Annotated in this window: 36 protein-coding genes, 1 tRNA gene and 1 pseudogene (1 of these 38 only partly in view); 12 read left to right on the forward strand and 26 right to left on the reverse strand. The window is 43.6% G+C overall.

What is annotated here, in order from left to right; genetic code table 11:
- Positions 1-154: the end of a leucine-rich repeat domain-containing protein gene (locus QUA90_RS06165; RefSeq protein WP_333444402.1), read on the forward strand. 857 nt of this gene lie to the left of the window's left edge; 154 of the gene's 1011 nt are visible here — the last part of the coding sequence; its start codon lies off the left edge, out of view; it ends in the stop codon at positions 152-154.
- 139 nt (positions 155-293) lie between these two features.
- Here the strand turns inward: QUA90_RS06165 and QUA90_RS06170 are convergent, their stop codons facing one another.
- Together QUA90_RS06170 and QUA90_RS06175 are read right to left on the reverse strand one after the other, a co-directional pair.
- The gene (locus QUA90_RS06170) at positions 294-581 is read right to left on the reverse strand and encodes a hypothetical protein (RefSeq protein ID WP_333388891.1); all 288 of its coding nucleotides are present in this window, start codon (positions 579-581) and stop codon (positions 294-296) included.
- The gene (locus tag QUA90_RS06175) at positions 559-2058 is read right to left on the reverse strand and encodes an NAD(P)/FAD-dependent oxidoreductase (RefSeq protein WP_333329409.1); all 1500 of its coding nucleotides are present in this window, start codon (positions 2056-2058) and stop codon (positions 559-561) included. Before QUA90_RS06175 ends, QUA90_RS06170 begins: the two co-directional genes overlap by 23 nt.
- 70 nt (positions 2059-2128) lie before the next feature.
- Between QUA90_RS06175 and QUA90_RS06180 the strand changes: the two genes are divergently transcribed.
- The 3 genes from QUA90_RS06180 to QUA90_RS06190 all read left to right on the forward strand — a co-directional run bounded on the left by QUA90_RS06180 (position 2129) and on the right by QUA90_RS06190 (position 6436).
- On the forward strand, positions 2129-3820 hold the full coding sequence (locus QUA90_RS06180) for a hypothetical protein (RefSeq protein ID WP_333444404.1): 1692 nt from the start codon (positions 2129-2131) through the stop codon (positions 3818-3820).
- A 182-nt stretch (positions 3821-4002) separates the two neighbouring features.
- Entirely contained in the window at positions 4003-4998 is a 996-nt protein-coding gene (locus QUA90_RS06185) for a pentapeptide repeat-containing protein (protein ID WP_333444406.1), read from the forward strand.
- 91 nt (positions 4999-5089) lie between these two features.
- Positions 5090-6436 (forward strand): serine/threonine-protein kinase, encoded by a 1347-nt coding sequence (locus QUA90_RS06190; RefSeq protein WP_333444408.1) that lies wholly within the window; start codon positions 5090-5092, stop codon positions 6434-6436.
- Between the two features lie 278 nt (positions 6437-6714).
- On the opposite strand, the gene QUA90_RS06195 is transcribed toward QUA90_RS06190, so the two are convergent.
- From QUA90_RS06195 to ndhL, 5 genes are all read right to left on the reverse strand, one after another.
- Positions 6715-9114, reverse strand: coding sequence for an ATP-binding protein (locus QUA90_RS06195; protein ID WP_333444441.1), 2400 nt, complete (start codon positions 9112-9114; stop codon positions 6715-6717).
- 1339 nt (positions 9115-10453) lie between these two features.
- A complete protein-coding gene (locus QUA90_RS06200) occupies positions 10454-11101 on the reverse strand; it encodes a DUF6658 family protein (protein WP_333444409.1) in 648 nt (215 codons plus the stop codon).
- Positions 11102-11675: 574 nt separating this feature from the next.
- On the reverse strand, positions 11676-12473 hold the full coding sequence (gene trpA, locus QUA90_RS06205; protein ID WP_333056348.1) for a tryptophan synthase subunit alpha: 798 nt from the start codon (positions 12471-12473) through the stop codon (positions 11676-11678).
- Between the two features lie 311 nt (positions 12474-12784).
- Complete coding sequence (locus QUA90_RS06210; RefSeq protein ID WP_333104690.1) at positions 12785-13090, reverse strand: DUF3007 family protein; 306 nt, start codon at positions 13088-13090, stop codon at positions 12785-12787.
- Positions 13091-13306 (reverse strand): NAD(P)H-quinone oxidoreductase subunit L, encoded by a 216-nt coding sequence (ndhL, locus tag QUA90_RS06215; protein WP_193972727.1) that lies wholly within the window; start codon positions 13304-13306, stop codon positions 13091-13093. It abuts the gene before it with no gap.
- Between the two features lie 198 nt (positions 13307-13504).
- Here ndhL and QUA90_RS06220 point away from each other — a divergent pair.
- A tRNA-Leu gene (locus QUA90_RS06220) sits at positions 13505-13589 on the forward strand.
- 280 nt (positions 13590-13869) lie between these two features.
- Here the strand turns inward: QUA90_RS06220 and QUA90_RS06225 are convergent.
- From QUA90_RS06225 to fmdA, 7 genes and pseudogenes are all read right to left on the reverse strand, one after another.
- Complete coding sequence (locus QUA90_RS06225; protein WP_445300093.1) at positions 13870-15777, reverse strand: ATP-binding protein; 1908 nt, start codon at positions 15775-15777, stop codon at positions 13870-13872.
- A gap of 149 nt (positions 15778-15926) precedes the next feature.
- A complete protein-coding gene (locus tag QUA90_RS06230) occupies positions 15927-16817 on the reverse strand; it encodes a phosphate/phosphite/phosphonate ABC transporter substrate-binding protein (protein WP_333444413.1) in 891 nt (296 codons plus the stop codon).
- A 447-nt stretch (positions 16818-17264) separates the two neighbouring features.
- Entirely contained in the window at positions 17265-17411 is a 147-nt protein-coding gene (locus QUA90_RS06235; protein WP_333083754.1) for a 7-cyano-7-deazaguanine synthase, read from the reverse strand.
- Positions 17412-17806: 395 nt separating this feature from the next.
- Positions 17807-19582 (reverse strand): annotated as a pseudogene (locus QUA90_RS06240) (ATP-binding protein).
- Positions 19583-19817: 235 nt separating this feature from the next.
- A complete protein-coding gene (locus QUA90_RS06245; protein WP_333444415.1) occupies positions 19818-19943 on the reverse strand; it encodes a hypothetical protein in 126 nt (41 codons plus the stop codon).
- 395 nt (positions 19944-20338) lie between these two features.
- Positions 20339-20602 carry a zinc ribbon domain-containing protein gene (locus QUA90_RS06250; protein ID WP_333444417.1) on the reverse strand — a complete coding sequence of 88 codons (264 nt, stop codon included), beginning with the start codon at positions 20600-20602 and terminating at the stop codon, positions 20339-20341.
- 269 nt (positions 20603-20871) lie between these two features.
- Positions 20872-22047, reverse strand: a complete 1176-nt coding sequence (gene fmdA, locus QUA90_RS06255) for a formamidase (RefSeq protein WP_333444419.1) — start codon at positions 22045-22047, stop codon at positions 20872-20874.
- A gap of 203 nt (positions 22048-22250) precedes the next feature.
- Between fmdA and QUA90_RS06260 the strand changes: the two genes are divergently transcribed.
- The 5 genes from QUA90_RS06260 (at position 22251) to ureC (ending at position 27318) form a co-directional block, all read left to right on the forward strand.
- Positions 22251-23126: an urease accessory protein UreD gene (locus QUA90_RS06260; protein ID WP_333444422.1), complete on the forward strand. Its 876-nt coding sequence runs from the start codon at positions 22251-22253 to the stop codon at positions 23124-23126.
- A 162-nt stretch (positions 23127-23288) separates the two neighbouring features.
- Complete coding sequence (ureA, locus tag QUA90_RS06265; protein ID WP_015179363.1) at positions 23289-23591, forward strand: urease subunit gamma; 303 nt, start codon at positions 23289-23291, stop codon at positions 23589-23591.
- 34 nt (positions 23592-23625) lie between these two features.
- Positions 23626-23943, forward strand: a complete 318-nt coding sequence (locus QUA90_RS06270) for an urease subunit beta (protein ID WP_333332554.1) — start codon at positions 23626-23628, stop codon at positions 23941-23943.
- Between the two features lie 332 nt (positions 23944-24275).
- Positions 24276-25427 carry a glycosyltransferase family 61 protein gene (locus tag QUA90_RS06275; RefSeq protein WP_333332777.1) on the forward strand — a complete coding sequence of 384 codons (1152 nt, stop codon included), beginning with the start codon at positions 24276-24278 and terminating at the stop codon, positions 25425-25427.
- A 154-nt stretch (positions 25428-25581) separates the two neighbouring features.
- Entirely contained in the window at positions 25582-27318 is a 1737-nt protein-coding gene (gene ureC / locus QUA90_RS06280) for an urease subunit alpha (RefSeq protein WP_333444425.1), read from the forward strand.
- Positions 27319-27545: 227 nt separating this feature from the next.
- On the opposite strand, the gene QUA90_RS06285 is transcribed toward ureC, so the two are convergent.
- From QUA90_RS06285 to QUA90_RS06300, 4 genes are all read right to left on the reverse strand, one after another.
- Entirely contained in the window at positions 27546-28016 is a 471-nt protein-coding gene (locus QUA90_RS06285; RefSeq protein WP_333444427.1) for a hypothetical protein, read from the reverse strand.
- A 403-nt stretch (positions 28017-28419) separates the two neighbouring features.
- Entirely contained in the window at positions 28420-29229 is an 810-nt protein-coding gene (locus QUA90_RS06290; protein WP_333444429.1) for a calcium-binding protein, read from the reverse strand.
- A 151-nt stretch (positions 29230-29380) separates the two neighbouring features.
- Positions 29381-31057: a S8 family peptidase gene (locus QUA90_RS06295; RefSeq protein WP_333444431.1), complete on the reverse strand. Its 1677-nt coding sequence runs from the start codon at positions 31055-31057 to the stop codon at positions 29381-29383.
- Positions 31058-31228: 171 nt separating this feature from the next.
- Complete coding sequence (locus QUA90_RS06300; protein WP_333444433.1) at positions 31229-32125, reverse strand: aspartoacylase; 897 nt, start codon at positions 32123-32125, stop codon at positions 31229-31231.
- Between the two features lie 244 nt (positions 32126-32369).
- Here QUA90_RS06300 and QUA90_RS06305 point away from each other — a divergent pair, with 244 nt between their 5' ends.
- Positions 32370-33275 (forward strand): LysR substrate-binding domain-containing protein, encoded by a 906-nt coding sequence (locus QUA90_RS06305; RefSeq protein ID WP_333329189.1) that lies wholly within the window; start codon positions 32370-32372, stop codon positions 33273-33275.
- A 701-nt stretch (positions 33276-33976) separates the two neighbouring features.
- On the opposite strand, the gene crn3 is transcribed toward QUA90_RS06305, so the two are convergent.
- From crn3 to QUA90_RS06340, 7 genes are all read right to left on the reverse strand, one after another.
- Complete coding sequence (gene crn3 / locus QUA90_RS06310; RefSeq protein WP_333083735.1) at positions 33977-34309, reverse strand: CRISPR-associated ring nuclease Crn3/Csx3; 333 nt, start codon at positions 34307-34309, stop codon at positions 33977-33979.
- 52 nt (positions 34310-34361) lie between these two features.
- Complete coding sequence (locus QUA90_RS06315; protein WP_333329186.1) at positions 34362-35291, reverse strand: DUF192 domain-containing protein; 930 nt, start codon at positions 35289-35291, stop codon at positions 34362-34364.
- 19 nt (positions 35292-35310) lie between these two features.
- Entirely contained in the window at positions 35311-37041 is a 1731-nt protein-coding gene (locus QUA90_RS06320) for an NAD+ synthase (protein ID WP_333329183.1), read from the reverse strand.
- Between the two features lie 87 nt (positions 37042-37128).
- Complete coding sequence (locus QUA90_RS06325) at positions 37129-37422, reverse strand: isochorismate lyase (protein ID WP_333083730.1); 294 nt, start codon at positions 37420-37422, stop codon at positions 37129-37131.
- Positions 37423-37492: 70 nt separating this feature from the next.
- Positions 37493-38242, reverse strand: coding sequence for an NrtR DNA-binding winged helix domain-containing protein (locus QUA90_RS06330; RefSeq protein ID WP_333083729.1), 750 nt, complete (start codon positions 38240-38242; stop codon positions 37493-37495).
- The gene (locus tag QUA90_RS06335; protein WP_333388903.1) at positions 38203-38802 is read right to left on the reverse strand and encodes a nicotinate-nucleotide adenylyltransferase; all 600 of its coding nucleotides are present in this window, start codon (positions 38800-38802) and stop codon (positions 38203-38205) included. Before QUA90_RS06335 ends, QUA90_RS06330 begins: the two co-directional genes overlap by 40 nt.
- A gap of 118 nt (positions 38803-38920) precedes the next feature.
- A complete protein-coding gene (locus QUA90_RS06340; protein ID WP_333444435.1) occupies positions 38921-40324 on the reverse strand; it encodes a nicotinate phosphoribosyltransferase in 1404 nt (467 codons plus the stop codon).
- Between the two features lie 501 nt (positions 40325-40825).
- Here QUA90_RS06340 and QUA90_RS06345 point away from each other — a divergent pair.
- A complete protein-coding gene (locus QUA90_RS06345; protein ID WP_333083725.1) occupies positions 40826-40975 on the forward strand; it encodes an isochorismate synthase in 150 nt (49 codons plus the stop codon).
- Positions 40976-41722: 747 nt separating this feature from the next.
- On the opposite strand, the gene QUA90_RS06350 is transcribed toward QUA90_RS06345, so the two are convergent.
- Positions 41723-41920, reverse strand: coding sequence for a hypothetical protein (locus tag QUA90_RS06350; RefSeq protein ID WP_333444437.1), 198 nt, complete (start codon positions 41918-41920; stop codon positions 41723-41725).
- Positions 41921-42026 lie beyond the last annotated feature (106 nt).

Genomic DNA, 42026 nt, shown 5'->3' on the forward strand with positions numbered 1-42026 from the left:
AAATAATTTATTTTTACTAGACTTGTACAACAATCAAATCTCTGATATCAGTTCCCTGCAATCTTTGCAAAAGTTAACTACCCTGGACTTGCGCGGGAATCCCATTGTTAATAAAATTTGCCCTGTCAATCCTGAATCTATATGTCGGTTTTAATTAATTATTAAGGTCGAGGCAAGATGGCAGTTTATAGAGTATAATGTCAAAGGTCAATATCAGGAGAAAGTGATGAGCGGACACGATGCTTTGATGTTAGGATTGCTGCTGTTGCCAGGTTTGGCTTTGTCGATCGCAATTATGGGCGCTTTTGCCGCTGGTGGATAATCAGTTTTGGGAGCAGGCAGATTTTGTAAAAAGTAGTTTTTTCCTCGTTTTCCTCGTTCCCTGGCTCTGGCTGGGAACGCATTTCACTCTTGCTCTGCCTCCTGTTTTTTTGCAAGCGAGGCAGAGCCTCTGGAACTCGGTTCCCAGCCAGAGCCAGGGAACCAGTTAATTTCCCTTCTTCCTTCTTACTTCTTCCTTCTTCCTTCTTCCTTCTTCCTTCTTCCTTCTTCCTTCGCTTATAAAAATTGTGCTGTAACATCCGAATTTACCAAAGTATTCGCGCACAAAATACCCGATGCTGCGACGGCGGGGACGCCAATTCCGGGCATAGTGCTGTCTCCCACCCGATACAAGCCTTTGACTGGTGTTTGCGGGCCGGGAAATGTGCCTTTTCCGGCGGCGATTGCAGGCCCGTAAGTTCCTTGATATCGGCGTAAAAATCGGGCGTGGGTGAGCGGTGTGCCGATCGACTCTAAGACTATTCGCGATCGCAAATCCGGTATAATTCTTTCTAAAGCTTGAAACAGAGATTGCGATCGCTCTTGCTTTTTCTGGTGATACAATTCGCCATATTCCCAACCTTCGTAAGGTTCCAATGTATAAGCGTGAACGGCGTGATGTCCGGGGGGCGCGAGAGTTGCATCCCACACTGTAGGAATCGAAATCATGCAAGTATTTCCGGGTACTGTAATGTCAATCTTGCTGTCGTGAACGACGACGTGGTGGCCGGTCAAACCTTCGAGTCCTTCGGCTTTAATTCCTAAATGCAGGTGCATAAAACTGTCTACTGCGGGCATCGACAAAGCGCTTTTTCGGTAGCTTTCCGGCAAATCTTCAGGCCGCAGTAATTTTGTATAAGTATCCCAGATTGTGGCATTTGAAATGACAATTGGGGCGCGGATAACTTCGCCATTTTTCAAGCGAACTCCGGTGGTTTTGCCGGATTCAACTAATATTTGCTCGACGGCAGATCCCAGGCGCAATTTTCCTCCCCAGCGCTGCAAACCTCTGACTAAAGCATCGACGATCGCACCGCTGCCACCTACAGGATATTCGATCGCACAGCGCGATCGTTCGCCAATCATAAAAGCTATTTCCGGCGCGACAGTTCCGTGCGCTTTCAAACCCGACAGCAAAAAGCACTCCAAATCTATCAAACGTCGCACCCAAGGGTCACGCACGTCCCGATCCATCAAGGAACCGGCTGAACCCGCGATCGCACCTACTAGCGGCAACAGCTTCAGCAAAGCAGGCGAGTACCGAGACAGCAAAACAGGTATTAACTGCCAGTCGGATCTCAGCGCTAAAGCCGGAATTCCACGCAAAGCTTCATACAAAACTAATAAGTTTTGTTGAAATTGCTGTAATTCTACAGCACCTTGCGGTGCGAACTTAGCTACAGCATCTAAGTAACTTCTCGCATTAGCATAAATCGGTAAACTTCCCTCTGGAAAATGGTAATGCCCCAGCGGATCGTAGGAAATTGCTGCGATCGATTCCTCCAAAACATCAAAAACTTGCCGCAAAGGATTAAACGACTGCGGATCAGTCAAACCGCAATAAAAAGAAGGCCCCGAATCAAAGTGAAATCCTCGGCGCGAAAAGCTGTGAGCTGCCCCGCCCGCTATGATGTGGCTCTCGCAGACGAGCACCCGCTTGCCGTAGCGAGCTAGCATCGAGCCTGCGACTAAGCCCCCAATACCGCTGCCAATTACGATCGCATCAAAGTCTTGCATTTATCAAATGTGGTATAATTGTATTATTTCTTGCTGAGTGTTGACGGGGTATTTTTATGGGAGGAAAACTATGAAAGCTTTATCTATTTTAGATGAAGTTGTTCGCGAATTAGAACAAGATGTCAATATCTCGCGCATTAAAAAAATAATATTTTTTGCTTGTAAAGAGTTCTGGGAAAACGACCCCGCCCAACTCGCCAGCGCAGATGTAAGGATTTTAATTGAAGAACTGTGCGCCAAATACAGCAGGTTAGAAGATATTGAAGCTGTTTTAAATAGTATAGTCTCTAAGGTTAATAAAAAAACAGAGTATGCTTTAGTAGCAGACCTCATAGTCTGTCAACTTAGCAGGCTGTATGAATTTGAAGACTTCACCAAATTAGAAGTAAACATATCTAGTTTTGGCGGTCAGGAAGCTCCCGCATTTGAAGAGCACTTTAGTTCCGAAGTACCCAGCAGCGAAGAAAGTGCAAGAAACCCCGGCAAATTATTTGATGTCAGACAAAAAATTTTGCAGCAAACAAATCCGCTGAGGGCGAAAATCCTAATTTTTTCTACTCTTTATCACCAGTTTACTTTTAGCGATCGCGACTGGCTACTGCTGAAAACTCAAGAACTTGACACTCTGCTGCGACAACTGTTTAATGTCTGTGGTAGCCTAGCTGAACTGGAATCTCAGTTGTACAGAACTGCTAGCAATCTCGACAACAGAGATGAAAACGACCAAGCTGCGAGCGTAATCATCAAAGCGATGAATCTTTGTTACGCAAAAATGCAACAGGAAGAATCCTATGAAGCCGAATCTTCGGCTAGTCAAGATTACGATCAGACACATTTAAACAACAGTGTTTATGAAGAGATCGAGCTGGTGGACAAACGCAGCGATTATTTTGATCCAGGCGAGATTACTCACATCCTTCAAGCTGCTCCACCTCATTATCATTATGACCCTCAAAAGAGTTACTTAGTGCCTGACACGGCAGAAAATCTACCGTTTAAAGAACCCGAAACCAGCAATAATTATGCTACCGAGTTCAGACAGGAAATCGTAGAAACATTTCCAGTTGCAGAAATGCCGACTATTATCGAAATTTTAGAACCTGCTGCTCCTGTTATTATAAATATTAGCGATTCCATCAAACGAAAATTGGAATTGGAAGAAGAAATGACAGAATTAGTCAGTCAAAGTGCTAACTCCGCAACGGTGCAAATAGAAAATATATTCACCCAGTTAGAAGCTGCTTTGAACGGAAAATTTTCTACGGGAAGTGCTGAGGAGCGTTTGTACTGGAAATATAAAAATCTCAGAGAGTATGTAGGCAAAGTTCAGAAGTTTACCGATAAATTGCTGGAAATTTTGATTGAACTGGAGTCAAAAGAAAGCGGAAAATATCCTTCTGAAGTCCCAGAAAACATGGCAGACAATATTTCCGACATACCGCCGGAAAACTCTAGCCATAAAGCAAATCAGTATCAGCTTCTGGAAATGGCAAAGCAAGGCAAACCAAAGGCGATCGCCCAATTGATTAATCAATTGCTACAGCCTAAAGGAATTGCTGCTACAGCGGGATTTAAAGATGGTTGGCTCCATGTAATTCTGGAGTCTGCTGAAGTACCAAACCAACAGGCTACAGCTACATACATTCACAAAAAACTCTGTACTTTAAAATCAAAATATCTTACTCATGTGAAAATTCACGGGCGACAGTTAGGCAGCAAAACAGTTTTTTGGACTCAAGAATTTGTCAATCAAACTCATTAAATGCCATACTCAAGTCTTGGGTAACACAAACTAAGTCCGCCTGGGTCAACTGAAATTCAAGAAATTTTATCAAATTTCTCAGACTCAAGTCTGGCGCTACAAAAATTAAGTCCGCCTGCGCGAACAGAAACTTAAGCAGTCTAGAAATAGCAGATTGTACCTAATTCACAACAAAAACAAATATGAATGCCAGCGAAATTTTAAGGCGATATACATCAGGAGAACTAGATTTTCAAGGTATGAATCTCAGAGGGATATACCTGAGTGGTGCCGATTTAATTGGCGTCAATTTAAGCAGTGCTGACCTCTGGGGTGCAAACTTAGCGATGTCGTACCTGAGCCGAATTAACCTTCAGCGCGCAAATTTAACTAATGCAAAGTTGTGCGGTGCTAACTTAAATCAGGCAAACTTGAGCGGAGCCAATTTGTCCGATGCAGACTTCCACGGAGCGACTTTGCAAGGTGCAGACTTTCGCAGAGCCAATATCTCTTTGGCAGTTTTTATCGATGCAAATTTGAGCGATGCAGATATGCGAGGTGTCAATTTGCAAGGTGCTGATTTGCGCGGTGCGTGCTTGCGGGGTGCAAATTTGCGGAAGGAGCCGCGGATTTTTGAGGGTGCAAATTTGCGGGGTGCAAATTTGCAAGGTGCAGATTTGCGGGGCGTCAATTTGCAAGGTGCAGATTTGACTAAAGCTAATCTCAGTCACGCGAATTTGACAGAAGCATCTCTGGGGGAAGCAAATCTGACTCAGGCAAATTTGAGCGAAGCTATTTTAGATGGCGTATTTTTGACTGAAGCAACTTTGGTAGAAACAAATTTTTCCTGGGCTGTAATGGCAAATGCTAAGTTGGAAAGAGCTGTGTTAATTGATGCTGAATTGGCTGGCGGTAACTTGCGGGGTGCATTTATGACTGATGTTAAGTTGAGCAATGCTAATTTAATCATGGCTGACTTGAGTCGAGCTAATTTGGTGCGGGCTGATTTGAGTCGAGCTAATTTTAATCAGGCAAATTTGAGTGAAGCTAATCTGACTGATGCTTATCTGGCTAGAACCGATTTGCGGGAGGCAATTTTGCACCGCACAACTTTGATTAGGGCAGATTTGAGCACGGCTAATTTATCAGGTGCTCAGTGGCGCGGTACAATTATGCCGAATGGAGAAATGCACGGGTAATTACTTCGACTAGCAATTTAACGCTCTCGGCAAAATAGTTAATTTAATAGTGAAGAAGATTTCCTGTAAGTAAAAAAAATAGGACAAGGCTGTGTTAAATCCAGGAACAATTTTACAAGAACGTTATCAATTGCAACAGCGTTTAGGACGCACAGCGGCCGGTCATCAAACTTGGCTAGCAGTAGATTTAGAGTCTCAAGAACAGGTGACACTGAAAATGTTAGCTTTTAGCCCGGAAATGCACTGGGAAGAACTCAAGCTTTTTGAAAGAGAAGCACAAGTTTTGCAGGCCCTAAATCATCCCCGCATTCCTTGCTATCGAGATTATTTTTCCCTGGAGCGGGAAGCCGGAGAAGGATTGCCTTGGTTTGGGTTAGTGCAAGATTATATTCCGGGATTTTCACTTCAGGAATTGTTAGAAAAAGGTAAGAAATTTTCAGAAAAACAAGTACGAAAAATTGCCACTGAATTGCTGGAAATTTTAATTTATTTGCATGAATTAAGCCCCCCAGTTTTGCACCGAGATATTAAGCCGAGTAATTTAATTTTGGGGGAAGATCAGCACGTTTATCTAGTAGATTTTGGTGCGGTACAAGCTCAAGCGGCGGTGACAGGTGTAACGTTTACAGTGGTAGGAACCAGTGGCTATGCACCCTTAGAACAGTTTTGGGGGCGGGCGGTGGCGGCTTCGGATTTGTATGCTTTGGGAGCTACTTTAATTCATTTGTTAACGGGGATGACTCCTGCGGATTTGCCACAGAAAGATTCTCGGATTCAGTTTAGCGATCGCGTGAGTGTGAATCCCACTTTGGTAAGCTGGATTGAGAAGATGACGGAAATCGCCTTAGAAAAGCGTTTCAGCAAGGCTAGAGACGCTTTAGCAGCTTTGAAATCGGGCAAAATACAAGGGGCTAATCTTCAAATTCCGACTGTTTGGAAAATTGCTAAACCGCCTCACAGTCGCATTCAAGTTAGCAAATCAGCAACCGAGTTAAACATTAAAATTCCGTCTACTTTAGTCAGAAAGCCTTTTTTCTGTGCTTGTTTAATAGGAATATTAATTCTACTGTTATTGAGGCCGATCACCTTAGTATTGGGCGAACCAAATTTCTATACGGGATTAGGATTGTTTACGATTCTAGCAAGTACAAGTATCTTACTTAAGATTGTGGGCAATGGTAATAAAATTACATTTAACCGGACCTCCTTTAAACTGGAACATCAGATATTTGGTTGGAGTTATTTAGGACAAAGGGGGGAACTTTCTGAGATTTTGGGTGCTTTTATATACAATACTTCTTTTTTTGGGGGTAATCAAATCAGAATTCGTTCAGGCAACTATACAGGAACTTACTTTTATGTCTTAGGGAACCATTTGAAAGAGGTTGAGGCGGCTTGGTTAGCGCAAGAAATTCAAGATTGGTTAAATTTAAGATAAATTTTTGTAGGGCGAAGCCTTGGTGATTAATTTTTTTTGTATAATAGACATCTCCCAACTAAAAATGGGTGACGCACTCACTTATAGGGGGTCTAAAATACAGCAGATTTCAGGTTCATTAAGTACAGTAGCAACAGCTTGTCAACCACAGACTGCTTGATCAAAAAAATGATGCTACTTTAAAAGAGTTATGCCAAGGCTTTCAAAAAAAGACCCCAATCAAAGTCAGTATATCTTATTACGCGATCGCCCAAAAAACATTGAATTTTAATTCAAATTTATCCCTTCACAGGCAAAACGATCGCAAACTCAGTGCCCACTCCAGGCTCCCCATTCACTTCGATGCTTCCGCCATGTTTCTCTACCGCAATCTGGTGGACAATTGCCAACCCCAATCCAGTTCCTTTGCCGACACCTTTCGTCGTGAACAAATGGTCGAATATCTGCTGTTTAACTTCCTCTTTTATCCCGGTGCCGTTATCAGCAATTTGAATTTTAATGTACCCTTCGCCGACTATATCCGTGCAAATCGTGATGCGGTTGGGATTGGCGGTAATTTCGCTAAAACTGCGTCCTATATTTGACTCTTCTAAGGCATCGATCGCATTGGCAAGCAGGTTCATAAAAACTTGATTCAATTGACCGGGAAAACATTCGATTTTAGGGAGATTGCCGTATTTAGTTATCACTTCGATCTGCGGGCGGTGTTCGTTTGCTTTGAGGCGGTGTTTCAAAATTAAAATAGCGCTATCAATGCCTTCGTGAATATTAAAAGGAACTTTGTAGTCTTTGTCGCCTCTGGAGAAGGTACGCAAACTGTTGCTGATGCTGCAAATGCGCTCGCACCCAAGTTGCATTGAATCAATCATTTTCGGTAAATCTTCCAAAAGATAATCGAGGTCTATCTCTTCGGCGTGGTCGGCTATTTCCGATGGCGAGGCAGCGGAGCGATACAATTCTAAGTGTGCGATCACATCTTCCAAACTTCTTTTACCTTCGCTTAAATTGCCAGAAATAAACCCAATCGGATTGTTAATTTCGTGGGCGACTCCGGCGACCAAATTACCCAATGCCGACATTTTCTCGCTTTGCACGATTTGCAGTTGTGCTTGTTGTAAATTTTTTAAAGTTCGTTCTAGCTGTTGATTTTGCTCTTGCAAAAGTTCGGCTGCTCGCTTGCGCTCAGTGGCATCAACACCCAAACCAATAATCCCGATTGTCTCGCCCTGGGAATTTTTTAACTGCACTTTCGTGATTTCTAAATCGTGTATTTTGCCGTCAACAAGTCTGAGAATTTCGCTGGAGTAATGCGGCAAATCTTGAGCAAGGCAGGCCGCATCGGAAGCCAGACAGCCCGCTGCATTCTCCCCCAGTATATCTTTATAATGATCGACAGCTAGGAAATCGCTCAGAGGCACGCCTACATCTTCACAAAATGTCTTGTTGAAAAACTGTACTTTACCACTGGGATTAACCATCCAAATCCAAATCGGAGCCACATCAAGAATTGCTTGCAGCATTTGTTTCTGATCGGCAAGCTGAGCTTCGGTTCGGCTAATTGTTACTAGCGATCGCTCTAATTGTTGGTTGTAATCCTGATATTTTTTATAGAGAAGAGCATTTTGCAAACAGATGGCTGCCTGGGAAGACAGGAGATTGAGAAGTTGCAGACGATCGCGAGTAAAAACTCTTGCGGTTAAGCGATTTTCCAGATACAAAATGCCGACTAAGCTGCCTCGATCGACAATCGGCCAACACAACAGGCTCTGCGGTTGGTATTTGAGGATGTAGGAGTCGGAATCCCAATCACGTTGTTGAGCGAGATCCCGAACAATCACAGGTTTCAATAAATTTTTAACGCAGTCAACAATTTTAAGGGGCAAGATATCGCTGTTTTCATCGAGTTTTGCAGATGATAAGTCGATCGCCCACTCGAGTCCCGAATTGTCGAGCGCGCTGGTAGCCGCGATTTCCCATTGATTGCCGTTTGGCAAAATCAGCGCTCCTTTGTCAGCTCCTGTATTTTTCATCGCCAGTTGCATCAGTTTGGCAATCAGTCGATCGAGTTCTCTTTCACTAGAGAGCGCTTGACAAGCTTTTAGCAGTGTTGAAAAATTCCCAAAATCTGAGACACTCGCCGAAACAGACGGATGAATGGATGGATGAAGCGATGGATTTTGCCCCGCAGGTGTTGGAAAATTTGCTAATGGATTTGCAGGGAGTTTGGCGGGTTCTAAAACCGGTTTTAATAATTGAGGATAACGTTTTTCTAAGTCGTCTATTTTTGCTCTATCTCCCCAGCGGACATAGCAATCATAGGCATCTATCATGTAGAGTCTGGCAATTTTTTCCCTTCCTAATGACAGGTAAAATTTAGCAGCGAGTTCGCAGGCAAGAGCTTCTTCATTGACATATTCGTTAGCTTTAGCTCCGGTAATAGCTCGATCATACAGTTCCATTGCTTCTGCTATCTGTCCCAAAACGCCCAGCAACTCTGCCTCAACCAGATCGAACTTGTGTTGGTAATTGATCGGCGTATGGTGCGCGAATTCTTTGAGCTTTTTCTGACTAGCCCCAACGCGCTTCAGGATTTGTTGGCGCTCCGCCGGTGCGGCATCTGCATAGATTGCCAAATGTGCCAGTGCATCATAAAAGTCGTGCATCATCGTTACTAGCATCAAAACACAATTCCCAAGATAAGGTTTGCCTCCATTTCGCCTGTCGATTGGCTGCGGATTACGGCTCGAATATATCCCGAATCCGTGGCCTCTTTTTGCTAAAATTTATACACCTCAATCTAGCAGGTAACAGGTAAAATTAATTGAAAGATTGGAATGTTTAATGTATTTGTAAATAATCGGTCTGCGTTCGAGTTCGTCGAGAATGTCTGTTCGGTTGAGGACTATTTCTACCGATGCAATTAACGGTCGCTAATGCAACTTTTTGGGATTGTGGCAGCACCGCCTCCCGCAAATCCTCCGCCACAATGATGTAGGTTTGAGAATTTTAGCTGCAGGTTGTTGGTCTTTCTCGCGCATGAACCGATCGATAGCCGAGCGAGAATCTGTGTACAATTGCGCGATTGCGCGATCATCGAGCGATACCCCGGTATTACGCTAGTCAAATATACTGCATTTATTATTGTGTCCATATTGGCTGACCTCAACCCAGACATTAACTTGACAAAACTTAGTCTATCTATCTTAGGGCATAAACAGCATAATTTTCGAGCTGTCGATCAAAAAATCAAATTATCTATTAAAGAACAATATTTTATACTTGGGCGATCGCGATTAAAGCTTTTTACTTACGTATAAGTTTCTACTGTTAATCTCAAATGCGATTCAATGAACGCGAAATACCGTATAAACACTGCCTTATCATGTCTTCAAACTTACAAGTGCTAATTAATTAAATTTAATATAGTTCGATCGCCCAAATTTCCGCAAAGCCGATCAAAAAGTTACTACCTTAAAAAGTCCAAATACAATCTATAGAAATTATAAAGAATCCGTCGTGAAAACAGTGGCACTCCAGTCCCCCCTCGAAAAGGACAGGGCCGTTGGATTGTGGTGAAACCCCCCTGCACTCTACTTCCGGCCTCATAGCCCTCCCTGCGGTTAAAACCCAATCAAATATTAATAGGCAGTAGTCTTCACATGACCGAAAGCATCCAGGATACAAGCCCCCGGATTCATCCTTGGGGTCAATGCTTCAATCTAAAATCTATAGCGTTTCTCAGTCAACTGAGGTACATTTTTAGAGCTAAAATCCTTAATGGATAAGGATTGGTTGTACCTGATCAGCTAAGGAAACGCTATAAAATCTAAAATGTAAAATCGATTGACTTTACCTACATTCCGACAGGGGTTAAAACCCCTGTCGGAATGTAGCTTCCAGAAAAGGAAACAGCGTTATTTGAGATTAGTCGTCTGTCGCTCTTTCTGCCGCTCGTTGAGTTCAGTCAATATCTCCATTCACTTTCTAGCAAATATTGTCTGAGGCATCTTGAGCCTTCTATCTTGCATCTCGTGCTGCATCATTGATATTTTCTTGGCCGCCGGCGGTATTATATCTCAGAGACTCAGTACCTTCTGATACTCTTTCTTTTGCTCCTTGCGTGGCTTCTTTAACAATATCTTTTGCTCCCTTCAAGCCTTCGCGAGTGTTTTCTTTAAGATTAGCAAAGCCTTGTTTGGTTTTGTCGCCAAAGTCATCAGCTTTGCGCTGAGCCGTGCGAGCATCCTCCTTCACCTTTTCACCAACTTGGGTGAGTTTGTCAGGCGCATCGTCCGCTACCCGACGCACGTTTTCGCCTACATTGTTGCTAGATTTCGTGTCAATGCGGTGCTGCGCTTGCTCTTTGAGAAGATCAGCTTTTGCTTCTGTTGTTGTCATCTTTTTGTTTCTGGGATCGACATCGGGGTAGTCGTTCATTCCGCCTTTGAATTCGGACGTTACAGCCCCGGTCGGTACTTCTTCTCTAATTTTGTCGGCAGTTTTTCCTACCCTCGCATCAGCTTTTCCTGCCATCACATCAGTTTTTCCTGCCGCCACATCAGGGCTGCTGCAGGCCGTACTCACTAATACTAAAATGCCAGCCAGAAACACGGTTAAAATTTGTACAGCTCGAATTTTTTTCAGAAATGCAGTTAGTCTGTTCATAAAAAGGCTCCTTTCTATTGTGAGATGCTCAAATGCCTTGTGGCTTTGTAGATGTCTAGCCTTACTAAATTAGGCACTTAAACACTTTTTTAAGTATACGAATAGAAACCGTAGCTTTTCATCTATCCCAAGTTACATTCCTTAAGTTATAGTAAAAGGAAGAAGGAAGAAGGAAGAAGGAAGAAGGAAGAAGGAAGAAGGAAAAAGGAAGAAGGAAAAAGGAAGAAGGAAAAAGGAAGAAGGAAGAAGGAAGAAGGAAGAAGGCTTGGCGACCGGATAGAAATCAGCAATCAGGAACAAGGAATGAATAATCCTCAATCTTCTACCAATTATTAAAAGTCGCAGCACCCTGCGCGGGACAAGGCAATGCCGTTTCCATACATAGCTGTTTGGATCTCCAGACGCACACTATGTTGAAATGTTGTGCGTGTTCGTCTCAAAAAAAACCTTCTAGTCAGGAACTAGAAGGAATGTGGTGTATTATCTCAAGTACAACAAGGTCTTTAATCGCAATTGTGATGGCACATCCCGATCGCACACATCTGTCTAATGGCTGAAAGTATCTGTACAGTTGCTAAGGATTTTGAATCGCTGTTTTTAGACTTTTGCAGAATTCACCGATCGCCTCTAAGCCCTGTTCGGGAGTACCTTCTGCCAAGCGTTTGACAAAAGCACTGCCAACAATCGCAGCATCTGCACCCCATTCTTTCACTTGGCGAGCGTGTTCGGGTTGCGATATACCAAACCCGACGCCGATGGGTTTGTCGGTGACGGCGCGAAGTTCTTGCAGCAACTCTTTTGCTCTCGTTTCTAAGCCTTCGCGTACTCCCGTCACCCCCGTCACACTGACTAAGTAAATAAATCCTTGAGACTGACGAGCGATCGCCTCTATACGACTTTTGGGACTGGTGGGAGCAACTAATAATGTTAGTTCAATCCCTAATTTGTTGGCAGGTTGGATGAGACTGTCGGCTTCTTCTAAGGGCAAGTCTGGTACAACCAATCCCTGAACTCCAGCACTTTTGATTTGCTGCAAGAAGGTTTCTATACCTCGGTACAAAATCGGGTTGTAGTATGTGAAGAGAATGATGGGTGATCGCAAATTTGGACTAACTTTCGCTACCATTTCCAGCACCGCATCTAACCGCGTTCCCCGCTGTAGAGCCCTTGTAGCAGCGGCTTGAATCACCGGCCCGTCAGCTAGCGGGTCAGAATAGGGAACGCCAAGCTCGATCGCGTCTGCACCGTTATCATCCAAAATTTGCAGTGCTTTAGCCGTTGTCTCCAAGTCTGGGTCGCCAGCAGTAATAAAAGGAATCAATGCACATTGGTGGTTCTTGCGTAACGTTTCAAAACAATTAGAAATAGTCATTAGTTATTAGTCATCAGTCATTGGTTGTTGGCAGTTGGTTGTTGGCAGTTGGTTGTTGGCAGTTGGTTGTTGGTTGTTGGCAGTTGGTTGTTGGCAGTTAGTATTAGCTAATAACAACTAATATCATGTCCGATCGATTAACCATAATATCCCGGTCGGGGCGGGTTTTTGAGATTGTAAATTATTGGCGGTATTGTTGGTGAACCCGCCCTACAAAAATCGCGATCGCTCGACCGGACATGATATAACCACTAACCACTGACAACTAACAGCTAACCACTGACAACTGACAACTGACCACTAACCACTGACTAATTATCTTTTTCCTGCTCAATTTCGGCTTGAAGTTTGGCTAATTCTTCAGGAGTGAGTGCATCTAGCTGCTTCTGCAAGACAGCTTCTTTGTAGTCTTGCAATTGCTGGCTGTAGGTCATATTTTGAGTCAGTGCTCGAAATAAATAAGTCACCAGCCAGCCAATCAAGCCGGCGACCAAAAATAACTGACTCCAAATCCCTGCATTCATACTGTCGAGTCCGGCAAATTGCAGTAGCAAGTAGACAAACCCACCTGCTACAAAAAAGCCGACACTGATTCCAATTACGTCAATACGTCGCATTTAGGCTTCTATCTGCCGCCGTTTGGGCCGAAAATTCAAAAACGGAGCTAGGAGAAACATACCTGGGAAGAAGAAGAACATCAAGAAGTACATGAAGCCGCGCTCAAAAGAGGTAGCGACGTACCAGCGGCTGTTCAGGTAAGCGTAGGTGGCCGCGGGTACTACCAGGAGGTAGGCTCCTGCCAAGACGGCGTAAAGCAGTAAGGTAATATACATAGATTTGCTTTAGGGGAATAATAACACGGGTAAGTCAGTTGACACGCTCCGTTAGCTGGTTAACTATTGTACCGCTTGCGGAGATCCAGCGCGACTTTTGGGAATTTTTTGATTAGGGGTTGCGTAAATTGGGGTTTTGCCTGTAGAATAAAAGGCTGTTGCTGTTAGTGGCTCAAAACCACAGCAGTTAGACCAAAGGGGGGCGTGGCGGAATGGTAGACGCTACGGACTTAAAATCCGTTGACCCGAAACGGTCGTGTGGGTTCAAGTCCCTCCGCCCCCATCCATTTCCATCATTTGTGAGTCAACGGTTTCAGATTTCTTGTCACCAAGAGTTCTGTTTGTTGCTCAATTTTTGCGCTAATGGTTTTCTACTATGTCCAAAAGCGCCTCTATATCTGACAAGTTCGCCCCGGATTTTTTACGTCGGGTCTTCAACTGGTTGAGTAAGTCGGCTGGTTTGGGAAATTGGGCTGCTGTGGGATCTGAGTTTCAATAGTCGAATAACAAATTATGTGCCGTCGTTAACACATTAATGTCCTCAAAATAGACAATATCTAGCTTCAAGTTTGAGATGAGACGGGGAGTGCGATCGCAAACTCTGCTCCCCCTCCCAAAGATGAAATTACCTCTATTTTCCCCCGATGTTTTTCCACAATCTGGTAGCAAATTGCGAGTCCGATACCAGTGCCTTTTCCTGGTTCTTTAGTTGTAAAAAATGGGTCAAATAGCTTACTGTGGATGGCGGATGGAATGCCAGGGCCGTTATCGCAAATTCGCACCAGAATTTGGCTACTATCCAACTTTTGCGTCTGAATTAAAATCTGAGGATTTTTCCCTTTTTTAGAGTCCTGGGATGACTCTTCTAGTGCATCTATCGCATTGGCTATAATATTCATAAATACTTGATTTAGCTGCGCTGGATAACACTCTACTTCTGGCAACTCTCCATAGTTTTTGACAACTTCAATTCCCTGCTTGAGCCGACTGTTCAAAATCAATAGTGTATTGTCAATGCCTTCATGGATATCAACTAATTTCATTTGAGATTCATCTAAGCGAGAGAAGTTTCGCAAAGACAAAACTATTTGCCGGATGCGTTCAGAACCTATTTTCATAGATTCAAGCAGTTTTAGTAAATCTTCTGTGATAAAGTCTAGTTCTATTTCTGCGATTTCTTCTGCGATCGCCTCTGTGGGTTCCGGGTATTCCTGCTGATAGAGACGAAGTAAATTCAGCAAGTTTATAATATACTCGTTGGCGTATTCTAGGTTGCCGTGAATAAAGTTAATAGGGTTGTTTATTTCATGGGCTACGCCTGCCACCATCTGCCCTAAACTGGACATTTTTTCGGTTTGAATTAACTGGGTTTGGGTGTGTTTTAGTTGGTGAAGCGCTGCTGTAAGCTCTTCTGTTCTTGCTTCTACTCGCTCTTCCAAAGTTTGGCGACCCAGCTCTAATTCATAGGTGTATTCTGCTACCCATTGAACTAATTGATTGATGGATTTTGCTAAGGTTCCTACTTCATCTTCTGTGGTGACAGGTGCTTGCAAATCAAAATTTGCTTGTTGAGTAATAGTTTTAGCAACGCTGGTTACAGCTTGGATAGGGATGGCGATCGCCCGGCTGGTACAGATGGCTAGAAAAGTAGCGATCACAACTGACACTAACATACTCACTACGATGATTTGCACTCGCAATTTCTCAGCTATCTTAAAATTAATGTAGGCTTGTCTTTGCTGTGCCTTAGCTACTTCTGTCATCAAGCTTAAACTCTCTGACAGTCGCTCAAACTTAACATCGAGCTTAACTGCTCTATCCCCTCTGATTAAATCCAATACCTGCTGCTGTGCCTCTTTAACTTCTTCTGGTTTTAGCGCGGAGGAAGCTATTTCTTGCCCAAAAAATGTGAGCAATTGAGAATACGAATCTGTCGCAGTTGTGTAACCATCTAACAATTTCTTTAATTCAGCATAATTTACTGCTAATTCTGTGGAATGTTCTTCACTAAAAGTGTCTATTTCTGCAATAAGTTTTTTAACGGCCTTAACATCTTTCGAGAACTTAGCAGTTTCATATTCAAACCAGATTGAATCTCCCAAGATAGATATTAGTCGTTTGGGATGTGACTGCACTACCTGCACGGAATATTCTAAATCCCTGAGCAAATCCTGTTGCTGGTCGGCGAAAGTTAGAGCTTGGAAAGCTTGGTCTTGGTAATAGTCTCCACAGATCATTCCCCCTGTGGCTCCTAGTACGGCTATTCCAATTGCTAGTGAGTAGCCATAATTAATTTTTTTGGCAATGCTTAACCGAGAAATGAAGCGGTTAATTGCAGTCAAGGGAGTTTTTTTGAGAGGATTTTTGAGGTCGCGAGATCCTTCAGTGACAGCGACATTATTTTTTCGTCTATTTAGGATAAGGTTTTTGAACCTCACAGCCCTATTCTCTCTCTGTTCAAACTTTTGCATACTGGCAACCTGAGCTAAATTTTAACAAGTTTATTAGTAAATGCACATAAATAAAGTCTCTTATTCATAGTAGGGCATCTTCCCTAGAGCTTATGGATTAAGGGCTAAAGCCCTACTACAAAGTAGGCATTAGATAAAATTTAACCTTCTTAAAAGAGATTCCCCTGACCAATGGCTTTATAAACTTCACGAATCATGTTATAATCACTGTCGTTTGCTGGCACCAGTTTAGCTCCTTGATACTTATCATTATCTTTCCCAACTAAAATTGCTTCAATTAGCTGATCTTGATTTTCTACCAGACGATCGCGAATTTTTTCAACAAGAGTATTAGGCAGGTTGCTACTAGCAACAAACAAATCACTAGGTAAGGGTTGCCCTGTGGCAATAATCCGAAAATCATTGGTTGATAAACCGTCTGTTTTGAGTAAATCTTTGTATCTATTCACACCAATTGCTAAGGCATCAACTTGGTCTTGTTTGAGAGCCTGCAAACCCTTTCTTTCCAACATTGAGATTTTGAAGTCGGATTGGGGATTTAAGCCAGCATCCAGGAGAATTTTAATCGGGCCTAGATGACCACCAGTTGCACCTATTTTCCACATAGCTATTGTTTTACCTTTCAATTGTGCTGGTGACTTAATCTCACTATTGGCACGAACAAGAATAATTGAGTGATAGTCCGGGCGGGTGATGGCAATGATGGGAACAGCATTTGTCCGGGCCCGCATAATCACATATTCAGATGGCCCTGTTAGAGCTAATTTTAGCTGATCCGACTGGAGAGCTACGGCTGCTGCTATATAGTTATCTACGGGGAACAATTCAATTTTTTTCTCCAAAACTTCCCCAAGAACAGTCCGAAAGGTTTGATAATTTTGCTGCAAATCTTCTGCACCCTGAACATCAGTTACAGCAAATTCAAGGGTTTCAGGTTCACTTACGGCCAAATTGGAAGAAGTGCGATTAGATTGATTTACTGTTGTAGAACAACTTGCTACAAACAATAGCGATAACCCAACAAAATGCCGCCGCTTCATGATTTTTAGGAGTTTGAGTGGCAGTTTAAAATTGCATAACTATTATAAGCTATTTGGAAGAAACTTTCATTAAAATAGATTATCCGTTGGTTAAGCTTCTGTCAACTGTTGTGGCCAAATTATTAAGAAAATTTTTATCTATAGGTTTTATGGTTGGGAGCATAAGGCAGCGGATCTTGTAAACCTAACTCCTTAAACGCTGCCCGACTTAACTCACAGGAATCGCAAACGCCGCCAGCAACTTCACCGCCGTAACAAAACCAAGTTTTTTTTGCAAGGCACTCCCCCATTATTGCCTAATTTAATGATTTCTGTCTTTTTTAGCTCAATCAGAGGTATTAAGATAGAGAGTGCATCACGTTCTTTCCCCTATTGTGCCCCTATCCGAAATGCTTCTTGAATGGCTTGAATATAATGGGGGCGACCGTCCCGATAGCCGGAATAATCTCAAGTGTTGATACTAATGTAAACGCGATCGGCGTTGAGAGTTTCGGCCCCGGCGATGCCAAAACTTAGAAAAATTGTATTGCGATCGATAACGTAGGTGATGGGGAGGCTTTCGGACATTCGATCGAGGGTACAATCCCGTATCACCAGGACGCCTCAAGAGGACTTTGATTGTCTAATTTTTACAAGTCCCGTTTTTTAAGAAGCGAGACAGAATTTGTCAAAAGTTTAAATAGCGACAACGAACCTGTTAAAGTCACTGCTGTACTTTTGTGGTCAAAAAAGCTGCTAGAATCTTTATATAGCGAGCGCTTCAGTTAATCTTATGGAGACGGGATTAATTTTTAAAAGCGACAAATAATATGTTATTCGACACTAATTGCCATCTCATGCCCGGTAAAAAAAACCATGATGTCTGTAGGGACTGGTTCACCAATATCTGTAATATAAGAATATAAGTTATATATCCCGTAAACCCGGCATAATCGAGACTTCACAACCTTGACTCCAGACAAACAAAAACGAAGTCGCCCCGCGTGATATTACGCAGCAACTGGCAAAGTAATCACAAATTCCGTGCCCTGTCCTATTTGAGAATTTACCTCAATTTTGCCTTGATGCTTGGCAAGGATTTGATAGGAAATAGCCAATCCTAATCCAGTACCTTTACCGATCGACTTTGTAGTAAAAAATGGGTCAAATATCTGTTAGGTACTGGCGGACGCAATTCCCGGCCCGTTATCCCGAATCTTGACCGTGACAGTATTGTCGGCTGTAATTTCCGTGCTAACCCAAATCGTTGGCGAATAGCCTTTATCTGCCTTTTTCACCTCTTCCAGCGCATCTATTGCATTGCAAATAATATTCATAAATACTTGATTCAGTTGCGCGGGATAGCACTCAACCGCAGGCAACTTGCCGTATTGTTTAATAACTTGAATACCTTGTTTGAGCCGATGATTGAGAATGACGAGGGTGCTATCTATTCCTTCGTGAATGTCGGCTGATTTCATTTTTCCGTCGTCCGATCTCGAAAAATTCCGCATGGATACGACAATTTCGCGAATGCGATCGGCCCCCATTTTCATCGAAGAAAGGGTTTTTGGTAAATCTTCTCTGAGAAATTCGAGTTCAATGTCTTCGATGCGCTCTAGAATGGCATCTGGTGGGTTGGGATAATATTCTTGATAGAGAGTTACCAAACCTGCCAAATCTTCGATGTATTGGTTGGCATAGTCAATGTTGCCGCCGATGAAGTTGACGGGATTGTTGATTTCGTGGGCTATCCCTGCAACCATTTGACCGAGAGATGACATTTTTTCGGTCTGAATTAATTGGGATTGAGTTTGTTTGAGTTCTTTTGTATACTCGCTAACTCGCTGAATCAATTGATTGAAAGACGCCGCTAAAACTCCGATTTCGTCGTCTGTTGTGACTGGTACTTGCAGGTTAAAATTCGATTCGCGAGTGACTTGCTGAGCAAAATTAGTAACGGTTTCGAGGGGTTCGGCGATCGCGCGGCTGGTTTTGTCCGCCAGCGCGACGGCGATGAGTGCGGAAATTAGCATACTTCCGAGAATAATTCGGTTTCGCAAACTTCCAGCTTCTTCTAATGCTTGGGTTCCTTGCTGTTTGTGAATTTCTACTGTAGAAATTAGCTCGCTTAAACGTTGAGCAAGGTGATCTAGTGCGATCGCCTCTTGGCCGCTGCTAGTCCTCAACATTTGTAGCTGTGCGGACTCGATGCTGTTGGGCTGCAAATTCCAAACTTCCGCTTCTTTTAACTGCAATTTAATTAGCTGACCGTAGTAATCAATGACGAGAGCAGATTTCTTCAAGATAGCCTGCAATGTGGCCTCTTCTGTTGCTAGTCTATCGGGATTTTCTCGTGCGAAAGATTCAATTTCTGCAATCAGGATTTTTGCTTGATTGATTTGCCCAATAAAGCGATCGTGTTCGTATTGCAGCCCTACGGCGTTTCCCAAAACGACTGGAAATCTCGCCGCGTGCGATCGGGCTTCAAATACGGTATTTTGCAAATTTTGCAGCAGTTGCTGCTGCTGCCCAGCAACATTCACCTGAACTAAAGCTTGCTTGCGAAAGTAATCTCCCAATGTCAGTCCCGCACCAGTTCCCAAAATCGCTATGCCGATAGCTAAAGCATAGCCATAGCTAATTTTTTGACCTATCCGCAAATGGTTAAATCCTCCCTTCAGCCCAGTTAAATTAATAGATGAATGCTGTAAAAACTTTTTTTTAGCAGAGGTTTCTTGCTCTACTTTGCTATCTAGGGACTGAGTGTGGGTAAATAATAACATTGGCAGTTCCTCCCAAACAAATCAGGAGTAAGGAGCGAAGAAAAGCAAAATGCACTTATGCTGAAGGCGAAAAACAGTTTTGAGTGTTTAATTTTGAATTTGAAAATTTTTAACTCAAAACTTAACTCTTCCCCTAGTATCTCTGTTTTTAGACTAAAGTGCTTGTGATCTCTATCAACCATCTATGTGATTAGACGCCAATTTACAAAAATTATGATTACAGCGATTAGTATTTTTAGTCAGTTGGGACACAAGGCCCAACTACCGGTTCTCCCCGTTTTTCTTTTTGTGCCAGTTCTAGGTTTAATTCCAGCACATTTGCTAAAATATCGTCGCTGTCAGTAAATCCGTAAGCTTGCATTACATTAGCGATCGAGCTTAGCGTGGAGTTTATAAAGTTGACTGGTTGGTTCTTCAAAAAATTTATTGTAAAGTTGAGTAATTCCCCACTGTTTAGCTGACATTTGTTGAGTGCGGTACAGTGAAGTAGTAAGATCGAAGCGCGATCGCCTTTCTCATTCCTAAACGTTTTCCGTTTTAATACTGTAGCAGGTTCAATATGACTTAAATTATGCAGTTTATGATTATGTTATCTTGACCAAGAAATAAGTACAAAATACTTCCTTGGCCCGCCAGGGACTTAAGTCCCTGTCTAATAGCAAAAGTCGGTTTCAACCGACTGAAATACTAACTTTACAGTCCTCTTTTAGAGGACTTCAGCTTTGAGGCAGGGGTTGAAACCCCTGCCTGACTGGATCAGTGACCGATCATCCAAGGTCGTCCCCCTCGGTGTTCGCGATTCCGCTGCGGTTTAGGTTCCTCAGAACGCTTAATTACCTGTGGTTCCCGATTTTCTTGACCTTTCAACCGCAGCTTTCCAGTTAGAATCATCGGCGGCGAAAAGATGCGTTTAGCAACAGTTTCGCAACTCGGGCAAAGCACCGGTATATCTGCTTCTGCAAGAGGGCGCCACTTATCAAAAGTGCCGCAAGTTTCACACTTAAAATCGTAAAGAGGCATATCAATTTTTGATGGTAGATTTGGGATGCAAGGACTAGGCGGCGGGCCACACATTGTGTCAATTTAAGAATGAAACTCTATGTATATCTCGCTTGTATGAGAGTCTCGATCCCCCTAAATCCCCCTTAATAAGGGGGACTTCAAGAAGGATCTTGTCCCCCCCTTTTTAAGGGGGGTTAGGGGGGATCGGAAGGCTTATAAACTCAGCCAGCAGACTGATACTACTTTGTTAATTTGACACCAATGACTGGCCCGGCCCGCCCTACTAATTAAGACGGCAGAATATCCATCTGGAAAATTTCTGTCGGTAAAGCAATCGTGCAGCAAGCATTCGGAATATCCACAATGCCGCTGATGCGACCCTCAACCGGAGCACAGCTTAATAGCAAATACGCTTGTTCTCCGGTAAAACCAAACTTTTTCAAATATTCGATCGCATTCAAACAAGCTCGCCGGTAAGCAACATGGGCATCCATATAATACTGTTTGCCAGTAAATTCATCAACAGAAATTCCTTCAAAAACCAGGTATTCTGAATAGCGCGGTTCCACCGGCCCTGGTTTGAAAATTGGGTTGACCATTGCGTATTTATCCATACCGCCTTTGATAATATCAACGTGGAGGTCGATGTACCCCGACATTTCAATTGCCCCGCAGAATGAAATCTCCCCGTCTCCTTGAGAAAAGTGAATATCTCCCATCGAAAGTTTTGCGCCTTCGACATAAACCGGAAAGTAAATTCTCGAACCCCGCGACAAATTTTTAATATCGCAATTGCCGCCGTGTTCGCGGGGAGGAACAGTGCGTGCCGCTTCCGCCGCAACTCGCTCGAATTCTGCCCCTTGCAGCGACCCCAAAACTGCATTCTGGGGGTTCGGCAGTGCTGCTAAAGGCGGCACTCGATCTGGATTTGTTGCTACTAATTCCGCTTCCCGTTTGTTCCATTTATTCAACAATTCCTGAGAGGGAGCGCAGCCGATTAAACCCGGATGAGTAATCCCAGCAAACCTGACTTTTGGTATGTGTCTGGAAGCGGTATAAATTCCCTGAAAATCCCAGATTGCTTTAGCAGCAGTCGGAAAATGTTCGGTCAAGAAACCGCCACCGTTTTCTTTAGCAAAAATTCCCGTAAAACCCCATTCGTCTCCTTGCAAAGCCCCGATATCGAGGATATCGACTACTAAAATATCCCCCGGCTGCGCGCCGTTAACGTAAATTGGCCCGCTCAAAACGTGAACTACTGTTAAGTCTACATCGCGAATGTCGTCGGGATTGTCGTCATTTTTAATTTGTCCGTCTGTCCAGTCTTTGCACTCGATGCGAAATACATCGCCGGGATTGACGGAAACTACTGCTGGAATATCTGGATGCCAGCGATTGTGACCGACTAATTCCTGTTCGGACATCGGTTTGGTCAAATCAACTTTGAAGAGAACTTGAGGCATATTCTGCACTCCTCTAGTTACTGATTTTTACATGGTACGCGCATCTTCGCCGATCTGATGGTTGATAAATGTAAATTATTATACTAATAAGTGCAGAAACCAAAAATATTTCCGATAACGATTATCATTATTTAACTAATTGCAGGGAAGCGCCGCAGTCGTGGTATGTTTTTGATCGGGAATGTTTTTAAATTAAAAAATTAGTGACTGAAAATTTGACCAAACAACATATAGATCAAGTTAAAAATGGCTGGCACGGCAGCCTGAATTTAGCCTACGCTAACCGCAGCGGTGCAACTCAAATCATTCACAATCAAATGCAAGCGCCCCTCAAGGTGCAGCGCCCGTTTTATCCTGAAGGGAAAGAGATTTGCCACAGCGTCATTTTGCACACGGCTGGGGGAGTTGTCGGGGGCGATCGACTTTCCAGTCATTTTCACCTCCAACCCAACGCCAAAGCCTTGATTACCAGCGCCGCTGCTAGTAAAATCTATCGTAGCAGCGGACTAGAATCACAACAAAATATCGACATCAAACTAGAAGCCGATGCTAATTTAGAATGGCTGCCACAGGAAACAATAGTTTTTGACGGCGCAATATATCGGCAAAATTTGCGGGTAGAATTAGCACCAACAGCGAGGATTTTACTGTGGGAAATTACCCGATTTGGACGCAGTGCTAGGGGCGAAAAGTTCTTGTCGGGAGAATGGCGTTCGCACACCGAAGTCTGGCAACAAAACAGCCCTTTATGGATTGACAGACAATTGCTCAAAGGTGGAGAAAAAATGCTCGAAAGCCCTCACGGACTCGCAGGAAAACCCGTAGTCGCCACCCTCGCTTGGGTAGGCGAACCCGTCACCACAGAGTTCGTGGAAAAAGTGCGAAATTTGCCATCAGAGGCCAGCATTTATCCTGGTAATTCCACCGTCGGCGTGACTCGTATTCCTAACGGTTTGCTGTGCCGATATCGCGGTACATCCACCACCGCAGCGAGAGACTGGTTTGTCAGCATTTGGCACTTGCTGCGCTTGTCTTATTCACAACGCCCTTGCTGTTTGCCCAGAGTTTGGATAAAATAGGATGATATTTGAGTTTCAATGTATAGTTGCCCTCCTAACTAGATTATTCATCTCTCTCTTCTCTGACTCTGCGCCCTCTGCGCCCTTTGCGGTTAAATCATTCACAAAAAACCGTAAAAGATATCATAATCAAATAATGCGATCGCACTTACAAGAATAAAAATGCAACTCACCCCCCAAGAAAAAGACAAACTGCTGATTTTCACCGCAGCCCTGGTAGCAGAGCGGCGGAAACAACGAGGTTTAAAATTAAACTATCCAGAAGCACTAGCCTACATTTCCGCCGCCATTCTAGAAGGAGCCAGAGACGGCCTCACCGTCGCCGATTTAATGAGTTATGGAACCACTCTCCTGACGCGGGAAGATGTGATGGAAGGGATACCGGAAATGGTGCATGAAGTCCAGGTTGAAGCGACTTTTCCCGATGGAACTAAACTCGTTACAGTACACGATCCGATCCGTTAAAAAAATCAACCACAGAGACTCATAGGAGGAAAAGATGATTCCAGGAGAAATGATTATTTCAGCCGGCGAAATAGAACTCAATGCAGGGCGTGAAACAGTGCGGTTGCTGGTAGGAAATAAAGGCGATCGACCCATACAAGTTGGCTCGCACTATCACTTTTACGAAGCTAATGAAGCCTTAGAATTTAATCGAGAACAAGCAAAAGGAATGCGATTGGATATTCCGGCGGGAACAGCAGTTAGATTTGAACCCGGAGATGAAAGGGAAGTGCAATTAGTGCCGTTTGTAGGTAGTCGTCAAGTCTACGGCTTCAATGGAAAAGTGAACGGTCATCTGGATGCTGAAGTATGAAACCAGATGAGCGTTCACGATTGTTGATTTGGGAATTAGAAACTTTTTAACTTCAAAGTTCTGCCAGTTTCCAAAAAAAAATGCAACTGTAGGAAATATCCACACCATGATAGTAATAAGTTATCCGCAATCCCCAATCTAACATGGTATCACTTCCAGCCCTATGCCTGGAGAGTGACAAAGCCATCTCACAACTTTTTCTCTGCCTTCTGTATAAGTGCCTTCTGGCTTTCTTTTGTTAGTTCAATCTCCGACTTTTGAGCGAGTTAAAATTTGCATTTTGTATCTATAGTGGTGGTAAAAACTGCAAAGATATACAGCAAAAGTGCGTGATGAACCCCAAATTAGTTGACCAGATCAAACAGACATTGAAGCAGAGCTTGCTGGCAACATCAAGGCGTGTCTGGAGAACCCCGTTAGACCGGCGCACCAGCATCAAATTGTTAGATGACAGCATCCTTTACAAAAAGCAGCACCAACCTATCAATATACCCGCATTAACCTCGGTTAAAAAAGTGCCTTCTCGGTTTTTTGCCACAGAAAAACCCGTGTCTTTTGACCCAGATTATGTGTGGAAGATTACCCTCAATCAAAAAATAAATTCTCTAACTATTTGTACGTCTGGCAACACGCTGCTGAATAAGAAGTTGCTTTTAGACTTGGATTTTCGGATTAGCGGTGCGGGCATTCTGGAATGGCCTTACAAACCTAACCAAATTACCTATCCGCTGGTAGTTGCTCCTTGGTCGCATTTGTGGTGCAGTTATTATGATTTTATCATTTTTGTGCTGGCTAAACTTTGTCGAATTGAGGAGGCTTTAGGTAAGGAAATTTGGCAAGAAGCTAAAATTTGTTATCCTTTACGACATACAGATTTTGAGTTGGGCTTTATGACCAAACTCGGTATTCCTGAAAGTTCACTAATCGACACTCAGGCTAGAGATACGGGATATCATGCAGAAAGTGTGGTGGTGGGAAACAATCAAGACTGGTATTTTCCCAGTCCTTACGATATAGAGCTTTTGCGGAAAAAATTCTGTCTTAAGGAAAAGGTAAAGCCTTATAGAAAACTTTATCTGTCGAGAAGCGGCCGACGCAAGGTTAAAAATGAATTACAAGTGCGAGAGGTTTTGAAAGAATTTGATTTTGAAATTTTGGAAGATATCTCGCGCAGTGTTGATGAACAAATTCGTCTGTTTGCAGAAGCGGCGGTGGTTGTCGGCCCTCACGGGGCTGGTTTTACAAATTTGCTGTGGTGTCAGCCGGGAACGAAAGTATTGGAATTCTTTTATGGAGGGTACACTCCGCCATATTTCTATTACATTTGCCAGCTATTGGGATTACAATACTCCCGTATGGTTGAGGACAATAATGTAGCGGAAGATTGGAGTTTCATTGGCATGGATATGACGGTGGATGTGGAGATTTTGAAAAGGCAAATCCAGAAAATGCTGGAGGAAAGTTGCCCCTTGATAGCATTTTAGATTTTCGATTGGCAAAAATTGATGCCGATCGGGGTTTTAAAGCTTGCCTAATGTTGTAGTTTTTTGACTTTTGCAGATTAAGGAACTCGTCACATACTATAATTCAAGTGGGTCTCAACTGCTAACTAAAAAATTATTAATATTAGGAGCGAGCATGAGTTACAGAATGGATCGCCGCGCCTACGCGGAAACCTTCGGGCCGACTGTGGGCGATCGCGTCCGGTTAGCCGATACAGAATTATTCATAGAAGTGGAAAAAGACTTCACAACCTACGGGGATGAAGTGAAGTTTGGTGGCGGCAAAGTCATCCGAGATGGCATGGGACAGTCGCCTATTTCTAATGCAGACGGTGCTGTTGACACGGTAATTACTAATGCTTTAATATTAGATTGGTGGGGAATAGTTAAAGCAGATGTTGGGATTAAAGACGGGAAAATTTACAAAATTGGCAAAGCTGGAAATCCTTACATTCAAGATAGGGTAGATATTATTATCGGGCCTGGGACTGAAGTAATTGCCGGTGAAGGAATGATTCTCACGGCTGGGGGAATTGACACTCACATTCATTTTATTTGTCCGCAGCAAATTGAAGTGGCGATCGCCTCTGGAATCACGACAATGATCGGCGGCGGCACTGGCCCCGCAACGGGTACAAACGCCACAACTTGCACTCCCGGGCCTTGGCATATGTACCGAATGCTGCAAGCTGCTGACGCTTTCCCCGTAAATCTAGGGTTTTTAGGTAAAGGAAATACCAGTCAACCGCAAGGATTAATTGAACAAATCTTTGCCGGTGCAATGGGTTTGAAACTCCACGAAGATTGGGGAACTACACCAGCAACGATCGACACTTGTTTGAGTGTAGCTGACGAGTACGATGTGCAAGTTGCAATTCACACGGATACTCTCAATGAAGCGGGATTTGTGGAAGCTACAATTGCGGCTTTTAAGAATCGAGCTATTCATACTTACCACACTGAAGGTGCTGGCGGCGGACACGCACCGGATATTATTAAAGTGTGCGGACAAGCTAATGTTTTGCCTTCGTCAACTAACCCGACTCGCCCTTACACTGTCAATACTTTAGAAGAACATTTAGATATGTTGATGGTTTGCCACCATTTGGATCGAGGCATTCCTGAAGATGTGGCTTTTGCTGAGTCGAGAATTAGAAGGGAAACTATTGCTGCTGAGGATATTTTGCACGATTTAGGTGCGTTTAGTATGATTTCTTCTGATTCTCAGGCGATGGGAAGAGTGGGAGAGGTGATTATTCGGACTTGGCAAACGGCACATAAAATGAAGGCTCAAAGGGGGAATTTACCCCCCCTAACCCCCCTTTACCAAGGGGGGGAAACAGAGGAAATTAACGATAATTTTCGCGTGAAGCGGTACATTGCGAAATATACAATTAATCCGGCGATTACTCATGGAATTAGTCAGTATGTCGGTTCGGTGGAAGAGGGGAAATTGGCGGATTTGTGTTTGTGGCGGCCGGCTTTTTTTGGGGTGAAGCCGGAACTGGTAATTAAAGGAGGGGCGATCGCCTACGGGCAGATGGGAGATGCTAACGCCAGCATTCCCACGCCGCAACCGGTGCATATGCGGCCGATGTTTGGCAGTTTTGGCGGTGCGATTGGGGCGACTTGTCTGACGTTTGTTTCCCAAGCTGCGCGCGATCGAGATATTGCCGCACAGCTCGGTTTACAAAAGCCCACTGTAGCAGTTTCCGGCACGCGACAAATTAGTAAAAGAGATATGAAACTCAACGATTATTTGCCACAAATGGAAGTCGATCCAGAAACTTATGAAGTGAGGGCGGATGGGGAATTGTTAACTTGCGAACCGGCAACAATTTTGCCAATGGCGCAGCGGTACTTTTTGTTTTAACTGATATCTTCCACCATTGTCAGCAACAGGCAAGATGCCTGTTCAACAATAAAATTTATATTTTGTGTAACAAACATCTTGCCTGTTCATAAAAGGCTAACTGACAATTGTGCAATATCTCAGTTTTAACCAATTATACAATCATGTAGTGGCGGGTTTTATAAACAATATTTTTCAAAAATAGACAATCTCAAAAACCCGCCCCCACCCAACAGCAAATCTTCATCTTACTTCCATTCTCGATTTGATTTCGTGTTAGAAAAATTGAGCGATCGCACTATCAAACTCTGACACAAAAACAAAAAATAAAGTGCAATATTAATCCCGCTCAACAGCTTCGGAATTCCCTCGACCAAGCTCGAAACAATCTCGTTTTTTAAGGGCAGCGCTTCTGCAAAAAAGGCAACAAATAACAAACCTACGCCACTCAGCAGTAAAGCATAGGGAGTCGAGGGAATTTGCCTCCGAAAAGTTAATCCGTATGCAATTGCCAGCACGGCGTAAAATATGACAATTGTCCCTTTCGGAAAACCCGCACGTCCAAGATGAACGTGGGTGCGAAAAACTTCATTGAACAGAAAGCAACCTGCAAACAGTGCCGAATATAAAATAAATCGATTTTCTGGGCGGTCTGGTTGAATAATTCTCAGCAATCCAAAGGTAAAAGCGCACACCATTACCGATAAATAAAATAACATTTGAAACGCCAAAAAAAAGAAACCTGCACCCGGATACGTGGCAGAGCAAGGCGGCAAAAATAACCCTTTTACCGAAGACCCGAATAAATTCAGACACGCCGTCACTATCCCTACTAACACTAAAGTTAGACTGTTTAAAAACAACACAGTTCTGTAACTTGCCATAATTTAATACTAATTCTCCAAAATCATGCAACTGTTATGAGTTTTTGGTTTGTTTCCTGAAAGACTGTATGCACGCTACAGCTACTGTTGCATGATTTTTTAGAATTAATATAACATCGGGATTTTCAATTGCCAACAGCGGTAAGGTACGCACTGTGCAACCTACATAATACCAAATCGGGTTGGGAAACCCCGCCATATAATGCTAATTGCCACAACTGGCAAAAATTGCTTTAACTTAGAATTCCTGAACCGAGATGATGCTGTTTTGGAGTCTATCGGGCGTTATACCTGGAACAAAACCTAGGAAATCTCCGGTATTCCTGAGTTTGATGAGAGTCCCTGAAAGCAATTGCGGTGGAGGATTTAACTCAGATGGCGTCATCAAGATTTTCACATCTTCGGGCACATCAAACTGTATAAAAATAGTTGTAGTGGTCAACTCTTCCAAAACTACATCGTTAGGTGTCAAACCACTTGCTAATCCAATCCGATCGAAACCCAATCTGAAATGGTTAATCAGATCGGCTTGATTGATATCAGTAACTCCGGGTTCAGGTTGGAGAACGTATAAAGTTCTTCCCGTCCATTTAGGAGTAGTGCTACCGACCCCAGTAACTACACCTGATAAGAAGTCTCGACCCAAACCTCCAACCAGAGTATCATTGTCGTAACCGCTGTAGAGAATGTCATTGCCTCTACCGCCCAATAAAATATCATCGTCTCCGTTATCTATAATCCAATCCGCATCTTGACCCCCACTTAAATAGTTATTTCCCTCATTTCCTTGCAAAAAGTCTTTCCCTCTTCCTCCAAATAAAGAATCATCTCCCTCATCCCCTCTGAAACTATCTTCCCCGTCATTACCAAATACCAAATCATTAGCTAAAGATCCGTGAACTGTATCGTTACCTCCGAGCATCCAAATTCCTGAAGGGAAGTTAGTTACTCCTCCAAATTGGGAATTAACATCGTATAAATCAATGAATTCGGATTTCTCTTCGCCAATTAAGCGGGGTATTCCTGATGGATCTGTTCGTAAAGTCATAAGTTCGTTTCTCCTTGCGATGTCTCAATTTATTTTTCTACTCAGGCAAAGCTTCCGACTTTTATGCAAAAAAATAAGTTTTATTTTTTCAAACACAGATTGCGAGAAAGTTTTGCCAGTAATTACAGGGATGTTTCTGTACGGGCAGTTTCTAGACAATTACCCAGTTTGGATTGGCTGTTGCAGTCAAAATTTGCTCAATCTGAGCCGGAGTTAGATTCGGATTGGCATTCAAAACTAAAGCCGCTACACCCGCCACGTGAGGGGCTGCCATCGATGTGCCGCTGTAAGTTTCGTAGGTGTTATAGGGAGTTGTAGAAAAGATGTCTACTCCCGGTGCAATTAGGTAATCCAAAGGTCGGGAACCTGCACGGTTAGAGAATTCATCCATCCTGCCATTTATATCAATTCCTCCCACAGCAATTCCGAAGCTATCGGCATTACGAGCTGGATAGTCTGGTTCATAAAAACCATCATTTCCTGCTGACATGACGACAACAACTCCTTTGTTAGTGGCGTACTGAATTGCCTCATTAACCTCCATGCTAGGCGACCAGCCACCAATACTAAAGTTAATTACATTAGCTCCATTATCAGCAGCATAGCGAATTCCAGCAGCCAAATTATTAAAGTTCCCAGAGCCAAATTCCGGCAAAACTCTCACAGGCATAATCTTTGCATTGTAGGCAACTCCAGTTATGCCAAAATCATTTCGTTCGGCCGCGATCGCACCTGCTACGTGAGTCCCGTGACCGTCGAAATCCCCATCCATTGGGTTGTTGTCGTTCCACACAAAATCCCAACCCCGAATATCATCAATATATCCGTTGCGATCGTCGTCAATTCCGTTATTGGGAATTTCACCCGCATTCTGCCAAATATTGGCATCTAAATCGGGATGGGTGTAGTCAACACCGCTATCGACGACAGCTACAACAATCCCATTTCCGGTAATTCCCCCCTGCCAAACTTCCGGCGCATTTACCATGTCTCTTGCCCAATCATTCCCGCCCAAATTAGGAACTTCGGGGAAATTAACGGGACTGTTAAAAGTGCCGGCTACTGCTGCATTTGCATCCACTAAACCGTATCCGTAATTGCTGCTAAAACCAGTACCAGGCGTTGCAGCCAGATTCAGGTTGTAATTCTTATAGTCAAAGTAACTATAAACTGCGACATAGTAATCTCCAGGAGTCAGGTTGAAGAAATTTATCTCGCCGGATGCACCTGCTGAGGCATAATCGCTGCTAAGAAGTTCATCATAATCAGCCTCACCGTTGCGATTTTTATCTTGAATCAACTCGATTGCTGCCCCATTCAAAACATCGATACGCAAGCTTAAATCGCTATTGTTGTTAATAGTAAAGCGGTAATAATCATCGTTATCGTCAACTCCGACAAAATCATTGAAGGTGAAGCGATTGTTATCAGCAACACCAATATTGCGTGCAGTTGCTAAGGAGTTGCCTGGGTCTGATAAATTCAACTGATTAGCCGTTCTCGTTCCTGTTAGGGGCTCTGTGCCGACAGCGATCGCATCTGAGTTCGATTTTGGTTGAGCAGCAGATGTACCGCTAGCGGCTCGATCGTTGGCTGAGTAACGGAGCAGCTCGCTTTTTTGGGATACTATAAAATCTGCTATTTGTTCTTGTTCCCTGATGGCGCTCGCTGTCAAATTATCAGTGTCAAGGCCGTTGCTAGGGAGGCTACCGTTAAATTGACTGGATGCAGTGAAAAAATTAAGCTGACCGCTGTTACCAAAGGTTGTTAATGCTGCTGTGAGCTGCTGTTCGCGATCGATTGCCAATATACCGAGCGTACTTTCCATAAATTCACTCCTGATAATTTGAGATTCACTGGTGTTTAGGGGAGACAATGCTTGATTTTAAATTAATTAACATTCTTCCATCGGCGAGATGATAAGTCAATTCATAAATTCATTGCTTGAGTTCATAAAAGTCATAACCCTAATTTCATAAAAGTCATATTTTTCGGCAAGTTATGCCGTTTCAAGGTGAAGCTGTTGTTTTTTCGTCAAAACCATCGCTATGTGTTTTTCGTAATAGGCAGCTTCGTTAATGAATACAGGGAAAACAGTAGATTCTCCTTGATAGGGGAGTGATTCTCCCGTAAATGTGAGAAACATCGGTTCACCGGGATGTAAGGGTTCATAGTCTTTGAACTGAAGTTGGGGATGGATCGCAGCTTGCAGTTCACCTACTGAATTTCTGGGATAGTCTACTGAGCCGATCGCCTGATATACAGTTAAATATGATGGTATATGAAGCGGCTTTCCCTGATTTTGTGCATCGAGATAATCCAGAATGGCGTGAACTAGCATTTCGGTTTGCTGAAGCTGACGGGCGTTAATGACTCCCTGGGCGATGGGCCCAACTTCTATGGTGCCACCGAAAGCAGAGAGCGATCGAAGCATTGGGGCATCCTCACCAGAATACTCTCCGAAACAAACTCGCAGTGAGGGCTCGATCTCACTCAAATAAGCTAATAATTGCAAATTGAATGGATGTTTGCTAGATGGTAAAATTGTCAGCCCCATGTTGGCCGTTGTGCTGTGAAGGTCAACGATCACATCAGCCCCATGTTCGTCTTTCGGACATAGTTGGGCGGAGATTTCCTTAGCACGTCTGTTCTCGTAACCCATCAAATCTGGGTTAGACAAATCTTCCTCGGCAAAGCAACGGTTCAAATCGCGATCGACATAACGCCGATTGCACTTTACCGCTTGAGGATTAGCTAATAGAGTAACCACCTCAAAGCTCGATCGTTTCAGTAAGTCTGGGAATTGTTGAAACTTCTTAATCAGATAAACCCCAGTCAACTCGTTTCCGTGGGTTCCTCCCACAACTGCAACTCGTCGAATTACTTGCGAAATCATGAATAATCCTCATTAAGCAATACTTAAATAGGTATTTTCTGCCGAAATTTATAACTATTACTTTCAAAATAAAGAAGTTATAGCTATATGTCAAATACTTTTTTATATATAACAATATACTTAAAAAATATAGTATTTAATCCCCGTTACAAAAGAGAATATAACTGTAGGCCCGTGCTCCAAACCATGATAGTAATCATTCATTCCCAATCATTCAATTCTCAAATCTAAAATCGTATAACCTATGGAACTTCGCCATCTTCGTTACTTCATTGCAGTGGCAGACGAACTGAGCTTTAGTCGCGCGGCAAAGCGATTGCACATTGCCCAACCGCCCCTAAGTCAACAAATTAAAGATTTAGAGGCTGAACTGGGTGTGAAGCTATTCGATCGCAAAAGTCACCCGATTCAGCTAACCCCAGCAGGACAGGCGTTTTTAGAAGAAGCTCGCGCAACTTTGGTACAGTTAGAACAAGCGGTACATAAAACCCAGCGCATTCATCAGGGTGAATTGGGTTATTTGACGGTGGGTTTTCCCAGTTCGATCGCGAATGGTGTCTTTCCAGAGATGCTGCGAACTTTTCGACAGCGATATCCAGAGGTAAAACTGATTTTGCAGGAAGAACATAGTGCTTTCCTAATTCAGAGGTTGCGCGATCGCCAGACTGATATCATTTTTCTCTATCTCTACCACGATATTTCTGAAGCCAATGATTTAGAAACGATGTCTCTCACGCAAGAACCACTTGTCGTCGTTTTACCCAAAAACCATCCGCTTACAGCCCAATCCAAAATTTCGCTTTCCGACCTAAAGGATCAAGAATTTGTAATGCCCCTTCATCAGATTGTGGCTGGCTTATCTGAGGAAATTTACCATGTATGTTCGCAAGCAGGGTTTGTTCCTAAAGTTGCTCAAACAGCCGTCTTTATGGTCACAATTTTGGGATTAGTTGCAGGGGAAACAGGAATCAGCATTCTGCCATCTCACGTACAGAATCTTCAACGCGAAGGAGTGGTCTATCGTCAGATTCAGGAACAAACGACAACCACTCAATTAACTGCTGTTTGGCGGCATAATCATTCGTCCACCATTTTGCAGCAATTCCTCAATATTATTAAAACCCTCTCAATTTATAGCAATCCTAAATGATTTGTGAGAAACAGGGCTAGGTAAAAAGCTTTGAAAAGTCAAGCAAGTAAGGTGCGTCGCCATCAACACTCTGCAAGTTTTATCCAAAATCTCGCAGATCCGCACCCTTCAGATTAACACCACACAATATAGCTGCTACTCTAGTTCATGAACCTGGAATATGGGGTATTAACTGTTACTTGCGGCAATTGGCGAAAGTAGAAAACAGGTTAAATTTTGTAACTCTCCACGCTTGTCATGTCTGCGCGCCAGCAAAAAGACAGTACCTAGTTATGCTTTTATCGCTGTCAATATAACTTTGCCCACTTCATGCAGCAACTGTTGGATACTAGCCTGCTATAGGGATTACTTGCGAGCTCATGTTCCATCCTACTTGCTTGCTAAAATTTTGAATTTGACCTTCACAAGTTCGACAACTAAAACCGCCGAGTTTCTGCCAAACTTCTAACTGCGAAGTCAATCCATATTTGCCATCCATTGCTGGATTGCATCCACATCCCATCCGCGCGGAGGTTCGGACAAAACAGATTCGCGCGGGTGTATGGCGCTCGACTAATATTTCTGAATAGTTGCTGCCTATTTTTTCTAGGCTATTATCCCATTTGGTTTGGCTATTGTCGTCAAGATATACTCAACTTAAGCCGGAGTAAGAGTCGGGTTGGCATTCAAAACCAAAGCCAGTACACCCGCTACGGAGAGTCTTAATCGCTCGGTAAACTCAATTTTAATACCTGTCCAACTGATACCTCGTGCTTGTGCGTCGCTACTACCACGGCACCTTCTAATCGCGGATCGTAACATCCCACCCAAGCCGCAGGATGACATTCATGTACTAAATACCCGTACAGCCAAATTGCTCCTCTACCTTCAATAACAATTCCTTGGCTTAATTGAACGTCTTGAGGAAGTTTCAAACCTTGTAAATCATCGGGTGTGATGATACCGTCTTGAGTTGTAATTCGCAAGCGCAAATGTTGGTAAGCTAAACCGTCTTGAGTTTGATGGGGGATTATTTTTAATTCAATAGGATTCATAGGATTCATTGGATGCAAAAATGTTGAATGCTGCGATAAAATCATATACCTTTTAGGGTAAATTGGGAATCCGATCGCCAACTTTGAGTCCCAATTGAGCCGCCCTTCCGCCTCTTAGTTCGATCACTCCGTCAACAGGAACATCCGGGCCGTAGTTGGGGCAGGTTTCGGTCAAACACGGCGGTACGTTAGGAATTATCGCCTGCACTACGCCTTCCCGCAGAAAAACCATATCGAGTTCAATAAACACGTTTTTCATCCAAAAACGCACGTTTCGCGCGGGTTCGATGGGAAAAAGCATTCCCCTGTCATCTGGCAATTCTGTGCGAAACATTAAACCTGTCGCTTGTTCTTGGGGAGTTTGCGCCACTTCCAGTCCGATCGCGCGATCGGCTATAATCGTGTTAACCGAAATTGGCAAAAGCTGACCCCTATCTATCCCGCCAAACAGCGACATAAAGTTGGATTCAGTCAGATTAGAATTTCCCAAAACAACTCCTAAGTAATTACCAGAGTTTTTGTCTTTCATAATAGTTTGGTTGTCGGAAACAGAAAGCTCTAAATCGCTAAAGTTGATGCCTTCTGTCAAGACAATTTTATCATTGCCGTTGCCAAAATCTGTAATTATATCGGCTTCAGTAATAGTAGATGCGGCAGAGGTTCTTTCAATCACAAATAAATCCTCCCCCGCGCCTCCTGTCAAGATATCCCCGCCTTCGCCACCTATTAGCAAATCGTGACCCCGATCGCCAAACATCCAATCGGAGTCTTGTCCTCCATAGATTGTATCGCTTCCCTGACCGCCAGACAGCGTATCAGCGCCTTCATTTCCTGCTAACAAATCATTTTCCCGATCGCCAAAAATTCGGTCATTTCCCCCCAAACCTTGAACAGTATCATTACCCGCAAATCCTCTAATCGTATCGTTGCTGAGAGTTCCCAGGAGAAAATCGAAGCCGAAACTACCGTCGATGTTAACCATTTTGCGTTTAATGATGCGTTTAATAGAAGGAAGATTTGGCGATCGGCATCCGCCAACCGGTACCAAAAGCTCGATCGCTAATTTTCAAACCAGGGGCTGCTTGCCGCCGTTTAAACTCCGCTTGCCTCACTAATTTTACTACACGTTTAACCACCGCTTCATCGTGTCCTGCAGCCACAATTTGTTGAACCGATTCGTGATGTTCGATCAACCGCTGCAAGATGTCATCCAAAACATCGTAATCCGGCAAAGAATCTTGGTCAACTTGTCCCGGTTTCAGTTCAGCACTCGGCGGCTTAGTAATAATATTAACCGGAATAATTTCCTTTCCCAAGTCAGCCTGATTTTTAATCTTCTCACTCCCAGAATTCAGCCATCGACAAAGCGAATAAACGCGAGTTTTCGGCACATCGGCAATCACCGCCAATCCCCCATTCATATCGCCGTAGAGAGTGCAGTAACCCACAGCCATTTCCGACTTATTCCCAGTCGAAAGCAGCAAATGTCCGAACTTATTAGAAATTGCCATCAACAGATTGCCTCGAATCCGCGATTGAATATTTTCCTCAGCAATCCCGAAAGTTGTATTGACAAACAAATTGGCGAGAGTGCGATCGTAAGTTTTCATCAAATCGCCGATCGGCAATAGTTCGATCGCGATGCCCAGATTTCGGGCTAATTCCAAAGCATCATTAACCGAATGATCTGAACTGTAAGGAGAAGGCATCAGCACCCCTAGAACATTTTCGGGCCCGATCGCGCAACTGGCGATCGCCGCCACCAAAGCCGAATCTATCCCGCCACTCAAACCGAGTACAACCTTAGAAAAACCGCACTTGCGGACATAATCTCGTACTCCCAAAACCAAAGCAGCCCAAATTTCTGCATCTCCTTCTGCCGGATGAAAACTTAAATCTGTTGTGGATCGGGCATCTTGCCCCATCCCGCCGCTGCCAACTAAATCTTGTTTAGCGGCGTCATATTCCAGCACCGCAAAATCCGTTTCAAAAGAAGCTAATACCTGAATCAAATCACCCTTTCGATTCACAGCAAAACTGCTGCCGTCAAAAATAATATCGTCATTTCCCCCTACCTGATTAGCGTAAATAATCGGTATCCCGCAGCGGATGACGCTGTGCTGCAACATCGCCGATCGCACTCCCCGCTTCCCCGCAGAATAAGGCGATGCCGACAAATTCACCACTAAATCTACACCCAATTTTGCCAGATCGGAAACAGGATCGCCCGCGTAACTGCGTTTACCCCAAAACTCCTCATTGTTCCACAAATCTTCACAAATTGTCACGCCGATTTTGACTTCGCCAATAGAAAAGTAATTGCTGTTTTCTCCCGGTTCAAAATATCTATCTTCATCAAATACATCATAAGTAGGCAACAAGCGTTTATGAAAAACTGTTTTGACGGCGCCATTTTGCAACAAAACAGCACTATTAAACAATGATTTTCCGCCGAGTTTAACAGCAGTAGCATTAGGTAAGGCAGTGCCTACTATGACTGCCAACTCCGGCGGCAAAGCTTGCGCCAGTTGCTGCAACTGTGCACCTGCATCTGCAATGAAACTCGGATTAATTAACAAATCGCGCGGCGGATAACCGATCAGGGAAAGTTCGGGTGTTAGCAATAAGTTTGCGCCCTCAACCTCAGCTTGTTTCGCCGCCTCCAGAATTAGGTTGGAGTTGCCCAAGATATCACCAATAGTAGGGTTGAGTTGTGCGATCGCAATTTTCATCTCACCAAATCACTTAATAAATATTGCTAACAGTCCGCTCGCGCGGACTCACTTTCCTATAGTCCTAGATTTGAATGTAGCGAAAAATTACTCAGATTTGTAATGTTTCAACTCTTCCTCAATATAATAATTTACCAAATCCCGGTAAATATTTTCAACCACATCAGGATTCAAACCCGATTCTTGAGCCCACTCGCGCCGCTGCTGTAACATATCGTGAAAGCGATCGAACGATCGAACACTAGCTTCACTCGTTTTGAACCTTGCTGCCGCGATGACGTATTGAAATCTCTTGCTCAAAGCCTCGATCACTTCTCGATCGATAATATCAATTTCCTCCCGAACTTCGTGAATATTAGCGCATTCATCAGGGTCTTTCATCGTCTGCACTCCTTAATAGCTTCTATTCTAATGTTACTAAATTGATCCCACAATGTCATCTAAGGAACAGCTAAATAAACACCAGTGGCTTATTTTTGAAAGGAGCAAAAGCGGCCGCATCAAAGCGGTACAAACTAGCAGGGCGGCCCGCCCCGCGCGAAACCTTAACACCGGTATCGCACAAAAAACCCAATTTCAACAATCGAGCTCTAAAATTAGAATAATCAGAAAAATTTTCCCCCAAAATAGTTGTATAAAGTTGATACAAATCGCTCAAAGTAAAAAGTTCCGGCAAAACTTCAAAAGCTACCGGGCTGTATTCAAGTTTGTTACGCAGTCGCCGATATCCGTATTCGAGAATTTGATTGTGATCGAAGGCAAGCTGTGGAACTTGTTGCACGGGATACCAAGCAATGCCGCCGACGCGGTGGCCCACACCCGCCACTACACTCCCAGCAATTAACTCAGCTTCCTCAAAGCGAACCAAAGCAAAATAACTAACCGAAAGATAGCGATCGCCCCTGGTAATTTCCCGAGGATCGCGCCCCGGTTCTCCAAAAGTATACAATTGCTCCAGATACAAATTTTTTACCCGAATTTTCTCAGACAAAATCCGGTAAGCCGCATTTTCAAGGGATTCTCCGTGTCGCACCAAAGTACCGGGAAGACTCCAAGAATCGATAAACGGTTCGTCTTGCCGCATTACCAACAGCACCAACAAGCGGTTCTGCACGGTATCGACGGAAAAAATAACATTATCTACTCCTACTTTAAAGTCAGCTAATGAGCAACCCTCGCTCTTTTTTGTGCCTCGTGCCATGCGTACAAATGCTCCCTATGGATGTAATCTTCGATGGTCGGAGTCAGAGCTTCCCTGTCTCCTTTTTCCCGATAGGAAGTAGAAGAAACATTGGGAGCACTCAAAGATGCGATCGCCACGTCTGCACCCATGCGCCTCAACTGCCACAAATCTAATTGCTCTGATGGATAACCGGGTCGCGGTACTATCAGCAGATCCACTTGTTTTAACAATTGTTCAAATTTGTACCAGCGAGACAGTTGCCCTACCAAGTCAGAACCGATTACCAGCGTCAAATCTGCATCCGGCCACAGCAATCTTGCTTGTTCCACAGTTTCCACAGTCCTCGGACTGCTGAGTTCTGGATGCAAGCAAAGATTGTGTCTGGGCGAATTAATTTCTTGAATGATTAACAGCAGCATTGCCGATCGGTGTTCTAGAGAAGTTTGGTGCGACTTAAAAGGATTGTCCGACGCCCAAACTGCTACCCAATCAAAATGTTGCGAAAGCCAACTCAGAATTGTTTTGTGTCCTGCTGTGGGTGGATCGGCACTGGTTCCAAAAAGAGCAATCTTCTGCATAGGGAATCGGTAATTGTTGACTGTTGACTGTTGACTGTTGACTGTTGATTGTTGATTGTTGATTTATGACTAATGACTAATGACTAATGACTACTGACTACTGACTACTGACTACTGACTACTGACTCTTTTTCGTTTTTTGAGTAAGACTCTGCAAATCTGTAGAAATTTCCACTGACGGCGAAATCGGGTTGTCAAGTTGGCGAGTTTCGGGTCGAAGACTGGCGACAGAAGCAGCAGTGCGTTTGGCGATCTCCTCCAAACTTTCCTGTTTCTGGACTCGTTTGCCATCCTTGACAACCAACTCCATTAATGGTAAGTAAGAATCACAATTGTGAATAGTTTCTCCCGACAATCCCAAATAATCTCCGAGAATTTGCCCATTTTCAATATGTCTAAAAATTTGCTTTCTTCCTGGATATGTTACCTTGCCGCTGGCCTCTTTCATCACCGGAATTCCGTCAATTTCCACCAATTTATAAACACCGTTGACAGGGGAACCGCTGACTAACTTGGTTCCCAAACCGTAACCGTCAATGCAAGCACCGCTACTTTTTAATTTAGCAATTTCTCGATCGTCCAAATCGCCGCTAGCAAAAATTGGAACGCCCGGAAGGATCGATCGAACTTCCCGAGACAGCACCGCCAAATCGCCCGAATCCAGCCGCACGCCTTCCAACTGCATTTCACCGCTGTTGACTCGATCGGCTAACATCCGCGCCGCCGCCACAGTATCATAAGTATCGATCAGCAGCGGCGCCCCCGGAAAATAGCGGTGAAAAGCTGCAAACGCCTGATTCTCGCTACCTTCGAGGGCAGCCACAGCCATTACCAAAGCATGGGCGATCGTACCGACAGGCTTGCGGCCCAACTTCAAAGCAGCCAAAACATTAGAAGTTCCGTCGAATCCCGCAGCCAGGGCAGCCCTAGCCGCCCAAACAGCAGCTTGAGGCCCAAAAGCCCTGCGCGTCCCGAATTCCAGCAACTTAGCCTCCGGGCCCGCCACATCCCGCAGCCGCGCTGCCCGCGTCGCAATCAAAGTTTGATAATTTATGGCATTCAATAAATAAGTTTCCACTAACTGAGCCTGCCACAGAGGAGCCTCAATTCGCAGCAGAGGCTCGTTAGCAAACACCGCCGTCCCCTCCGGCACCGCCCAAACATCGCCAGTAAAACGGGCTGTGGCGAGTAAAGTCCAAAATCGCTCCGGGGCGTCGGCAAAAATCCCAGTGGACTGCAAAGCCTCAATTTGCGCCGGCGAAAACCGAAATTTTTCCAAATAATCGATAACTTGAGCCAAACCCATCGCGATCGCGTAGCCAAAACCCTCTGGCAGCCTGCGCGCGAATAATTCAAAACTCGCGGCCCGCCCGTCGATCCCTTCCCCGACGTAACAAGCGGCCATCGTTAGCTGGTAGAGATCGGTCAAAAGGCTGTAATCTGCTGAAGAAACCGTTAGTTCCCGGTCTTCTAAGATTTCTTCAAAACCTGTGAGCTGCAGGCTTTCTGTCGCAGTTTCCATAAGAAAAACCCCGAACAAACTTCTTTTTTTTAATTATAGTGACAAATACCATATCTTTTTGTAAATATTTGATGAAGATTGCAGATATTTGTCGGCAAAATTCGCTTATTATGCCCTTGAATAGCGGATTTAGGTTAATTTTTCGATTAATATTATGGTAAAAGCAATATAAATACTGAATTTAACAAACTCAGGAATTAAGCACAAACACTCAAGCGTTCCGGGTTTTTTGCGAAAATATTTCGTTGCAGCCTTTGAATAGAGTTAGACAACCCGGTTTCTGAGCGTCGGGAGGGGCGATCGCGACTGCTTGACTTGAGTAAGGAAAAATCTACCAGCAAAAGGTCGATCGTCCAAAAATTCGTTATTTCTCAAACCTTCAGCTTGCTTCTATGTTGCAGACCAATAAGTAATTCAAATAAATATTGCTAAACTCATCCACAGCCCAAAAATCAGAGTAATATTAAAAGTATCAGAACTCAGACAAGAGAGGCAGATTCTATGAATCTTTCTAAATCTTTGACAAACGCAATGCGTTACGTTTCGGAAGCAGCGGTGCGGATTTTTAGCCCCAGCGATGACAACTATCCAAATAGTGGAGTTCAACCTTTTGAGGGTAAGCTTTCCAAAAGTTCTAAATCCAAAGAATGAACAGCCATTCCGGCAGTTTCTAGCGAGTTCGGCACAGGGATTCAGTTTAACAGTCAACAGTTAACAATTAACTGTTGACTGTTAGCTGTTGACTTGGCACTTTTGACTTAGGACTTTGACCAATAATTTCTTGATGGTACCCGCCACGTGATTTATCCGTGGAATCAATCCAAAATCTAAAATCTAAAATCCTCAAGCCCCCGAATTTATCCGTGGGGTCAATCCAAAATCTAAAATCTAAAATCTAAAATCGAATGACTGTTAATAGTAATTGTAGGTGTGGTTTCCCTTCCTTCTACCCCACCTACAATTACCAATCACCAATTACATTGAACTTCCCAAATGGACAAAAGGTATATTCAGTGTAGTAAGCTTTTAAAAGAAAGATTTTGGCGTTGCTGATTCAGGGTATGAAAGGCTAAATATGCAAGTCATAGAAACCAGTATTCACAAAACTTCGGGATTTTTAAGTGATTTTTTTCATACGCTGATTAAGCAACGCCTTTTTTGTAGATTTATATAATGATTTAGACCTGCTATGGATCCAGGATCTGGTTTACAAGATTATTAGTTCTAGTTGATTATGGTTGGTAAAAACCGCCCCTACAGGAATTAGGCTCGATTCACACGTATATGATATGAGGTAAATAAAAACCCAGTTTATTTAAGAAACTGGGTTTCCATTGATGTTTTCTGATTGGGTGTTTAAACTCAGCGGAAGCGCGATCGCTTATAGTTACAAGCCGCTCATTTCCCGAAATAGGACTGCAAGTAGTTAATCAGTTGCGTGGATATGCGGGGTTTCAGATAGTCCGGCACTGGGCCTTCGATTGTAATAGTACGCATACCACCTGCGATCGCTTCGAGTTCCAAGTCGCTCAATTCTCGATAGGTTGAGTTTTCCGGTGTAGATGTTGCTTTTTTTATGATGCTTTCACTTCGCATGGAAGTTACTCCTTGTGGATTTTTTATAGCTAGTACAGCTCGGCGTAAGTAGACAGACTATATTTGTGGTAGAATAACATAGTTAGTTTAGACCAGTTTCGGTAGG

It is taken from the genome of Microcoleus sp. D3_18_C4, assembly GCF_036702355.1.
Taxonomy (GTDB): domain Bacteria; phylum Cyanobacteriota; class Cyanobacteriia; order Cyanobacteriales; family Microcoleaceae; genus Microcoleus.

What these genes read in the sequence shown, in the direction of transcription:
- QUA90_RS06175 (WP_333329409.1), bottom strand. Translation starts at nt 2,058, where the DNA reads ATGCAAGACTTTGATGCGATCGTAATTGGCAGCGGTATTGGGGGCTTA.
- QUA90_RS06200 (WP_333444409.1), bottom strand. Translation starts at nt 11,101, where the DNA reads ATGAACAGACTAACTGCATTTCTGAAAAAAATTCGAGCTGTACAAATT.
- QUA90_RS06340 (WP_333444435.1), bottom strand. Translation starts at nt 40,324, where the DNA reads ATGGAAACTGCGACAGAAAGCCTGCAGCTCACAGGTTTTGAAGAAATC.
- QUA90_RS06315 (WP_333329186.1), bottom strand. Translation starts at nt 35,291, where the DNA reads ATGGTTAACATCGACGGTAGTTTCGGCTTCGATTTTCTCCTGGGAACT.
- QUA90_RS06285 (WP_333444427.1), bottom strand. Translation starts at nt 28,016, where the DNA reads ATGTTATTTTATTTATCGGTAATGGTGTGCGCTTTTACCTTTGGATTG.
- QUA90_RS06300 (WP_333444433.1), bottom strand. Translation starts at nt 32,125, where the DNA reads ATGATTTCGCAAGTAATTCGACGAGTTGCAGTTGTGGGAGGAACCCAC.
- QUA90_RS06195 (WP_333444441.1), bottom strand. Translation starts at nt 9,114, where the DNA reads ATGCTAGTAACGATGATGCACGACTTTTATGATGCACTGGCACATTTG.
- QUA90_RS06320 (WP_333329183.1), bottom strand. Translation starts at nt 37,041, where the DNA reads ATGAAAATTGCGATCGCACAACTCAACCCTACTATTGGTGATATCTTG.
- QUA90_RS06230 (WP_333444413.1), bottom strand. Translation starts at nt 16,817, where the DNA reads ATGAAGCGGCGGCATTTTGTTGGGTTATCGCTATTGTTTGTAGCAAGT.
- QUA90_RS06335 (WP_333388903.1), bottom strand. Translation starts at nt 38,802, where the DNA reads ATGCAGAAGATTGCTCTTTTTGGAACCAGTGCCGATCCACCCACAGCA.
- QUA90_RS06270 (WP_333332554.1), top strand. Translation starts at nt 23,626, where the DNA reads ATGATTCCAGGAGAAATGATTATTTCAGCCGGCGAAATAGAACTCAAT.
- QUA90_RS06330 (WP_333083729.1), bottom strand. Translation starts at nt 38,242, where the DNA reads ATGGCACGAGGCACAAAAAAGAGCGAGGGTTGCTCATTAGCTGACTTT.
- fmdA (WP_333444419.1), bottom strand. Translation starts at nt 22,047, where the DNA reads ATGCCTCAAGTTCTCTTCAAAGTTGATTTGACCAAACCGATGTCCGAA.
- ndhL (WP_193972727.1), bottom strand. Translation starts at nt 13,306, where the DNA reads ATGTATATTACCTTACTGCTTTACGCCGTCTTGGCAGGAGCCTACCTC.
- QUA90_RS06345 (WP_333083725.1), top strand. Translation starts at nt 40,826, where the DNA reads ATGAATCTTTCTAAATCTTTGACAAACGCAATGCGTTACGTTTCGGAA.
- QUA90_RS06245 (WP_333444415.1), bottom strand. Translation starts at nt 19,943, where the DNA reads ATGCAAGCTTACGGATTTACTGACAGCGACGATATTTTAGCAAATGTG.
- QUA90_RS06350 (WP_333444437.1), bottom strand. Translation starts at nt 41,920, where the DNA reads ATGCGAAGTGAAAGCATCATAAAAAAAGCAACATCTACACCGGAAAAC.
- QUA90_RS06225 (WP_445300093.1), bottom strand. Translation starts at nt 15,777, where the DNA reads ATGCAAAAGTTTGAACAGAGAGAGAATAGGGCTGTGAGGTTCAAAAAC.
- QUA90_RS06250 (WP_333444417.1), bottom strand. Translation starts at nt 20,602, where the DNA reads ATGCCTCTTTACGATTTTAAGTGTGAAACTTGCGGCACTTTTGATAAG.
- QUA90_RS06325 (WP_333083730.1), bottom strand. Translation starts at nt 37,422, where the DNA reads ATGAAAGACCCTGATGAATGCGCTAATATTCACGAAGTTCGGGAGGAA.
- QUA90_RS06170 (WP_333388891.1), bottom strand. Translation starts at nt 581, where the DNA reads ATGTTACAGCACAATTTTTATAAGCGAAGGAAGAAGGAAGAAGGAAGA.
- QUA90_RS06295 (WP_333444431.1), bottom strand. Translation starts at nt 31,057, where the DNA reads ATGGAAAGTACGCTCGGTATATTGGCAATCGATCGCGAACAGCAGCTC.
- QUA90_RS06210 (WP_333104690.1), bottom strand. Translation starts at nt 13,090, where the DNA reads ATGCGACGTATTGACGTAATTGGAATCAGTGTCGGCTTTTTTGTAGCA.
- trpA (WP_333056348.1), bottom strand. Translation starts at nt 12,473, where the DNA reads ATGACTATTTCTAATTGTTTTGAAACGTTACGCAAGAACCACCAATGT.
- QUA90_RS06180 (WP_333444404.1), top strand. Translation starts at nt 2,129, where the DNA reads ATGAAAGCTTTATCTATTTTAGATGAAGTTGTTCGCGAATTAGAACAA.
- crn3 (WP_333083735.1), bottom strand. Translation starts at nt 34,309, where the DNA reads ATGAATCCTATTGAATTAAAAATAATCCCCCATCAAACTCAAGACGGT.
- QUA90_RS06290 (WP_333444429.1), bottom strand. Translation starts at nt 29,229, where the DNA reads ATGACTTTACGAACAGATCCATCAGGAATACCCCGCTTAATTGGCGAA.
- ureA (WP_015179363.1), top strand. Translation starts at nt 23,289, where the DNA reads ATGCAACTCACCCCCCAAGAAAAAGACAAACTGCTGATTTTCACCGCA.
- QUA90_RS06275 (WP_333332777.1), top strand. Translation starts at nt 24,276, where the DNA reads ATGAACCCCAAATTAGTTGACCAGATCAAACAGACATTGAAGCAGAGC.
- QUA90_RS06185 (WP_333444406.1), top strand. Translation starts at nt 4,003, where the DNA reads ATGAATGCCAGCGAAATTTTAAGGCGATATACATCAGGAGAACTAGAT.
- ureC (WP_333444425.1), top strand. Translation starts at nt 25,582, where the DNA reads ATGAGTTACAGAATGGATCGCCGCGCCTACGCGGAAACCTTCGGGCCG.
- QUA90_RS06305 (WP_333329189.1), top strand. Translation starts at nt 32,370, where the DNA reads ATGGAACTTCGCCATCTTCGTTACTTCATTGCAGTGGCAGACGAACTG.